Here is a 56,043-nt window from a genome sequence, read left to right as displayed (position 1 = left end):
GGCCTGCGTGGGCTTGTTGTAGTACGGCGTGACGATCATGATGCCGTCGGCGCCGGCCTTCTCGCTCGCCTTGTAGAGCTCGATCGCGTGCGCGGTCTCGTTCGACCCGCCGCCCGTGATGATCTTGGCGCGACCGGCCGAGACGCTCTTGCCGACCTCGACGAGACGCAGCTTCTCGGGATCGGTGAGGGTGGAGGTCTCACCCGTGGTGCCGGTGACGACGATGCCGTCCGCCCCCGCGGTGATCACGTCGTCGATGTGCTTCTCGGTGGCGGGCCAATCGACTTCGCCGTCGGCGGTCATCGGGGTGATGAGCGCGACGAGCACCTGACCGAAGGGATTGCCGGAGTGCGTCATGGCTCCAGGGTATCGGTTCACGAGGAGACGCCCTCGGCGTCTTCCACGGCGCGGGTGAACAATGCGTGACGGCGGTGACGTCCTAGGGTGGGCGTCATGGCCTGGACGACCCGCTCGACGCGCACCGTCTACGAGAACCGCTGGATCCACGTGCGCGAAGACGAGGTGACCGGTCCCCACGGCGACGGCATCTACGGCGTCGTGCGGATGCAGCACCCCGCGGTGTTCGTGGTGGCTCTCGACGAGCGAGAACGCGTGTGCTTCGTCGAGCTCGAGCGGTACACGACCGGCCGCTCGCTGGAGGTCCCCGCGGGCGGTTCCGACGGAGAGGACCCGCTCCACGCCGCGAAGCGCGAGCTGCTCGAGGAGACCGGGGTCACGGCGTCGGACTGGAGTTCCCTCGGCCGGATGAACGCCCTGAACGGCATCGCCGATGCCCCGGAGTACGTGTTTCTCGCGCGCGGGCTGACGATGACGGATGCCGCGGTCTCACAGCGCGAGGAGGGCATAGACGCCGTGCGGTGGATTCCGTTCGCCGAGGCGCTCGAACTCGTCGCGAGCGGAGAGGTGTCGGACGGCGAGACGATCGGCGCGCTCGCTCTGGCGGGTATCCGCCTCGGGCGCTTCCGCTGACTCTCCGCCCAGGACGCGTCAGCGCCCGCGCGAGGCGGCACGCACCACGACCGCATCGGGCAGCAGACGCGAGGCCGCGACGAGCGCTGTGTACCGCCACGACGGCACCGAGACCGAGCGGCCGCGCGCGGCGTCGCGGAGACCTTCGCGGACGACCTTGTCGGCATCGAGCCACATGCCCGCGGGAACACCCTCGTGACCCGGGGGCAGGCCGAGCCGTTCATGGAAACTGGTGTGGACGAAGCCGGGGCACACCGCGGTGACGGTGACACCGCGAGGCCGGTAGACGACGTTGGCCCAGCGGCTGAACGAGATGAGCCAACCTTTCACCGCGCCGTAGGTTCCGCGCGGCACGAACCCGGCCACCGAGGCCACGTTCACGATGCGACCGCTCCCCCGCTCGAGCATCGCGGGCAGCGCGGCGTGCATGAGTCTCATCGCGGCTTCGACGTGCAGGCGCAGGTGCCGCACCTCGACGGCGACATCGTTCTCTTCGAAGGCGAGGTCGAGCCCGAATCCCGCGTTGTTGACGAGCACGTCGACGCCCGCGGCGAGGCGTTTCTCGACCGCGGCGAGCGCGCCGTCGTCGAGGAGATCGGCGGCGAGCACGTGGACGTCGACGCCCGAGCGCGCTCGGATGTCCCCCGCCACCCGTTCCAGGGCCGCGCCGTCGCGAGCGACCAGCACGAGGTCGGCACCGCGGGCGGCGAGCTGACGTGCGAACTCGGCGCCCAAGCCCGAGCTGGCCCCCGTGACGAGCGCGACGGCCACGTCAGGCGCCCGCTCGCCGGTAGGTCTCGAAGCGGTAGCGGATGCCGCTCGCCGAGGTGTGCCAGCCCTCGGCGGGGTCGGCGGTCTCGAGCGTCCACCCGTCGATCGAGGGAGCGAACGTGTCGCCGTCGACCTCGACGTCGAGACGCGTGAGTTCGAGAACATCGGCGCGATGGATCGCTTCCGCGTAGAGCCGGCCTCCGCCCATCACCCAGATGGCGTCGCCGTGCGCCCGGGCGAGCGCATCGTCGAGCGAGGACGCTCGCTCGGCGCCCTCCTCCGCCCACCCGTCCGAGCGGGTGACGACGAGGTTCCGACGCCCCGGAAGGGGGCGGAACCGCGGCGGGAGCGACTCCCACGTGCGCCGGCCCATGACCACGTCGGATACCCCGGTCACCGCGCGGAAGTGCGCGAGATCTTCGGGGACGTGCCACGGCATCCCTCCGTCGGCACCGATCACGCCGCCGTGCGCCTGCGCCCACACGAGCCCGACGGTGGTCATACCGCGACGGCTCCGCGGATGGCGGGGTGGTGCTGGTAGTCCTCGATCACGATGTCGTCGTAGCGGTAGTCGAAGATCGACTCCGGCTTCCGGGCGAACCGCAGCGTCGGGGCCGGGTACGGCTCACGCGTCAGCTGCTCTCGCACCTGTTCGCGGTGGTTGTCGTAGACATGGCAGTCACCGCCGGTCCACACGAACTCGCCGGGCTCGAGGCCCGTCTGCTGCGCGACCATGAGCGTCAGCAGCGCGTACGAGGCGATGTTGAAGGGCACCCCGAGGAACATGTCGGCGCTGCGCTGGAAGAGCTGACACGACAGCTTTCCGTCGGCGACGTAGAACTGGAACAGTGCGTGGCACGGGGCGAGGGCCATGTCGGGGATGTCGGCGGGGTTCCACGCGGACACGATCAGACGGCGCGAGTCGGGGTCACGGCGGATCTGCTCGACGACCTGCGCGATCTGGTCGATCGTGCCGCCGTCGGCGGTGGGCCAGGAGCGCCACTGCACACCGTAGACGGGTCCGAGTTCGCCGTCGGCGTCGGCCCACTCGTCCCAGATGGTGACGCCGTTGTCTTTCAGCCACGAGACGTTGGATTCGCCGCGCAGGAACCACAGCAGCTCGTACACGATCGACTTCAGGTGCACGCGTTTGGTCGTGATCAGCGGGAAGCCCTCGGCGAGGTCGAAGCGGATCTGACGCCCGAACACGCTCGTGGTGCCCGTGCCGGTGCGATCGGACTTGTGCACGCCCGTCTCGAGAACGTCGCGGAGCAGGTCTTCGTAGGGCGTCGGGATGTCGGCGGTCACGGCCCTCACGATACCCGCGACGAGCTCTCGTCGGGGTTTCGTCGGGGTTTCGTCGGCCGGCTCGGGAGACGGTGCACCCCTGGGGAGGAGCGCCCGTCATGGGAGGACTCATCGGCCCTGCTCGCGCGCCCGCGCGTTAGCGTTGACGGTCGTGGACCTGACCTTCGCTCTTCTCGCGGTCGGCGCGCTCGTCGTGCTGACGACGATCGCCGGTGTCGTGTTCCGCCGCCGACAGGGTCGAGCACGGACGGTCGCCTCGGCGGAGGCGGTCGATCCGGGCCTCGTGGGCGCGGAGCGGCTGGGCACCGAAGCGACCCTGGTGCAGTTCAGCACCGAGATCTGTTCGCGGTGCCCCGGGGTGCGTCGCATCTTGACGCAGGCCGCCGACGCCCATCGAGGCGTCGTCTACGTCGACGTCGACCTGACCCACCGCCCCGATCTCGCCCAGCACTTCCGTGTGCTGCAGACCCCCACCACCCTCGTCCTCGACCGACGCGGGGTCGTGCGCACCCGTTTCAGCGGGACGATCGAACGCGACGCGGTCGAGAGCGAACTGACCCGCCTGCAGAAGGAGTCCTCCCATGCCTGAACCCTCGCGCATCGACGCCCGCGGCCCGCGCTTCGCGGCATCCATCACCGCCGTCCTGCTCCTCGTGGCGACGGTGCTCGCCCTGGTCGGAATCTCGACACGGCGCGGGGCCGTCGGTTTTCCCGCCGCAGGCGGCGTTGCCGTGTCCCCCGACATGTGGGCCCTGCCCGCCGCGTCTTTCACCGAGCGTGTCTCCGACCCCGGCTTCCTCCTCCTGCTGATCGTCGCCCTGCTCTTCGTCTGGGGCGTCGCCTGGCCCCGCTCCGCCCCCTGGGGCGCCCTGTACCGCCGTATCGTGCAGCCCCGTCTCGCGCCTCCGACCGAGTTCGAAGACCCTCGCCCGCCTCGCTTCGCGCAGGGCGTGGGGCTGTTCGTCACGGCCGTGGGCCTGCTCCTGCACCTCGCGGGGGTGCCGTGGGCGCTGCCGATCGCTGCGGCGATGGCGTTCGTGGCCGCGTTCCTGAACGCCGCCTTCGGCCTGTGCCTCGGATGCCAGCTCTACCTCGTCCTGCAACGCGCGGGGCTCGTCGGACGACGCGGTCCCGCCGCCGCCTGAGCGTCTCCGAGCAGGGCGCTGTCAAGACCCGCCCGGTGTCGGACGCTCTGGTTAGGCTGGCCGCGTCGCGGTCACCCCTGACCGCGCCGAGACAACGGAGGTTCCCCATGGCCGTCACGAGCGAAGCCACCACCGCCTGGAAAGGCAGCCTGTTCGAGGGATCGGGCGAGGTCACGTTCACCTCGTCGGGCATCGGCACGTTCGACGTGAACTGGAAAGCGCGCAGCGAAGGGTCGGGCTCGGTCACCACGCCCGAAGAGCTGCTCGCGGGCGCCCACTCGTCGTGCTTCAGCATGGCACTGTCGAACGCGTTGGCCGAGAACGGCACCCCGCCCGAGTCGGTCGACGCCACCGCGTCGATCACTTTCAAGCCCGGCACCGGCATCACCGGGAGTCACCTGAACGTCAACGCCGTCGTCCCGGGGCTCGACGACGAGACGTTCCAGAAGATCGCCGCCGACGCGAAGGCCAACTGCCCGGTCTCGCAGGCGCTCACCGGCATCGACATCACCCTCGAGGCCACGCTTGCCTGAGACTTCTGCCCGACGCGTCGTCCTTGCCGGCGCGTCGGGCCTCATCGGTTCGGCGCTGCTCGACTCACTGCGCGGTGACGGTGTCGAGGTCACCTCGCTCGTGCGTCACGAGCCGACCGTTGCGCACGAGGTGCAGTGGCTGCAGGATGCCAGGCCGCTCGACCCCGACGTCATCGCCGGAGCCGACGCGGTGGTGTGCTTGAACGGCGCGTCCATCGGCCACTTCCCCTGGACCCCTTCGTACAAGAGCACGCTCCTGTGGTCACGGATCATGCCGACCCGCACGCTGGCGGCGGCCGTCCGCTCACTCGGCGACGATGCCCCCGCACTCGTGAACGCCAGCGCCACCGGCTTCTACGGCTCGCAGCCGGGAGCCGTGCTGACCGAGACCTCGAAGCGCGGCTCCGGCCTTCTCGCCGACATCTGCGTCGACTGGGAGGATGCTGCCCGCGCCGCGGGCGACTCGGCCCGCGTCGCGATGCTGCGCACGGCGCCCGTCGTACACGAGCAGGGTGTGCTCAAGCCCCTGCTGCTGCTGACCAAGCTCGGCATCTCGGGTCCGATCGGGCGCGGCACCCAGGTATGGCCGTGGATCTCGCTCGACGACGAGGTGCGGGCCATCCGCCACGTCATCGATTCCGACCTGGCGGGACCGGTCAACCTCACCGGACCCGTGCGGGCGACGGCCAACGATCTCGGGTTCGCCCTCGCTCGCCGGATGAACCGTCCGTACCTCGTGCGCGCGCCGATCTGGGGCGTGAAGCTCGCCCTGGGATCCGATGCAACGGAAGCCCTGCTCACGTCGGACGCCGACGTGCGCCCCGCGGTCCTGGAGGACAGCGGATTCGCCTTCACGCACCGCACGGTCGAGGAGGCCGTCGCCTCGGCAGTTCCCGCTCACGACGCGGCCTGACCACGACGGGGCGGCCGGCGCACAATCGGCTGCCCCACCGGCTCCCGACTCCGAGCGGACGGCGACGTGCGCGCCCGGGTGCGTCCGTTCCGAGTCCCAAGCGGGGCCGGATGCCGAGGGCCAAGGCGCCGCGTCCGATCAGGCCGTGCGGCGCGCTGCCGTCTCGAGACGGATCGCCGTGCGGATGGCGTCGCGCGCGCGGCGACGATCTCCCGCCGCGTCGTACGCGAGTCCGAGCCGGTATCGGGCGCGCCAGTCGCCGGGGTGCTCCTCGACGTCAGCGCGGTACCGCGGGAACAGAGCATCGCCGTCCTCGCGCTCGATGCGTCCACTCGGGCGCACGGGGAGGTCTTCCTCGGGGAGGCCGCCCTCGGCATCCAAACGCTCCCCCAACTGCTGGGCGCGGACGCCGAACCACAGCTCACGGCCGATCGCCCAGATCGCGAGGGCCGGCAGAACGAGGAGCGCGACCCCCATCACGACACCGACGGTCTCACCGCTCGAGAGCAGGACGATGGCCCGCTGGCCGGCGAGTGCCACGTACATCAGCAGCAGCACCGTCATGACGGCTACCGCGATCCGCACTCTCATGCGCTGGTGACGCCCGCCACCTGGCCCGACACGTCGCCGTCGGCGATGGGGGCCCCGGCCGGGAGGGGGCGGGTGCGCACGCCGATGTCGATGAAGCTGTCGAGACCCACGTGCACCCCGCGGGCCTCGCGCGCGGCGGCCAGGGCGATCCGGATGCCGGGGGCGTACGCCTTCGCCGGCTCGATCGTGTCGTGGACGAGGGTGAGCGATTCCCCCGCTCCCGACAGAATCGTCTCCTGTCGAGCGACGACGCCCGGGCGGCGCAGGGAGTGGATGGGGACGGACGCGACGCGTTGGCCGCGGGCCCGCTGGTCGACGTGCGGTGATTCGACGGGTCCGACGTCGGTCCGCGCCGCCGCGATGAGCTCCGCCGTGCGCACGGCGGTACCGCTCGGGGAGTCGATCTTGGACTCGCGGTGCGCTTCGACGATCTCGATCGACGGGAAGAACGGCGCCGCCGCGGCCGCGAGGGCGCTGCCGATCACCGAACCGAGAGAGAAGTTGGGGATGAAGACGGCGCCCGTGCCGCTGGCATCTACCAGGGAACGAACCAGCGCGATGCGCTCGTTCGACCAGCCAGACGTGCCGACCAGCACGTTGATGCCACGCTCGACGGCCGCTCGGACCACGTCGATCGACACGGCGGGCGTGGTCGCGTCGATGACGAGGTCGGCGCCGTCGATCTCGCTGAGCGGGGAGGCCGAGGTGAGGACGGCCGCGACCTCGTAGCCTTCTTCGGCCTCGACGACCGCGCGGATCACTCCGCCGAGCTTTCCGGTTCCGCCCACAATGGCCACGCGCGTCGTCATGCCCCCAGCCTAGGCGCGACCACCCGGCGCTGCGGCCTTATCCACAGACGTGCCGCGACGAGCTCAGACGGGAAGGGGGTCGACAAGACCGGTGCGCAACTCCACCGGCAGGTGAGCCAGGTCGTTATGGGACAGCAGCGTCCAGGGCCGCCCCTTCTTCTGCGCGATGACGGTCAGACCGCAGTAGGCCTGATTGATCGTCATCCACCGCCAATCGGGGGCTTGCAGCACCTCGCGGACGAACCACGAGATCACGAAGTTGTGCGTGATGACGAGCTCGTGCACCTCGCCCGCCTTGCGCGCGAGGAACTCGGCGGTGGCGTCGGCCATCTGGGCGCGACCCGCATCGATCTCGGCCTCGGTCACCGATCCGAAGAAGGGCTCGAACACCGCCGGCGTCTCGGGCGTCATCCCGGTGGGGATGCAATCGAACAGCAGCGCCGAGGACTCGGGTGTGATCGCGGGAAGACGGTCGGCGACCGCGCGGGCGGTCTGCGCCGCGCGTTCCAGAGGCGAGTGCCATACAGCGTCGAGCGGGAGCCCGGAGAGGCGGTCGGCCAGCAGAGCGGCCTGGCGCTGCCCGCGCGGAGAGAGGGGTCCGTCGGTGAGGCCGTGTTCGGCATCCTGGTGCTCGCCATGGCGCACCAGGTAGATGTAGTGCGTCACGTCAGCTCACTCCGTCGTCGATCTGCCGTCCCCCGGCCCTCACCGACAAGCCTACGTCACACCCCGAAAAGGGGGCCGGTCACTCTGCGGCTCGGGCGATATCCGACAGGTGCGCGCGGCTCAGGCGCACACCCACGGCGCGCATGCACTCCACGACGTGGCGGGGTGCGAAGGCGTTGACGATCGGAGCCGTCACGATCTTCTGCGCGAGCAGCCAGGCCACCGCCACGGCGGCATCCGGGAGTCCGAGTTCGTCGCCCACCGCATCGAGGGCGCGGAGCACGCGCGAACCACGGCGGTTGAGATGCGCCGCGACCTGCGTGCCGCGCACCGATTGGGAGGATTGGCCGCGGGTGCGCGTCTCTCCGGCGAGGAAGCCGTGCGCGAGCGGGTGCGAGGGGGTCACGGCCATGTTCTGCGCCGAGGCGATGAGACGCACGTCGCCCTCGAACTCGGAGCGGCGCAGCACGTTGTAGGGTACGTCGAGCACCGTGATGCGCGGGTATCCGGCCGAAGACAGGATCCGGGCCTCGACGAGCTGCGCGGCCGTGTAGCCGTGCGCGCCGATGGCGCGGACCTTTCCCGAGTCCACGAGCCATTCGCTGGTGGCCAAGGTGTCCTCGAGAAGGGCCCGGTCGCCCCGGGCGGCATCGAGCGAGAGCACGTCGATGCGATCGGTACCCAGACGCGTGAGCGAGGCCTCGACGGCGCGGACGAGGTTGACGGAATCGAGCCCGGGGTTGTCGGGGTGACCGCCGATACGGACCGTCAGCACGGCGTCGTCGCGCATGCGGCGGGTGCGAAGCCATTCGCCGATGATGAACTCGCTGCGACCCGCGGCATAGCTGTCCGCCGTGTGCAGCGCATTGCCGCCGAGCTCGGCGTAGGCATCGAGGATCTCGTGGCTCGAACGCGCGTCGACGTTCCAGCCGAACTCTCCCCCGCCGAGGAAGAGCGGAAAAACCTCGAAGCCCGTCTCTCCGAGAGGGACGCGCACGTGGGAGCCGAGACCGGGGCCCTGCAGGGTGATCGGCGATGACGGGTGGGGGGCGCGATTCCGGCGCAGGCGCGGTGAGGCCGTCTCATCGACGCCCGAGCCGCTCATGGTGAGGTCCTCTCCCCGCGATGCCGGATGACGGTACGGATGCCCCCGTATCACCACGCCCCCCGACGTACTACGAGGCTAGGCCCTCCCCGGGACCGGCCAGCCCATTGCCCCGCCGTGGCGATAAACATTGCGTAACGCTTCCGCAGCGGCCGTCCCTGCGCCACACCCCCGAACGACGGATGCCCGCCCCGCGAAGCGGGACGGGCATCCGATGACGAGACGATCAGCCTTCGGCGGGAGCCTCGGGGCCCTCGCTCGCGGCGGCCGAGCTCTGCGTGTCCGCCGGCTCGGGCGTGGTGGCGTCTTCGTCGAGCACGGGCTCGAGCGACAGCTTGCCGCGGTCGTCGATCTTCGTGATGCGCACGAGGATCTTCCGACCGACCGACAGCACGTCTTCGACGTTCTCGACGCGCTTGCCACCCGCGAGCTTGCGGACCTCGCTGACGTGCAGCAGGCCGTCCTTACCGGGAAGCAGCGACACGAACGCGCCGAAGGTGGCGATCTTGACGACGGTTCCGAGGAACTGCTCGCCCACCTCGGGGTTGGTCGGGTTGGCGATCGCGTTCACCTGGGCACGGGCGGCCTCGGCCGAGGGGCCGTCGGTCGCGCCGATGTACACGGTGCCGTCGTCCTCGATCGAGATCTGGGCGCCGGTCTCGTCCTGGATGGAGTTGATCGTCTTGCCCTTGGGTCCGATGAGTTCGCCGATCTTGTCGACGGGGATCTGGACGCTGATGACGCGGGGCGCGGTGGGCGCCATCTCGTCGGGCGCGTCGATCGCCGAATTCAGGACGTTGAGGATCGTCAGACGAGCCTCCTTGGCCTGGGTCAGGGCGGCAGCGAGCACCGACGACGGGATGCCGTCGAGCTTGGTGTCGAGCTGGATCGCGGTGATGAACTCGCTCGTGCCGGCGACCTTGAAGTCCATGTCGCCGAGGGCGTCTTCGGCGCCGAGGATGTCGGTCAGCGCGGCGTAGCGCGTCTGTCCGTCGACCTCGTCGGTGACCAGGCCCATGGCGATACCGGCGACGGGGGCGCGAAGGGGCACACCCGCGTTCAGCAGCGACAGCGTCGAGGCGCAGACCGAGCCCATCGACGTCGAACCGTTGGAGCCGAGGGCCTCGGACACCTGACGGATCGCGTAGGGGAACTCCTCGCGGCTGGGGAGCACCGGAACGAGCGCGCGCTCGGCCAGGAAGCCGTGACCGATCTCGCGACGCTTCGGCGAACCCACGCGACCGGTCTCACCGGTCGAGTACGGCGGGAAGTTGTAGTGGTGCAGGTAGCGCTTGCTCGTGATGGGCGACAGCGAATCGATCTGCTGCTCCATCTTGAGCATGTTCAGCGTGGTGACGCCCAGGATCTGGGTCTCTCCGCGCTGGAAGATCGCCGAACCGTGCACGCGCGGGATGACCTGCACCTCGGCGTCGAGCGGGCGGATGTCGGCGAGTCCGCGGCCGTCCATGCGGACGCCCTCGGCCAGGATGCGACCGCGGACGATCGTCTTGGTGACCGACTTGTAGGCCGCGTTGAACTCGAGGGTCGCGACGGCGGGCAGCTCGCCCGACTCGACGGCGGCGACGAGCTGCTCCTTGACCGAGGTCTTGACCTCGTCATCGGCGTTCTGACGCTCCTGCTTGTCGGCGATCTGGTACACGGGCACCAGACGGTCGTACGCGCGACCGGCGACGAAGTCGTAGGTCTCCTGGCTGTAGGCCGGGAAGACGGGGAACGACTGGATCTCCTTGGCCGCGGTACGCGCGACCTCGTTCTGCGCGTCGACCAGCTGACGAAGGAAGGGCTTGGCTGCCTCGAGGCCCTCGGCCACGACCTGCTCGTTCGGCTTGGTGGCGCCGCCCTTGATCATGTTCCAGCTGCCCTCGGTGGCTTCGGCCTCCACCATCATGATGGCGACGTCGCCGTCGTCGAGCACGCGGCCCGCGACGATGAGGTCGAAGACGGCGTCTTCGAGCTGCGTGACGGTCGGGAAGGCGACCCACTGGTCGGCGTTCTCACCCTGACCGGGGATGAGCGCGAGGCGCACACCGGCGATGGGACCCGAGAACGGCAGACCCGAGATCTGGGTCGACAGCGACGCGGCGTTGATCGCGAGAGCGTCGTAGAACTCGCCGGGCGCGATCGACAGGACGGTGACGACGATCTGAACCTCGTTGCGGAGGCCATCGACGAACGACGGGCGCAGCGGGCGGTCGATGAGGCGGCACACGAGGATGGCCTCGGTGGAGGGGCGACCCTCGCGGCGGAAGAACGAGCCGGGGATCTTGCCGGCGGCGTAGGAGCGCTCTTCGACGTCGACGGTCAGCGGGAAGAAGTCGAATCCTTCACGCGGGTGCTTGCCGGCGCTGGTGGCCGACAGGAGCATGGTCTCCTCGTCGAGGTACGCGGCGACAGCGCCCTGAGCCTGCTGAGCGAGGCGTCCGGTCTCGAACCGGACGGTGCGGGTGCCGAAACGGCCGTTGTCGAGAACGGCTTCAGCGGCGGTGATTTCTGGACCTTCCAAGAGGTCCCTCCTTCTTTGTTTAGGCTCGCCGCCCCGTGTGGGCGACGAGCTGACATGCGAAGGAGCAGGAACAGGCAGAAAGGGCGCGCCGACGAGTCGGCCCGCAATTCCCGGCGACTGGCCACCAGTAGACGACCACCCGGCGATCCGACGGGGAGTCCACCACAGGGGACCAGCGTCTGCCGGCCTGCTCCGTGAGCTCATATGTAGTTGAGCCGATGCCAAGGCGGCATCCTTCCTCACCCTATCAGCGACCACCGTTCGGGGGTGGGCAGCACACGGGATCGTGCTCTAGCGTGACCTCATGGGCCTCATTCGTCGCATGAGTCACACGCTTCTCGCGTGCGTCGTCGCCGGCGCGGCCCTCGTGCCCTCTCCCGCCTCGGCGGACGTCCGCACCGGCGGTGCCCTCGCCGTCGTCGACGACAGCGCCGTGGCCCAGGTGAAGCAGGAATTGGATGCCGCGGAGGCCGATGCCGCAGCCGCGTCACACCGTGCCCTCGATGCGTCGGCCGTCGCCGAGCAGACACGCCTCCAGGCGGAACGGACCGCGGCGCGCGCGGCGGAGCTGACCGTGCAGAGCGCCGCGGCCGATGCCGCGGAGACCTCCAGCGCCGCCGCCGCGGGAGCCAGTGCCGCACGGTTGTACCGCACCGTGGGCGGCGGACCCCTCGTGGCGCAGCTCCTGACGGACGCCGATCCCGATTCGCTGCTCGAGCGGCTCGGCATCCTGGATCGTGTGTCCGAGATCACGGCACGCACCGCGGGCCGGGCCCGCAGCGCGGCCGACGTCGCCACCTCCTTGCGCGAACAAGCCGAGCAGGCACGCGACGAAGCCGCGCGCCTCGCCGACGACGCACGGGCCACCGCCGCGACGGCGCAGAGCGACGCCGACGCCGAGACCGAGACCGTGCGGGCGGCGCAGGCGCGTCTCGATGATCTGTACGCCCAGCTCGCGGCACTGCGGGCGACCACCGCCGCTCAGGAACGCGCGGCGCGCGAGCAGGAGAAGGTGCAACGCGACGCGCAGCAGCCCGGCGGGTCGGCGGGCGGACCCGCTACGGGCGCGGGCGGCGGGGCGTCGGTCGGAGGCGGGTCGGGCGGACCCGGCAACGGTTCGGATTCGGGCAGCGGATCGGGCGGCTCGACCTCCGGTGGCGGCTCCGGCGCGGGCAGCGGGTCCGGCGGATCGACCGCCCCGGCGGGCCCTGTCATGAGCCCGGGCGAAGCCCGCTCCGCGGCCCGCGGCGCGATCGGTCGGTACGGCTGGGGCGACGACCAGTTCTCGTGCCTCGTCTCGCTGTGGAACCGCGAGTCGAGCTGGCGGGTCGACGCCTACAACAGCGGCAGCGGCGCCTACGGCATCCCCCAGGCGCTCCCCGGCGACAAGATGGCCGCTTTCGGCCTCGACTGGCGCACGAACGCGAACACCCAGATCTCCTGGGGCCTGTCGTACATCAGCTCGCGATACGGCTCCCCGTGCGGGGCGTGGGATCACTCCCAACGCACCGGCTGGTACTGAGGCGCACTCGAGACTCAGACCGCGTCGGCGCGCAGCCGGTCACCGCGGGTCGGCAGCTCGACGTAACCGGTGTGCTTGGCGACGACCCCGTCTCCGGCGGTGCGCCCGCGCACGCGTCGCCACAGCCACGGCAGGGCGTCGCGCGTGAGCCAGGTCCCGCTCGGTCGCTCGGCGTCGTCGGCGTGCAGAGCCTCGTCGAGGCCGAGCAGCGCTCGCGCATCCGGTACGCCCAGCGCCTCCGCGGCCCGGTAGGCGACCAGGCGGTGTCCGGCGGAGCTGAGGTGCACCAGGTCGTCGGCCCACATCGGCGCCTCACCGATCTCGCCCACGGCCTCGAGGTCGAGCAGGACCGCTCCCTGCTCCGCGGCGATGCGGCGCAGGTGCACGTTGTACGCCGCGAAGCGCCGAGCGAAGATGCGGGCCGCGGGCCGCTGCGGAAGGAACGTCGTGACCAGCAGCACGTCCGCGCCGCCGCGACGAAGCGCCCGCACCGCCGACTCGACCTCGGACACCAGCGCCGGCAGCACGGGGGCGGGACCGACGAGATCGTTCGCCCCGATGAGGATCGACACGAGATCGGGCTTCAACTCGAGCGCGGCCGGGATCTGCTCATCGATCAGATGCCGCACCCGCCGGCTTCGCACGGCGAGGTTCGCGTAGCGGAACGGCCCCTGATCCGTCGTGCCCGCGAGCAGCTCGGCGAGGCGGTCGGCCCACCCGCGGAACTGGCCCGACGGCATGCGCGACGCGTCGCACAGCCCCTCCGTGAGCGAGTCGCCCAGCGCCACGAAGCGCGTCCACTGCCCCCGGGTCCGGGAAGTCGCGGTGCCCGCCGGTCGCGGGCTCGTGCGCCGCAGCAGACTGTCGTCGACGCGACGGAGGGCCACCGCGTCGTGGTAGTGCTCGATCAGCGCCCCGGTCAGCGCCGACCACGTCCGACCCTCCACCGAACCGCGCGCCGCGCGCGCGAAGGCTCGACGCTTCGCCTCGTCTCCCACGAGGTCCGCCACGCGCGTCCGCAGATCGCCGAGGTCGCCGGGTCTGTACAACCACCCGTCCACGCTCGAACGCACGAGATCCAGCGGTCCGCCGACCCCGGTGGCGACGACCGGGACACCGCTCGCAAGCGCCTCCTGAATGGTCTGGCCGAACGTCTCGCTCTCCCCCGGATGGACGAACACATCGAAGCCCGCAAGGGTCGATGCGAGCTGCGAACCGCCCAGGTGGCCGGTGAACACGGCATCCGGGATCGCCTTCTCCAAAGCGGGACGCGACGGTCCGTCACCCACGATCACCAGGCGCGTACCGGGCAGATCGGCGAGGGTGCGCAGGTCGTCGACCTGCTTCTCGGGGGCGAGGCGGCCCACGTAGCCGATGATGCGTTCGCCGTTCGGGGCGATCCGCGCGCGCCACGCGTCGTCGCGGTGCTCGGGGGCGAAACGCACGGCATCCACTCCCCTGCCCCACCGGCGGATGCGGTCGACCCCGAGCTCCTCGAGCTGCCGGGTCGAGGCCGACGAGGGGGCGAGCGTGAGGGTCGCGCGGCGGTGCAGGCGCGAGACGTGCCCCGCGACCAGGGCTGTGGCGTGCGGAAGGCCGTACTTCTGCGAATAGGCGACGACATCGGTCTGGTACACCGCGACCGAGGGGATCTTGAGCGCGTCGGCGGCGGCCAGCCCCTGCCAGCCGAGGACGAAGGGCGATGCCAGGTGCACGACGTCGGGATCGAAATCGCGCAGCAGCGCGCCCAGGCGTGCGGCGCGGGCGAACACGACACGCACCTCGGGGTACGACGGCAGCGGCACGGAGCGCAGCAGCTCGGTGCGGGCTCCGTGCAGGTCGGCGGTGACGTCGCCGGACTTGGGGGCGATCACGAGCGTCTCGTGTCCCGCCTCGGCCAGATGGCGCAGGACATGGAGGACGGAACCGGTGACCCCGTTCATGTGCGGGAGGAAGGATTCGGCCAGCAGCGCGACTCTCACGTGACCAGGGTGGGGTGCGCATCGGCATCACGGGAGCTCGGGGAGCCCGACGTTCGCGATGTTCACCGGATGCTCTCCTGGGGGTCACCGCCGCGTCGGCGGGGCGTCTCGATCGGCGGCGGAGAGTGACGGAATGGACGGAGTCGACGCCTGGCTGCAGGCGATCGCGGCGAGCCCCTGGGCCCTGCTCGGCATGGCGGCGCTCGTGTTCGCCGACGCGTTCCTGGTCGTCGTGCCGGGAGAGGCCGCGGTGACGGCGTTCGGTGCGTTGGCGGTGTCGCACGGGACGCCGCCGTTGGCCGGAGTCATCGTGGTCGCGGGGCTCGCCGCTTTCGCGGGAGACGCCTGTTGCTATCTGGTGGGGCGCATCGTCGGCGTCGAACGCTGGGCGTGGATGCGCGGACCCCGCGTGCGCGCGGCGCTCGAGTGGGCCCGGGCGCGCCTCGAGCGCAACGCCGCCGTCGTGCTGTTCACGGCGCGGTTCGTGCCCTTCGCTCGGCTCGCCGTCAATCTCGCGGCGGGGGCCGCGCGGGTGAATCCGGTGCGCTACCTCGGCGTCGCGGCGCTGGCGGCTCTGGCGTGGGCGGCGTACCAGGCAGTGATCGGTGCGGTCGTAGCCGCGGTCGTGCCGGGCGGACCGGTGGTCGCGGTCGTCGTGTCGATCGTCGTCGCGGTCGGGATCGGCGTGGGCATCGATCTCGTGCTGGCGCGGCGGGCGCGACGCCGGTCGAGCGTCGAGGCGTGACGGCCGCGCCGGTGGGCGCGGATGCGAGGCCGGGATGCCTCGGCCCGGGCCCCTCGTCGTTCAGCCCGGAGAGACCGTGACTCCCGCGGCGCGGAACGGGGCGAGCGTGCGTTCCAGCGGTGCCCACCCGCGGGGATCGAGCGGTACGAACACGGTGCGCGCGGCGCGCGCCGTCGCGCGATCGAGCTCGGCGCGAAGATCGGCCGTCGCGGTCGACGGGTCTGCGCGTCCGACGAGGTCGACCGTCGCGTGACCATCGCTCACGATCACGAGACGGCAGCGCTCGCGCGGTGCGTCCCCGAACTGCTCCAGAGCGCACCTCACGGCATCCGCGAGGGGTGTGCCTCCCCCGCCCTCGGCGCTCGCGCGCTCGAGAGCCGCGCGGGCGCGGGATGTCCGGGCGGTCCGTTGCTGCACCACACGCGAGAACGACCCGGCCGCGAGCACGATGCTCACGTCGCCCCGGTCCCGGTACACGTGCGCGAGGGCAGCGTCCGCGACGCGGCGCGCGTGCGCGGCTCCGGCCGTTCCCATCGACGACGAGCCGTCGACCACGATCACCGTGTGCGATGCCGTGGGCTCGTTCCGCAGACGCCCGCGTAGGTCGTCGCGATCGAGGGCGAGCTCGCCCGTCGCGCCGGTCGTCGCGTGCCGGCGCAGAGCACGTTGCAGCGTGGGGAGGATCGCGATGCGCCCGCCCGCCCTCTCCAGGGCGACGACGCGACCGGGCCGGCCCCGACCGCCGCCCGCCCGCGTCGCACCGCGACGGGCGCTCCGCCCCGCCCGCACCGTCGCTCGCACCACGGTGTCGCTCAAAGTGGGGTCGGCGAGCGCGACGGCACGCGCGAAGGGGTTCTCGTCGGGATCGTGGGTCACCACACCGGCTTCGGGCGCCCCGTCGGCCGACGCGGTGGCGGGCGCGGCTTCGGACGTCGGGGCACGCGGGTCGCCCGCCTCGTGGAGCGCCTCGCCGCCGTCCTCAGCGGAGGCGTCGGGAACTTCCTCCGCGGCCTCGTCGGTCGCGGGATCCGGGTCCGCCGACGCGTCTTCTTCGCCGTCGCCGGCCTCGGGCGCGGCGGTTTCACGCGCATCCGCGGGCTGCTCCTCGCCTCTGCTCCCTCCCGGCCCCGTCTCTCCCTCGCCGTCGTCGGCGGCATCCCCTTCCGAGGCCGCCGTCGACGCACCGGACGGGTCACCGGCAACCGTCCCGTCCGGCTCCTCATCCGACGCGCCGTCCGCCCCTCCGCCGTCGCTGTCGCCGTTCGGCCACATCGCCCGCCCATGGGGGACGGCGACCATCGCGCGCACGAGGGTGACGGGGTCGCCTTTCCATCCCTCCGCGACGAGGGTGGATGCCAGGACGCAGGCCGCGACGTCGATCGCTCCGTCGCGCACACCGTGCGCCGCCAGCACCCTGATCACACGACGCCACAGCCCCGCTTCGTCCTCGCCCGCCGGCCTCCGCCCCGGTGCCACTCGTCCGCCCACGTCGACGACGGCGGTGCAGAGGCGGCGCACGGTGGGGGGCAGCGTCGCCCCCTCGAGGCACAGCGCGAGGACCCGGGCGGTCTCCGGGGACGGCGCGTCCGCATCCGCTCGCCGAACGACCCGGGTGGCCTGCGGACGCAGAGAGCGGAAGACCTCCTCGGCGCGCTGGGGGTCACCCGTCAGTGCGAGACCGAACGGAGCACCGGAGCGCCACGCCTCGATCACCGCGTGAGCAGCGGGCGCGAGGGGGATGTCTCCCGCGATCTCCGCGCGGAGCTCTGCCACCCCACCATCGGCGCGCGAGCCGGTCGCGGCGACGGAGCGATCGGGGGAAGCGATGCGCGTCTCAGGCAACGCGCCGCCCCAGCACCGCGGTCGCGGCGACCCGCACGCGGGCGGCGGCGGCCGATACCGGCTCGAGGGCGGTGCGGGGAGTGCGGTGCTGCAGAGCGGGAACCGCCACGGCGGCGAGGTCGTGGACGGTGACCGCGGGGCGTCCCGCGAGCGCCGCGGCCGCCCGGGCGGCCCGCACGAGGACGAGTTCCGCGCGGTGCCCCACCGCTCCCGCGTCGACGCAGAGGCGGACGGCGGCCTCGAGCAGGTCGTCTTCGAGGTCGACGTCGGCGCACCGGTCACGAGCGAGGCGGATCCGCGCGGCGAGACGTTCCTCCCGCTCGGCCCACTCCGCGAGGAACCCGCGCGGATCGCGCTCGAACGCCAAGCGTCGGCGCACGATCTCCCACCGCTGCTCGACGTCGCGGATCGTCGCGACCGGCGTCGACAGTCCGAAGCGGTCCTCCAGCTGGGGGCGCAGCTCGCCCTCCTCGGGATTGCCGCTGCCCACGAGCACGAACCGCGCGGGGTGCGTGTGACTGATGCCGTCGCGCTCGACGGTGTTCACCCCCGAGGCGGCGACGTCGAGCAGCAGGTCGACGAGGTAGTCGTCGAGCAGATTGACCTCGTCGATGTACAGGATGCCGCCGTGCGCCGCCGCGAGCAGGCCCGGTGCATAGGCGATCTCACCGCGGAGCGCCCGGTCGATGTCGAGCGATCCGAGCACGCGGTCTTCGCTCGCCCCGAGCGGCAGGTCGACGACCGGCATGTCGAGGTCCTCCCGCGCGAGCAGTTGAGCGAGCCCGCGCACGGTCGTCGACTTCCCCGTTCCGCGGTCGCCCAGCGCCAGCACGCCTCCCACTGCCGGATCGACGGCGCAGAGCGTGAGAGCGTGTCGCAGACCGTCCTGACCGACGACGGCGGTGAAGGGAAAGACGGGTGACGTCATGGCATCCATCATATTGATAACGCTTCTCAATACGAGGACTTCGCGCGCCTCACGTCAACGCGATCGTCCGCTCCGCGGCACGGACGAGCGCCCGCCCGTACGAAGCGCCGTGGCCCGCCGCGTGCACCGCGAGCGGGTGCAGCTGATGGAGCGGCACACGGGCCCGCCATCCCTCCCGCAGGGGGTGTGCGGTGTCGTACGCGGCAAGGATGTCGTCGAGGAACGGACACCCGAACAGCTCCAGCATCGCGAGGTCGGTCTCGCGATGCCCGCCGTGCGCCGCGGGGTCGATCAGCACGACGCCCTCCGCAGCCCAGAGCACGTTGCCCGCCCACAGGTCGCCGTGCAGGCGGGCGGGCGGTTCGTCGTCGTCGAAGGCGCCGTCGGCGATCAGGGCGCACGCCCGTCGGACGACCTCGGCACCGGATGCCGACAGGTTGCCCGCCGCGACCGCGATGGGCACGAACGGCTCCACGCGTTGAGCCGCGTAGAACGCACCCCAGGTCGGTTCGGGACGCGCGGGTTGCGGGCGCCGGCCGATGAAGACGTCCCCCTCCCATCCGGGCGGCGGTGAGCCGAAGGCGTCGGCCCCGGCCGTGTGGGTCGCGGCGAGCGCCGCCCCGAAGTCCGCCGCCGCCGCGCGCATCGGCGCGGCCTCCGCGATGCGCTCGAGGGCGATCCGGTCGTCGCCGACGGCGATGACCCGCGCGATACGCGCTCCCCCGGCCGCCGCGAGCCACCGCAGCCCCGCGGCTTCCGCGGCGAAGAATCCGGCGGGCGCGTCGGCGCGGGTCTTCACGAGCTGTTCCATCGCCCCAGTCTGTCGCGATGTCGGATGTCACCGGCACGATGGAGGTATGAGCGACGGCTACGATCCGGACTTCCTCGGCATCCCCCTGCTGCTTCCCGCGCCCGCCGCGGCGACCACGCGGCTCGACTATCCGAGATTCTCGGTGCTGCTCGACGAACGGCGCCGATTCGCGGCGGTCACCGGCGTCGTGATCGACGGCGCGACCCTGCGCGAGCAACCGCGGACGGGCGATTGGCGTCTCGACCCGCGCGTGCCTGACGACGCGCAGGCCGGACCCGAGGTGTACAGCCGCAACGACCTCGACCGCGGTCACCTGGTGCGCCGCCGCGATCCCGGCTGGGGCTCCGCAGCCGAGGCTCGGGATGCCTCCGAGGCGACGTTCTTCTACACGAACGCCGCGCCGCAAGCGGCCGGGTTCAACCAGTCGAAAGAACTGTGGCTCGGGCTCGAAGACCACGTCCTGTCCTACGCCGAGACCACCGATCAGCGGCTGGCGGTGTTCACGGCACCGGTGCTCGACGACGACGATCCGCCGTACCGCGGCATCCAGGTGCCGCTGCGGTTCTGGAAGATCGCGGCGTGGCGGCAGGGCGAGACGCTGGCCGCGGCCGGTTTCGTGCTCGATCAGACCGCGCTCGTCGACACGCGCCAGGGGCTGACGGTGCCGCCGCTCGGGGCGTTCCGCACGTTCCAGGCGCCGATCGCCGACATCGCGACAGCGGCACGTATCGACGTCGGCGCCCTGGCCGCTGCCGACACGTTCATCCGACGCGGGCTGCGCCCGATCGCCGCACGGGAGCTGCGGAGCGTGCAGGAGATCGAGCTGTGAGGCGGGACCCGAGGTGGCAGCCAGACACGGGAGGCGTGACATGAAAGAGCAGACACCCGCGGCCCGCGCCCTCGCGGACCTCATCGCGGCGACGAACACGCACGACTTCGACAGGGTCTCCCCTCTTCTCGCCCCCGATGTCGTCTACCGATTCACTCCCGCACCGCGTGCAACAGCGTGTCGACCGCCGCGGTGGGGTGTCCGTCACGCAGCTCGGCGTCCGCGCTGGTGCGGGTGACCCGCTCGCACCGCTCGATGCGGAACCGCTCGTCGAGCGCACCCCGCAGCAGCTCGGGCGTATACAGGATCGTCGGGTCGGTCGGGCCGTGGCCTCCCGCGGCGATGTTCTCGACGTCATGGCCGAGGACGACCAGGGTCCCGCCGGGGGCCACCCAGTCGGCGATCCTCGCGACGGCCGCCGCGCTATCGGGCAGGTGCAGATAGCACGAGACGACCAGATCGACGGGCGCCGCAGGCTCCCAGTCATGGACGTCCGCGGTGGTCCAGGTGACCGCGTCGCCTCCGGGGCGCGCGGCGGCGAGCGCGAGACCTGCGCTCGAGAAGTCGATGCCCGTGCACGCCCAGCCGCGTCCGGCGAGCCACAGCGCGGTGCGTCCGTCGCCGGTGGCGACGTCGATGGCCGTTCCCGGGGAGAGCGTCGCCGCGATCTCCCGCACGACGGCGGGCGGCTGGGTGGCCCACACTCCCCCGGCGGAGGCGCGGTATCGCTCGTCCCACTGCGCGGCATCCATGTCGACTCCCTCTGCTCGGTTCCCACCCTAGGTCTGTGCGGGGACGCCCCGCCGCACGGCCCGTCGCCACACGTTCGGATGCACCCGACAGATGCGGATGCCGGCACCCCACCGCCACGGATCCCCCGCACCGACCCGCCGCGGAGGTGCGGCCCCCGCACGACGAAGCCCCGCCGCCACACGGGCGACGGGGCTTCGGTCGCGGATCACTCCCCCGACAGGCCACCCAACAGATGACCGAACGAACGCCCCTCTCCGAGGTACGACGACGGATCGAACGGATCGGCGTCGCGCACGGGCTCGCGGGCCGCGATGGCATCCGCGAACTCCCGGGCGCCGCGCTCGACGCGGGAACCGAGCGGGGCGACCTCGTCGGCGTTCGCGCCCCAGTCGCTGGATGCCGCGAACACACCGGTCGGCACGGGGTTGGCGTGAAGGTAGGTGAAGAGCGGGCGGATCGCGTAGTCGATCGCGAGCGAGTGCCGAGCCGTGCCGGCGTTCGCGCCGATCAGCACCGGGATTCCGCTGAGCGCCTGCGGGTCGAGGACGTCGATGAACGACTTGAACAGGCCCGAGTAGCTCGTCGAGAAGATCGGCGTGACCGCGATGATGCCGTCGGCCGAGACGACCGTGTTGATCATCTGCTCCAGCGGCGCGGGCGCGAAACCGGTGAGCAGGTTGTCGGTGAGGTCGTGCGCATAGTCGCGCAGCTCGAACACGTCGCTCGTGGCGTCGATCCCGCGCTCGCGCAACTCGGCGAGAGCCGCGTGGGCGAGCCGGTCGCCGAGCATACGCGTGGACGACGGGGTCGACAGGCCCGCGGTCACGACCGCGATACGGCGGGCGGCCATGTCAGGCACCGACCTTGGTCGCGGCGGCACCGAAGGCGCTGCCCGAGCGCGGGGCGGCGTCCTGGTACGGGCTACCCGCGACCATGTTGTCGCCGCGGTTCGCCCCGGGGACGGCTTGCCGCGGAACGGCACCGGCATAGATCTTCTCGACCTGGTTCGCGTGCGTCGGGGCGTCGGGCACCTCGACCGGACGGTTCACCTGCAGTTCCTTGCGCAGCACCGGCACGACCTCGGAACCGAGGATGTCGAGCTGCTCCAGCACGGTCTTGGTGGGAAGACCCGCGTGGTCGATGAGGAACAGCTGGCGCTGGTAGTCGCCGAACGTCTCGCGCATCGCGGCGTAGCGGTCGATGATCTGCTGCGGCGATCCGACCGTCAGCGGGGTCATCTCGCTGAAGTCCTCGAGGCTCGGGCCGTGCCCGTAGACGGGCGCGTTGTCGAAGTACGGACGGAATTCGCGCACCGCGTCCTGCGAGTTCGCACGCATGAACACCTGGCCGCCGAGGCCGACGATCGCCTGCTGGGGCGTGCCGTGACCGTAGTGCGCGAAGCGCTCGCGATACAGCGTGATGAGGCGCTGGTAGTGCTCCTTCGGCCAGAAGATGTTGTTCGCGAAGAATCCGTTGCCGTAATACGCGGCCTGCTCGGCGATCTCGGGAGTGCGGATCGAGCCGTGCCACACGAACGGGGGCACACCGTCGAGGGGGCGCGGCGTCGAGGTGAAGCCCTGCAGGGGCGTGCGGAACTTCCCCTCCCAGTCGACGACGTCCTCGCGCCACAGCTTGTGCAGCAGGTCGTAGTTCTCGATGGTGAGCGGCAGGCCCTGACGGATGTCCTTGCCGAACCAGGGGTAGACCGGGCCGGTGTTGCCGCGGCCGAGCATGAGGTCGGCGCGACCGCCCGACACGTGCTGCAGCATCGCGAAGTCCTCGGCGATCTTCACCGGGTCGTTCGTGGTGATGAGGGTCGTCGACGTCGTGAGGATCAGGCGCTCGGTCTGGGCCGCGATGTACGCGAGCGTCGTCGTGGGCGACGACGACCAGAACGGCGGATTGTGGTGCTCGCCGAGGGCGAAGACGTCGAGGCCCACCTCCTCGGTGTGCTTGGCGATCGTGAGGGTGTCCTTGATGCGCTGAGCCTCGCTCGGCGTCTTGCCCGTGGTGGGGTCCTGGGTGATGTCGCTCACCGTCATGACACCGAACTGCATTCCGGGCCAGTTGCTCGTCTCACTCATGATGCGCCTCCTGTTTGTATGCATCTGAATATACATGGGAGAACGCACAGGGCCGGTCTTTATTCCGCGCCCGCCTCGGGGCCCACACACCCGGGACCCCGCGTCCGGACCGACGCGTCAGGGCCCACGTGTCCGCGCCCGCCCGTCAGGAGCCGAGCAACCCGGCGCCCACCGATGAGCCCGCGGCCGGAGCGGGGGGCACCGCCCACAGCCCCGAGCCGACATGGCGCACGTACTCGTTCATGGCATCCGTCGACAGGGCCTTCTGCACCGTGATGTATCGCTGCGGGCTCTTCTGGAACGACAAGAAGAACAGACCCGCGTTCAGCCGACCGAGGTCGGTCGTGCCGTCCACGAAGTTGTAGCCGCGCCGGAGGAGCCGGATGCCCCCGTTCGTGTCGGGGTGCGCGCGCCGCACGTGACTGCGCGGATCGATCGCCGGGGCTCCCGCCGAACCCGTCGCCGCGAAGTCGGGCGCGGTGAACTCGTCACCGCCCGAGAGGGGAGCCCCTTTCGCCTTGTCGCGCCCGATCACGCGATCCTGCTCGGCCAACCGCGTGCGATCCCACGTCTCGATGAGCATCGAGATACGCCGCGCGACGAGATACGACCCGCCCGCAAGCCACGCCGGACCCTCGGATGCCGACACCCAGACGTTCTCGTCGAGGGCGGCCGTGTCGTCGGCGAGGATGTTGGCCGTTCCGTCCTTGAAGCCGAACAGGTTCCGCGGAGTCGTCTGCTCGGACGTCGTCTTCGAGGTGCGACCGAATCCGAGCTGCGACCAGCGGATCGTGGCGCGCCCGAAGGCGATGCGGCTGAGGTTGCGGATTGCGTGGACGGCCACCTGGGGGTCATCGGCGCAGGCCTGGATGCAGAGGTCGCCGTCGGATCGCAGCGGGTCGAGGTCGTCGCCGAGGAAGGCCGGGAGTCGCTCGAGCCCGTCGGGTCGCTGATCTTCCAGGCCGAAACGCGCATCGAACAGCGAGGGGCCGAAGCCGAAGGTGATCGTGAGGTTGCTCGCGGGAAGCCCGAGAGCCTCCCCCGTGTCGTCCGGCGGCGCCTCGGGAGATCCACCGACGGCTCCCGTGGCGGTGACCTCGAGCCCCTGCATCATGCGAGTGGCGGCGTAGGTCCAGTCCGACAGCAGCTCGGCGAGGTCGTCGCGGGTGGTGCGCGCCATCATGTCGTACGCCGCGAAGTGCAAGTGCTCCTGCACCGGCGTCGTGATCCCGGGTTGATGGATGCCGGTCGTCGCCGCCGCGGCATCCCTCATCGCCTTCTGCTGCTCGAGGGCGTAGGCCTGCCCGCCGACGAGGCCGCCACCGGCACCCACGACGAGTCCCGTGGCGCCGGCGCCGAGCGCCAGCCCCATCAGTCCGCGGCGCGAGAGGCCCGTGGCATCCGAGGCCTTCTCGTCCGAGGTCTTCTCCGCGTCGCTCACGCTCACTCCAGGATCGTCACCGTGAGCTGCGACAGCGGCTCGGCGAGGGCGTTGATGAGGTCGGTGAGCTGTCGCTTGTCGGCCTCGGTGATCTGGCTGTAGGGAACGAAGCCGGCGTCGAGCGAACCGTACTTCGCGAGGGCGGCCTCGAGGTCGGCGTAGCCGCCGTCGATGCGGGTCACCAGCGCGGTGCCCTTGTCGCCCTTCGAGTCGGCGAAGTCGCGCACGAGCGAGAACGCCATCTTCGAGCCCTCGACGTTCGCCGCGAAATCGTTGAGGTCGGTGCCCGACCACCAGTCCTCCTCGCCGCTGATCTTGCCGGTGGCCACCTCGTCGAGCAGCGAGATCGCGCCATTCGAGATGCCCGCGACACCCTGCGCGTCCAGTGCCTGAACGAAGGCGTCGGAGTGCACGTAGTCGTATAGTTCCTGGGTGTCGGCGACGAGCTTGTCGCCGTACGTCGCGCGCTCGGCGGGGGTCGAGGGCGCCCAATTCTTCCAGGCCGGGGTCTCCCCGTCGGCGTTCAGCGCATCCTGCGCGGGAACCCAGAGATCTTTCTCGATGCGATGGAATCCGGTCCAGTCGAGCCCCTCGGCCACCGCGTCGACCTCGCGGTAGTCGATGCGCGGGTCGAGGTCGCCCAGTGCCTCGGCGATCGGCTCGATGCGCTCGTAGAACGCCCGCACGCGCGGGAACTGCTCACGCGCGGCGGCGTCGTCGCCCGACTCGTACGCAGCGGAGAAGGTCTGCACCGCGGGAAGGAGCTGGCCGACCTGATCCTTCACGAACGCCGCGTAGAGGTCGACCGCCTGCTGCTTCTGCTCGGCGTCGGGACCATCGACGGCGACCGCGTCTCCGGTCACCGAGAAGCTCGCCTTGCCGACACCGTCGCCGACCATGCCCGGCTTGCAGAGGGTGAAGTAGTCGCCGGGCTGCGCGACGACCGTGAGGTTGCGCGAGGCGCCGGGCGCGACGTTCTCCACCTCGCCGACGATGCGCAGACCGTCGGATGCCAGCAGGTAGAACTCCGTGACCTGGTCGGTCTTGTTGCTGACGTCGAAGGCGACGGTGCCGCTGGGCGCACTGGCCGACGACACGGCGCACCCGTCGTCGGTCGAGGTGACCGAGAGAGCTCCGGAGGCGGCGGCGTCGGACTTGGCGACGCAACCGGAGAGGACGAGGACGGCCGCGCCGGCCACGGCCGTGGCCGCGAGGAGGCGAGTCGGGTTCATGATGCTCCGTTCGGAAGGAGGGGTGGATGCCACGGCGTCGGGCACGCGCGCGGCGTCGGGGGTCTACGGTGCGGCGGTCGCCGCGTCGGGGGTCGAGGGCGCGGCGGTGTCCGCGGCAGCGGGCGCGGCGGTGTCCGCGGCAGCGGGCGCGGCTTTCGCGGCGCGACGAGACCGTCCGTTGGCGCGGACACCCCGCACGAAGAGGGGCACGACGATCGCGACGTACGCAGTCCACGCGATGACCTGCAGCCACGTCATCTGAGGCATGAAGCCGATGGTGGCCTGCAGAAGAGCAGCGAGAGGGCCGCCGGGGGCGATCACCCCCGACACGTCGAACGCCCAGCCGAAGGGCAGGCCCGCCCAGCCGGTGGCCACCAGACCCGTCGCCGCATCGACGGGGGCGCCGGCGCCGAAGGGACCGGGGAGCGCACCGGCCTCCTGCAGGTCGTGGAACGCGTACGCGAGCACGCCCGCGGCCACCACGACGAGGAATCCTCCGGTCCACGTGAAGAAACGCGAGAGGTCGAGGCGCAGCATTCCGCGAGCGATGAGCCAGCCGAGCACGACCGCCGCGGCCAGTCCGAGCAGAGCCCCGAGGAGGGCTGTCGGGGCGTCGCCGAAAGACTGCACCATCGACCACAGCAACAGCGTCGTCTCGACCCCCTCGCGTGCGACCGAGACGAAACCGATCGCCACGAGCGCCCAGACGCCGCCGCGCAGCGCCTTGTCGACACCGCCCTCGAGGCCGGCCTTGAGCGTGCGTCCGGCGCGTTGCATCCAGAAGATCATCCACGTGACCATGGCCACGGCCAGCAGCGAAAGACCGCCGCCGAGCAGCTCCTGCGCTTCGAACGTGAGCATGTACGCGCCGAAGGTGAACACCGCACCGATGGCCAGAGCGAGGGCGACGGCGAGCCCGACACCCGCCCACAGGCGCGGCAGGGCGTCGCGCCGGTCGATACGCGTGAGGTAGGCGACGAGGATGCCGACGACGAGAGCGGCTTCGAGGCCTTCGCGAAGGCCGATGAGGAAGGTGGCGAGCACGGGCGGGTGTTCCGACTTTCGATTCTCGGGTGGAGCCGCGGCGCTGCGGGTAGGTAAGGACAGCCTCACCTGACCAGCACACATTACGCAAGTCCCGGGACGATTCGCACCCCGCCGATCGGCGGGGATTGATCGGCCTCGGCTCGCGAAGAGGTGCCGTCGGTAACCCTCGGCAACATTCCGGTGTGCACCGGGGGCGACGATCTAGCCTCGACGCATGTCCGACCTGAACCTCCCCGTGCTCGACCTGTCGCTCCTCGACCAGGGCCCGGATGCCGCCGCCCGCTTCCGCGACGAGCTGCGCGCCGCGACCCACGACGTCGGCTTCTTCTACCTCACCGGCACCGGCGTGAGCCCCGAGCTGGAGGCGCGCCTGCTGCAGGCGGCCACGGACTTCTTCGCGCTCCCCGAGGCCGAGAAGTTCTCGATCGAGAACGTCACGAGCCCGCACTTCCGCGGCTACACCCGCGTCGGCGGCGAGCGCACCCAGGGTCGCGTCGACTGGCGCGAGCAGATCGACATCGGTCCCGAGCGCGACGCGATCGACGACCCCGACGGTCCGGGATACAACCGGCTCATCGGCCCGAACCTGTGGCCGTCGGCGCAGCCCGAGCTCAAAGACGTCGTCACCGAGTGGCACGATCACCTCACCGGCGTCGCCCGCAAGCTGCTGCGCGCGTGGGCGCTCGCCCTCGGCGCGGAGGAGCAGTACTTCGACCGCCACTTCGGCGACCCGCAGACCCTGATCAAGATCGTCCGCTACCCCGGCAAAGACGACCCCACGCCCCAGCAAGGCGTCGGTGCCCACAAGGACTCCGGCGTCCTCACCCTGCTCTGGGTCGAGCCCGGCAAGGGCGGCCTGCAGGTCGAGCGCGAGGGAGAGTGGGTCGACGCTCCCCCGGTCTCCGGCGCCTTCGTCGTCAACATCGGAGAGCTGCTCGAGTACGCCACCCAGGGGTACCTGCGCGCGACGAACCACCGCGTGATCTCGCCGCGTTTCCCCGACGAGCGCATCTCCGTGCCGTTCTTCTTCAACCCCGCTCTGGATGCGCGTCTGCCGATCATCGAGTTGCCGGCCGAGCTCGCCGCCGAAGCCCGCGGCGTCGAAGACGACCCCACCAACCCCATCCACGCCACCTACGGCGAGAACGCCCTCAAGTCGCGCTTGCGTGCACACCCCGATGTGGCGGAGCGCTGGCATTCCGACCTGCTCGCCGCGCGCGCGGCATCCTGACCCGCCCACCGCGTGGCCGGCGCCCGCGACCGCTCGCGTGGCCGCGGGTCGCAGGGCCGCGCGGCCGCCGGACCGTGGACCCAGGGCCGCAGGGCCACGCATAAACACCGTTGGCGCCCATAAACGCGTGCACACCGCGTTTATGGGCGCCGATCGCGTTTATGCGTGCAACCCGGTGCACGTGGCCGCGCAACGCCCGCGCATCGAGACGCGACGACGAGCACGCGCCACGGGGCCACGGCATCCGGGAATGACGAAGGCCGCCCCACACCGTGGGGCGGCCTTCCAAGAATGTTTTGCGCGATAGAACGCTGGTGCGATTAGCGACGCAGACCGAGACGCTCGATGAGCGAGCGGTAACGGTTGATGTCGACGTCCTGCAGGTAACCCAGCAGGCGGCGGCGCTGACCGACGAGCAGGAAGAGCCCACGGCGCGAGTGGTGATCGTGCTTGTGGATCTTGAGGTGCTCGGTGAGGTCCTTGATGCGCTGCGTCATCATCGCGACCTGCACCTCGGGGGATCCGGTGTCACCGGGGTGCGTCGCGTACTCTTCGATGATCGCCTTCTTGACGTCTGCTTCGAGTGCCATAGATGGGATCCCCTTCCTTCTCATTGCGCGGCGCCCGTCACACAATGTGCGAGCTCTCTTTATCCGCGGCCGATCGAACGGCAACCGCATGAGTCTACCAGCATCGGGATGCCCGAACCGCACCGGTCGAGTCAGACCGAACCCGGCCCTGCGGTGATGTTCTCGGAGGACTCCGGATGCCGGGAGCCGCCGCCGAGCGGCGATCGCGGTGTCGAAGGCCTGGCGTAGCCTCGATCCGTGAGTAAGACCGATCCCGCGGCACCACCGCGCCGTGGCGCCCGCGCAGCGTTCATCGACCTGCGCCCCCTCACCACCTCTCCCGCCTTCGCGCGCCTGTGGATCGGGTCGACGCTCGCCGGACTCGGCGGCCAGCTGACGGTCGTGGCCGTCATGCTCCACGTGTTCGAGCTCACGCAGAGCACCTTCGCGGTGTCGATGATCGCCGTCGCGGGATTGCTCCCCATGGTCGCGGCGGGACTCTACGGCGGCATGCTCGCCGACGCCTTCGACCGACGCACGGTCGCCCTGCTCGCCGCGGTCGTCACCTTCGTCTCGACGGCGCTGCTCGCCGTGCTCGCCTGGACGGGGCTCGAGACCGTGGCCTGGCTCTTCGCGCTGAGTGTGGTGAACTCCGCGGCCAACTCGATCGTCATGGCCACCAAGTCGGCGATCACCCCCCGCCTCATCCCGCGCGATCTGCTGCCCGCCGCGGCCGCGCTGCAGGGGGTCACCGTCGGGGTCATGGTGATGGCGGGCCCCGCCCTGGCGGGAGTGCTCGTCGCGGTGGCCGGCTACGCCTGGACCTACTCGCTCGACGTGCTGTTGATGACCTCGCTGTTCCTCGGTCTGTGGTCGCTGCCGAAGCTCCGCCCCGAGGGCGAGATCGTGCGTCCGGGTCTCGAGTCGTTCCGCGACGGCGTGCGCTTCCTGCGGCGGGCTCCGAACATCCGACTGCAATACATCCTCGACATCCTCGCGATGACCTTCGGACAGCCGGTCGCGCTCTTCCCGGCCATCGGAGCGGTACTGCTCGGCGGCGGGGCGATCACGACCGGGATCCTGACGGCGGCCGTCGCCGCCGGAGCTTTCTTCTCCAGCCTGTTCTCGGGACCGATCGGCCGCGTGCGGCGACAGGGGCTCGGCATCGAACGCGCGATCCAGGCCTACGGCCTATCGATCGGTCTGTTCGGGCTCGTGCTGCTGGCCGCCACCCTGGGCTGGCTGCGTCCCGCGCTCGTCGACGAGACCCACGCGGCGGTCGCGCTCATCGCCCTCGCCGCGGTCGTACTCGCCGTATCGGGAGCGGCAGACAACGTCAGCGCCATCTACCGGTCCACCATGATGCAGGCGGCCGTTCCCGATGCCATGCGGGGCCGCCTCCAGGGGATCTTCATCGTCGTGGTCGCCGGCGGCCCCCGCGTCGGAGCCCTGTACGCCGGCACCCTGGCGACCCTCGCCGCCCTCTGGGTTCCGCCCCTGTTCGGCGGCATCCTGATCCTCGCCCTCGTCGGCACGCTCGTGCGGTTCTCCCCACGATTCCGGCAGTACGACGCCCTCGACCCGCGGCCCTGACGCGGCGGAGGAACCCGCCGGCTGCCGAGCGTCGGCGGATTACGGACGTCGCATCACCGAAGCCCACGCGATGTCGCACCTCGGCCCTAGGGTCGGAATCGTGGCTCCCTCTCCCGCTCCCTCCCCCTTCTCGATCGCGGTGCAGTTCATCCTCACCGGAATCGTGTGGGGCTCGAGCTTTCTCTTCATCGCGGTGGCCCTGACCGGCATGACGCCGGCCCAGGTCGCCGGCGGGCGGCTCCTGTTCGGCGCCCTGGCGCTCGCGGCGATCGTGGCGATCCGTCGTGAACGCCTCCCCCGCGACCGCCGCGTCTGGGGGCACCTGTGCGTACTCTCGATGAGCTTCTGCGTCGTGCCGTTCCTGCTGTTCGCGTGGGCCGAACAGCACGTGTCGTCGGGCCTGGCGAGCATCTTCAACGCGACGACGCCGATCATGACGGCGATCATGGCGTGGGCGGTGTTCCGCGTCGAGAGACTCCGGGTCGGCCAGCTGATCGGTATCGGGGTGGGCATCGCGGGCGTGGTCGTGATCATCGCCCCCGGCGCCGTGGCCGCCGTCGGCGACAGCACGATCGCGCAGATCGCCCTCCTGGGCGCCACCGCCTGCTACGGCTTCAGCCTCGCATACATGCGCCGCTTCCTCGGCGACACCGGCCTCTCGGGCATCGCTTTCGCGTTCGGCTACATCGGGCCGGCGGCGGCGTTCATGGTGCTGCTGTCGCCGTTCATCCTGGCCGAGCCGATGCAGCTGACCCTTCCGGTCGTCGGGAGCATCGTCGCCCTCGGCGTCCTCGGCACCGGGATCGCCTACGTCTGGAACCAGAACACCCTGCGCGCCTGGGGGCCGACCCGCGCCTCGACCGTCACGTACATCACCCCGGTGGTCGGGGTGGCTCTCGGCATCCTGATCCTGGGCGAGCGCATCTCGTGGAACGAACCCGTCGGCGCGGCGGTGGTGTTCGTGGGCATCCTGCTCGTGCAGCAACGGATCCGTCTCCCCCGACGCGTCCGCACCTGACCACCCGTGCCGCGGCGACGACGAAGGCCCCGGATGCCGAGCACCCGGGGCCTTCGCGATGTGTCAGGTCCGCAGCGCGAGCTGCGGGAAGATCACGCCTGGAGCGCGAGCTGCAGGTCGAGCTCGATGGTGACGTCCTTGCCGACGAGCACGCCGCCGGTCTCGAGGGCGGCGTTCCAGGTGAGACCGAAGTCTTCGCGGTTGACGACCGTCTTCGCGGTGGCGCCGGCCTTGTAGTTGCCCCACGGGTCGGTGCCGAAGCCGCCGAAGTCGAGCGAGAAGGTCGCGGGCTTGGAGATGCCGCGGATGGTGAGGTTGCCGTCGACGAGGAAGTCGCCGTCTTCGACGCGGACGCCGGTGGAGCGGAAGTCCATCGTCGGGTAGGTCTCGACGTCGAAGAACTCCGCCGAACGGAGGTGCTGGTCGCGCCCCTCGTCCTTGGTGTCGACCGACGTGACGTCGACGGAAGCCTCGACGGTCGCCTCGAGGGGGTTCTCGGGAGCGACGATCGTGGCGCTCTTCATGCCGAAGGTGCCGCGGACCTTCGAGATCATCATGTGGCGCACCGAGAAGGTGACCTCGCTGTGCGACGGGTCGAGGACCCAGGTGCCTGCTTTGTAGCCGGGGATGTCGAGGGCGGTGGTGTCGGTCATGTCACTCCTAGAGGTCTGGGGAGCCGTATCGGCGTCCTGCCGGGATCCAACTCCCATTCACACGAATGTATTCCACGATCGAGGAAAATGACGAACCCGAGGGAGCCTCTGCCCCCTCGGGTTCGTGAATGTTCGGTGAAGAACTCCCGATCAGCCAACCTTCAGCAGGTCGATGATGAAGATGAGGGTCTTGCCACCCAGGAAGTGCCCACCGGCGGGTCCGTAGGCGAGATGCGGCGGGATCACGAGCTCGCGGCGTCCGCCGACCTTCATGCCCGGGATGCCGTCCTGCCAGCCCTGGATCAGACCGCGGAGGGGGAACTGGATGCTCTCGCCCCGGCCCCAGGAGGAGTCGAACTCTTCACCCGACTCGTACTCGACACCGGCGTAGTGCACGGTGACGGTGTCGCCGGGCTTCGCCTCATCGCCGTCGCCGACGATGATGTCGCGGATGACGAGGTCGGAGGGGGCGGGGCCGCTGGGAGCATCGAACTCCGGCTTGGTGCGATCAGTCATGACTCCATCCAAGCACGGACGCGCCGCCCACGAACCCCCTGGACATTCCTGCCCGAGAAAGACTCAGCGCCCGGTGCCGCGGCGATGCCTGCGTGTCTACCGGGCGCTGAGTTGGCCTACATCGATGGTGCTCCTCCCCTCAGACGGTGTCAAGACCCCGTCGCGACGCCGGGTCAGGGACGCAGCAGCGCCGCCCGCGCGGCCGTCGTGCGCTCGAGCAGATACCGCTCGGTGGCCGGGGCGTGCGGGTCGCGTCCGGACAGCGTCCGCTGACGCGCGGCGGCCAGTGCCGTGGCATCCGCGATGAAGCCCTTCATCACCGTGGAGCGGTCTCCGGGCAGTGTCCGCGACCAGGCCAGGGCGGAACGCCGCCCCGGGGCGGTGGCGAGCATGTCGACTTCTTGAGGGGTGAACCACCCCGCCGCGGCGTACTCCCCCAGCCGCGCTCGCGTGAGTCGCGATTCTTCGCGGCGCAGGGCCAGGATGCCGAGCAGGAACAGAACGAACAGCGGCACCTGGAGCGCCGCGTACAGCTCGAAGAAGTCGAAGAACGTGGCGGAGCCGTTCCACAGGGCGTGGAGCACGATCGCGCCGATGATCCCGGGGACGCCGTACCGCAGCGCCGCGCCGGTGCGCAGCCCCCGGCGGGCGGCCAGGCCGAAGGCGAACCCGGTGACGCTCGTGAACATGACGTGCGCGAAAGGAGAGAGCACGGCGCGCAGGAAGAAGGTGCTCGCGACCTGGCTCGGACCGCCCTCGAGGTAGCTGATGGCGAAGTACTGCACGTTCTCGGTGAGGGCGAAGCCGGCCCCGATGAGAGCGCCGTAGACGATGCCGTCGACCGGACCGTCGAAGGCGCGGCGGGCGAGAGCGAAGATGAGCAGTACGCCGAGGCCCTTCGCGACCTCTTCGACGATCGGTGCCTGGATGACGCTGCTGAACGCCGGCGGCTGCGGACCGGCGAACAACGTGATGACGAGGTCGACGCCGAGCGCGATCGCCACCGCGGCGATCGCACCCCATGCCACGGCGAAGACGAGCAGGCGACGCGGCTCGGGCTCCCATCGGTCGATGTAACGCACGGCGAACCAGACGATCACGAAGGGGATCACGGCGAGCACGAGCCCGACGAACGACGCCGCCGTCCCGAGGAAGCCGGTGAAGTAGCGCACCAGGAGGGCCAACAGCGGCACCAGGAGCACCGCCACGATCCACAGCGCCACACCGCCCCGCCGTGAGCGGGGCGGCGCCGCCGAGACGGCCGACTGAGGGGCCGTCGAGATGCGGGGCGGGTCGGCCGATCCGGGCTGCGAAAGCGGCGAGGGAAAGGTCATGCGCACAGCATAGGGGCGGCCTCCGACCCGGCCTGCGGGGCTTGCGGACACCCCCACCGCGCCGGGGCCGGTAGCGTGGAGGCATGCGTTTCGCCCACGTCCGTGCACAGGAGGGGGCGGAAGCCCCCCGTCTCGTCAGCGTCCACGACGACGAGTTCTCGTTCGTCGACGAATTCTTCGTCGGCGCCCCGAGCACCCTCGAGGAGCTGATCGCCGGCGGTGACGACCTGCTGGACCGCGTCCGCGACGGCGCGACGAGTGCCCCGCGGCATCCGCTCTCCGGCATCCGGTACGCGTCCGCGGTGCTCGCACCGCCCTCGATCCTCGCGGTCGGCCTCAACTACGCGGCGCACTCGGGAGAACTGGGGCTGAAGACCGACGCCGGCCCCACGGTCTTCGTGCTGTGGCCGAACTCGCTCACCGCGCACGGCGAGACCACCTCGTGGCCGCGTTCGCTGAGCGAGGCCGTCGACTACGAAGCCGAGCTCGGCGTCATCATCGGGCGCCCCGGTCGCGACATCAGCGAAGAGGACGCGCTCGACCACGTCTGGGGCTACACGGTGGTCAACGACGTGACCGCGCGCAACATCCAGTTCTCCGAGGCTCAGTGGTCGCGCTGCAAGTCATTCGACGGCTTCACCCCCACCGGTCCCTTCGTCGTGACCGCCGACGAGATCCCCGACCCGCAGGACCTGCACATCTGGACCGTCGTCGACGGTCACACGGTTCAGGATGCCAGCACCGGCCAGATGGTGCGCTCGGTCGCGACCCTCATCAACACGCTGTCGGAGTCGGTGACGCTGCTCCCCGGAACCCTCATCTCCACCGGCAGCCCCGGAGGTGCCGGTTACTCGCGCGACCCGCAGATCTTCCTGCGCGACCGCTCGACCGTGACCGTCGGGATCGACGGCATCGGCGAGCTGACCACTCACTGCCGCATCCTCGACTGAGGTCGGCACGCACGGCGAAGGGCCGGGACGATCGCGTCCCGGCCCTTCGATGTTCTCGAGCGCTCAGCCCTCGACGACGCTGTCCGCTGCGCGCACGATCGGGATCGCGGCCGTCACCGCCTGCAGACCGGAGAGACGGGCGGGAGAGATCTGCTTCATGACCTCGTCGCGCGTCATGAGCCCGGCCTCGACGACCAGGTCGGCGACGTTGCGGTGCGTGAGCAGCGCGGTCTTGGCGAGGGCCGCCGCGGCGGCGTAGCCGATGAACGGCGTCAGCGCCGTGACGACGCCGACCGACGAGCCCACCATCGCGCCGAGACGCTCGCGGTTGGCCGTGATGCCGTCGACGCAGTTGACGCGGAGCGTCCACATCGCCTGCCGCATCCACGTGATCGACTGGTAGATCGAGTGCGCGATGACCGGCTCGAAGGCGTTGAGCTGCAGCTGACCGCTCTCGACGGCCATCGTGACGGTCATGTCGGCGCCGACCACCGAGAAGGCGACCTGGTTCACGACCTCGGGGATCACGGGATTGACCTTGCCGGGCATGATGCTCGAGCCGGCCTGGCGCGCCGGGAGGTTGATCTCGCCGAGACCGGCCTGCGGGCCGCTCGAGAGCAGGCGCAGGTCGTTGCAGATCTTCGACAGTTTCACCGCGTTGCGCTTCAGCGACGACGAGAACGACATGAAAGCGCCCGTGTCGCTCGTGGACTCGACGAGGTCGGTCGCCGTCTCGAGGTCGAGGCCGGTGATCTCGCGCAGGTGCCGGAGCACCGCTCCCCCGTACCCCGCGTGAGCGGTGATCCCCGTGCCGATGGCCGTCGCGCCCATGTTGATCTCGTAGAGCAGGTAGGCGTTCTCGGTGAGCCGGCTGTAGTCCTCGCCGAGGGTGGTCGCGAAGCCGTGGAACTCCTGGCCGAGCGTCATCGGCACGGCATCCTGCAGCTGCGTACGACCCACCTTGAGGACGTCGTGGAACTCCTCCGACTTCGACAGGAAGGACTGCCGCAGGAGCTTGAGCTCTTCGAGCAGGCTCTGAAGGGTCAGGGCGAGGCCGATCTTGATCGCCGTGGGGTACACGTCGTTGGTCGACTGGCTGCGGTTCGTATCGTCGATCGGCGAGAGGAAGGCGTAATCGCCCTTCTCCCGTCCCGCCAGCTCGAGGGCGATGTTGGTGATCACCTCGTTGGCGTTCATGTTGGTCGAGGTGCCGGCCCCGCCCTGGATGACGCCGACGGTGAACTCGTCGTGGAACTCGCCGTCGATCACGCGCTGCGCGGCGCGGTCGATGAGGTCGGCCTTCTCGTGGTCCAGCACGCCGATCTCGCGATTGGCGCGAGCCGAGGCCTGCTTGACCATCGCGAGCGCCCGCACGAGGTCGGGATACACCGAGATGGGGCGCTTGGCGATCGGGAAGTTCTCGAGCGCACGAGCGGTGTGGATCCCCCAATACGCGTCGGCGGGGATCTCGAGGGATCCGAGGGAGTCGGTCTCGGTACGGGTGCGCGTCATTGCGTCCAAAGCCATGTGGGAGTCCTCGTGGGTGTCACGGCGAATAGGGATGCCACGAGCCTAACGAGGGCGGCACTGCCGGTCGGTGGACACGGCGGCCGGTCGTCGGATCCACACCTTCCGTGACGTCTATTGCCGCGTCTCGAGACCGGGTCGGTTCGCCGGAACGCGCAGGCGTGTCTCCGCTCTCCGCATCCGGTACGCAGGCCCGGGACGGGGCGGCCAGGCATCTCCGCGCCGCGCGGTGAGCGTCGCCCCTCAGGGGCGTTTGCGCGAGAACGCCTCGAGGCGCTCCTCGGGGCTCAGCGCCGCCATGCGCGCCGTCCACTCGGGAGTGAAGAATCCCGAGGCCTCGACGTCGACGACGGGGACGACGGCGTGGGTGATCGTGTCGTCCCAGACATGGACGAGGTGGAACGAGCGTCCGGCATCCATCCCGTTCACCGCGTCGCCGGGGCGCGCGAGGTCCATCGTGTAGCAGGAAGCCGCGGCGACGCTCACCGGCACTCCGGCGAAGGTGCCCGAGGTCGAGTAGTGCAGGTGGCCCGCGAGGATCGCCCGTACGTCGCTCCCGGCGATGGCTGCGGCGAGACCCGACTGGTCGCGCAGCTCGAGGATGTCGAAGAAGGGGATGTGCGTGGGAAGCGGCGGGTGGTGCAGCGCGAGGATCGTGCCGAGCGGCGCCGGCTCCGCGAGTTCTGCGCGTAACCACTCGAGCTGCTCCGCGTCGATATCGCCGTGGTGCCAGCCGGGGACGGTCGAGTCCAGGGCGATCAGCCGCAGGCCGCCGAGATCCCAGACACCCGTCACGGGTTCTTCGGTCGGCTCGGCGTCGAGGAGTTCTTCACGAAGAGCGGGGCGTTCGTCGTGATTGCCGGCGACCCAGACCACCGGCGCGCCGAGGCCCTCGGCCCACGGTTCGACCGCGTCGCGCAGAGCACGGTAGGCCTCGGGTTCGCCGAGGTCGGCGAGGTCGCCGGTGAACACCACGGCATCCGGCCGCACTCCCGTCGCCGCGGCCGCCTCGAGCGTGCGACGAAGGTGCAGCGCGGTGTCGTAGCGGTCGCCGAGCAGGCGGTCGCCGCCCAGCAGGTGGGTGTCGCTGAGATGGAGGATCACGCGCGCCGCGGGCGCATGTTGACCGAACTGCACGGATGCCATGCCCTCAGCCTAAAAGGGGGCTCCGACATCGCGCCCGAGACGTCAGTGGTTGAAGAGGATCAGCAGCAGCGCACCGAGCACGGCGGCGGCGCACACCGCGAAGCACAGGTAGGCGCCGACCAGCGAGACGCTCTTCTGCCCCTCGCTCAACGGGTTCTTCTTGGCCGCTTTGGCCACCGCCTTCTCGGCCCGGCGCTTCTGCTTGTCGGTGAGCACGGTGATGGCGTCCGTGAATTCGGCCGGAGAGACGAGCGGCGGGCGACCACCCCGGACGAGCAGTCGCAGGCCGAGCGAGTAGAAGGTCACGACGATCGATGCGCCGACGATCGCGGCGACGAAGACGTGGAGGAAGGCTTCCCAGTTGATGAGCATCAGGCGTCCTTCCCAGCCTTGTCGCGCTCGAGACGGCGCTGACGACGCGTGGGTCCGGGCTTGCGGGGCACCTTGACCGCAGCGCCCGAGTCGGCGACCTCGCTCATCGCGTTGGCCGACGTGACCGAGTCCCGCCGCGAGCGCAGGAACAGACCCAGGATGATGACGACGGCGATGACCGCGTCGACAGCGACGCCCCAGCCGCCCAGCCAGACGACGATCAGCGCCGCGGCGGCACCCACCGCACCCGCGGCGGGCAGCGTCAGCACCCAGCCGATCATGATGCGACCGACGGTGTTCCAGCGCACGGTCGAGCCGCGGCGACCGAGGCCCGAGCCGATGACCGAGCCCGAGGCGACCTGCGTGGTCGACAGGGCGAAGCCGAGGGCGCTGGATGCCAGGATCGTCGCCGCCGTGGAGGTCTCGGCCGAGAAGACCTGGGCGGGCTTGACGTCGGTCAGGCCCTTGCCGAGGGTGCGGATGATGCGCCAGCCGCCCATGTACGTGCCCAGGGCGATCGTCAGAGCGCACGCGAAGACGACCCAGAGCTGCGGGTCGGGGTTGGACGTCGACTGCCAGCCCACCGTGATGAGGGCGAGCGTGATGACGCCCATCGTCTTCTGCGCGTCGTTCGTGCCGTGCGCCAGGGCGACCAGCGACGACGTGAAGATCTGCCCCCAGCGGAAGCCGTCGCGGCCGTCCGCCTTCATGTCGTAGCGGCGGGTGATTCCGTAGGCGATCTTGGTGACCGCGAAGGCGATGATCCCGGCCGTGAGGGGCGCGATGAGCGCCGGCAGGATGACCTTGCTCAGCACGACGCCGGTGTCGATCGCCGAGGCACCGACGCCCACGAGGGTCGCCCCGATCAGACCGCCGAAGAGGGCGTGGGACGAGCTCGAGGGAAGACCCAGGAGCCACGTGAGCATGTTCCACGTGATCGCGCCGATGAGGCCGGCGAAGATGATCGGCGGAAAGATATCGGGGCTCAATTGGTCTTCGCGGATCATGCCGCCCGAGATGGTCTTGGCCACCTCCGTCGACAGGAACGCGCCCACCAGGTTGAGGCTGGCAGCCAGCAGGACGGCGACCTTCGGCTTCAGCGCACCGGTGGCGATGGGCGTGGCCATCGCGTTCGCGGTGTCGTGGAATCCGTTGGTGAAATCGAAGAACAGTGCCAGCGCGATGACCAGCACGATGATGAGGGCTGCGCTCTCCACCGTTCGCTTTCCGTGAGAAGGAAGAGGGGATGCCGACGGGATCGGCGCGACGAACGAAGAGTTCACCTGGAGTTCGACACCCGTTCACCGGGGTCGCCTCGACATCCTTTCACCGAGGACCTCGGCGGTCAAACTTGCGGGGCGGCGCGACGCCGGCATCCTGGGTATTCTCGCGGACCGACATCGGACGGGCGCACTAGCGTGGAACGGTGACCGATCTCGACCCGAAGCTCACCCCGCCCGTCGCCGACCGCCGCCCCGTGGCGCGCACCCACCACGGAGACACGTTCGACGACCCCTACGAGTGGTTGCGCGCGAAAGACGACGCCGAGGTCATCGCGCACCTCGAAGCCGAGAACGCCTACACCGGCGAGCGCACCGCGCACCTCGCCCCCCTGCGCGACACGATCTTCGGCGAGATCAAGGGCCGCACCCTCGAAACCGATCTGTCGGTTCCCGCGCGCCGCGGCGACTGGTGGTACTACGGCCGCACCGTAGCCGGGGCGCAGTACGGCATCCAGTGCCGCGCCCCCCTCGACTCCCCCGATGACTGGACACCGCCGACCCTCTCGCCCGACACCGCCGTCCCCGGCGAGCAGGTGCTGTTCGACGGCAATGTCGAGGCCGAGGGCACCGAATTCTTCTCGCTCGGGAGCTTCGAGGTCTCGAACGACGGCACGCGCATGCTCTACGGCATCGACGTGGCGGGCGACGAGCGTTACACCGTTCGCGTGCGCGACCTCACCACCGGCGAGACGCTCGCCGACGAGATCCCCGGCACCTTCTCGGGTGCGACGTTTTCGCCCGACGGTCGCTTCATCGTGTACACCACGGTCGACGACGCCTGGAGGCCCGACACCGTGTGGCTGCACGAGATCGGCACACCCGTCAGCGACGACGTGAAGCTCTTCCACGAGCCCGACGACCGATACTGGGTCGGGGCCGACTTCACCCGCAGCGACCGCTTCCTCATGATCGAGATGGGCTCGTCGATCACGAGCGAGGAATGGATCCTCGATGCGGACGACCTCCGCGGCGAACCCCGAGTGGTGTGGCCGCGTCGCGAGGGCATCGAGTACTCCTCCTCGCACGCGGTCGTCGATGGCGAGGACGTGCTGTACATCCTGCACAACGACGACGCTCTCGACTTCGAGCTCGTGCGGGTCTCGGCATCCGACCCCCAGGGACCGCGCGAGACGGTGATCGCGCACCGCACCGGCCACCGGTTGCTGGGCGTCGACACCTTCCGCGACTGGGGCGTGGTCGGCTACCGCCGCGACGGCCTCGCGCGCCTGGGCATGCTGTCGTACGCCGACGGTGCCGTCACCGAGATCGGGTTCGACGAACCCCTCTACAGCGTCGGCACGGGCGGCAATCCCGAGTACGCTCCCCCGGTGCTGCGCCTCGGCTACGGCTCGTTCGTCACTCCCGGCACCGTCTACGACTACGTCGTCGAGACCGGCGAGTTGCTCCTTCGCAAGCGCCAGCCCGTGCTGGGCGGGTTCGATCCGGCCGACTACGGTCAGGCGCGCGTGTGGGCCCCCGCCGAGGACGGCACGCAGGTACCCGTATCGCTGGTGTGGAAGCGCTCGTTCGGCGAGCCCGGTGCGTCGGCACGGCCCGTGCACCTGTACGGCTACGGGTCGTACGAGCACTCGATCGAGCCGGGCTTCTCGGTGCCGCGCCTCTCCCTGCTCGACCGCGGCGTCGTCTTCGCCGTCGCCCACGTGCGCGGCGGCGGCGAGATGGGCCGCCAATGGTACGAAGACGGCAAGATGCGCGCGAAGCGCAACACCTTCACCGACTTCGTCGCCGCGGCCCGCCACCTGGTGGCCGAGGGGTACACGACCCCCGAGCAGATCGTCGCCGAGGGAGGGAGCGCCGGCGGTCTGCTCATGGGCGCCGTGGCGAACCTCGCACCCGAGATGTTCGCCGGAGTGCTGGCCGACGTCCCCTTCGTCGACGCGCTGACCACCATCCTCGACCCCTCGCTGCCGCTCACGGTGATCGAGTGGGACGAGTGGGGCGACCCCCTGCACGACGCCGAGGTCTACGCCTACATGAAGTCCTACTCGCCGTACGAGAACGTCCGCGAGGGCGTCCAGTACCCCCGTATCCTCGCTGTCACCTCGCTCAACGACACCCGCGTGATGTACGTGGAGCCCGCGAAGTGGGTCGCGCGCCTGCGCGAGGTCGGTGCCGACGCGCTGCTCAAGTGCGAGATGGTCGCCGGCCACGGCGGCGTCAGCGGGCGCTACAACGCCTGGCGCGAGCGCGCGTTCGAGATCGCGTGGCTGCTCGACGTGCTGGGCTTGGCGGAGTAAGCCCGACCCGCGTCTGGAACGCCCCGTCGCCCCGTGCGGCGGGGCGTTCGCTGTGGGTGGGCATCAGCCTGTGGACGGAATCCGCGGGACCCCCGGCACCGACGACGACACGCCCCTCCTCGTCCCATCAGGTGCAGACCGTGTCCCACTTTTGGCTGGCTGAACCCCGCTCGATCGACCATTTCTGGGACATGCGTCAGGGACGCTCGGACAGGCCCGGCCGCCAGCCGGCTCGGACCAGCGCGTCGCGCGCCAACCCGACCGCCGGGACGCCTCCCTCACAGAGGTGATGGCTGAGTATCCGCACGTGATCCCACCCTGCCGCTCGGATGGCGGCCCATCTGTCGGCGTCCCGCGCGAATTGTCGTTCGTCTTCCGCATGGACACGACCGTCGTACTCGACAGCGACCATCCACCTCGGGAAGGCGAGGTCGATCTCTGCGACAAACAAACCTCGTGCGTCGAAGATGTCGGCATTGACCTCGGGGGTGGGGAGCCCGTTCCGAGCGAGCAGAAGACGCAGACGCGTCTCCCTCGGAGACCGCACGCCAGGCCGAGCGAGTCCGATCGCCGCACGGAGAACACCGCCTCGCACGTCGCCCATCTCGCTGATCTCGGAGCGCAACTGCTGCGCATTCGCCAACGGGGATCGGCCGCTCAAGAGTGCGTCCGCCGCAGCGACCAGGTCATCGAGCGGCCACAGCCGCCCGCATTGGCGCCATGCACGTGCGGGGTTCTCCACCGGCAGGCCGTGCCGGCCTGCGGAGAATGCCGGTGCGCGGGTCTGCAGTCGATGGCCGACGACCCCGTCGGTTCGCGGCTCCCTCCTCGGGCGGTGTGCGGACACGTGAATCCGCGGTACATAGGGCCACTCCGGCGTGCAGATCCCCCAGAGGGCGAGCGCCGTCTCATGACTGAAGAACTGCCAAGGCGTGAGCCGAGGCGCATACTCCAGGCACTGCTCGACAAGAGACGAGGGTTCAGCGGCTTGCGAAGATCGGATGCCGTGAAACGGCGTCTTCAGATCCCCGGCGCGCAATCGAGCGCGCGTGACCCCCAGCTCGGCGGCGGCGCCGACAGAGAAGTGTCGGGGAAGCTGTCCGGGGAGAGGGCGAGGGCTCGGCATCCCTCAGCTTCTCGCCTCCTCCCTCCGCTCCGACGGTTGTCCACAGGCGGAGGCGCGGTGAATCGCGAGGGTGTCGCGACCATGTCCCAATTTCGGCTGCTTGAGAGGCCCGTAGGCAGCCGAAAGTGGGACATGAGTCGCGTCGTTCGGGACATTGCACGGTAGCCCGCCCGGGACAGTGCGACGGGGTCGCGGCCATGTCCCAACTGTGGCTGCCTGACAGGCCTGTAGGCAGCCGAAAGTGGGACATGAACTGCATAATTCGGGACATGGTTGAGCACGCCCCGCCCGCCCACCACACAGCGCCTCCACCACACAGCGCGAACGCCCCACCGAACAGCGCAACGCCCCGCCCCGCACGAGGCGGGACGGGGCGTCGACGCACCGAAGCTCAGCCGAAGAGGGCTGCGGCCTCTTCGTAGCGGTACAGGGGCACGCTGTTGAGCTCGCCGAGGGCGTCGGCGAAGGGGACGCGCACGATGTCGGTGCCGCGCATCGCCACCATCTGGCCCCACGCGCCTTCGTGGAGAGCGTCGGCGGCATGCAGACCCAGGCGCGTGGCGAGGACGCGGTCGAAGCCCGAGGGCGAACCGCCGCGCTGGATGTGTCCGAGCACGGTGGAACGGGTCTCGATGCCGGTGAGGCGCTCGATCTCGGGCGCGAGCAGCTCGCCGATGCCGCCCAGGCGGGGACGGTTGAAGGCATCGAGGCCCTTGTCGCTGAAGGCCTCGTCCATGCCCGTGAGCTTGAAGCCCTCCGACACGACGACCAGGGGCGCGCGACCGCGGTCGTGCGCGCGGGTGACCTGCTCGACGATCTCGTCGATCGACATCGGCACCTCGGGGATGCAGATCACGTGGGCACCCGCGGCGATACCCGCGTGCAGGGCGATCCAGCCGACGTGACGGCCCATGACCTCGGCCACCATGCAGCGCTGGTGCGAGTCACCGGTCGTTCGGAGGCGGTCCATGGCATCCGTTGCGATGTTGACGGCCGTGTCGAAACCGAACGAGTAGTCGGTGGCGCGGAGGTCGTTGTCGATCGTCTTGGGGACGCCGAGCACGTTGATGCCGTCCTTCGACAGACGGTCGGCCGCGGCCAGCGTGCCTTCGCCGCCGATGGCCAGGATGCCGTCGAGCCGGTGCCCGTACATCGTCTTGGAGATGTTCTCGGCGCCGCCGCGTGCACCCTCGTAGGGGTTGGTGCGGCTCGTGCCGAGGATGGTGCCGCCGACCTTGGACAGGCCCTTCACCTCGTGACGCGTCAGCGGGAAGAAGTCGCCGTCGACCACTCCGCGCCAGCCGTCTCGGATGCCGACGAATTCGATGTCGTAGTTCGTCGTGCCCTTGAGCACGACGCCACGGATGACCGCGTTCAGCCCGGGGCAGTCGCCGCCGCTGGTCAGGATGCCGATCTTCATGGGCAGAGTCCTCTGGTGCTGTGATTCGGGTGAAGGGGGCGGCGCCGTTGCCGTCTTCGACCCTATCGCCGCGGGCGGGACCGCTGCCACACGGTGACGGACGGGCGGGCGGATGCCGAGACCCGGGCGCTCGAACTGCGCCCCGCGCCGTGCGTCGAAGGCGTCAGACGCCGGGCCCCAGCCCGCTCCCGCGACGCGACGCGACGCGACGAGACCCGACCCGCCGCGAACAGGAGACGGGCACCCCCTCCGCACGCACGAACGCCCCGACGCCGAAGCGGCCGGGGCGTTCGCGAGGGACCGTGTCAGGCCGCGCCGAGCGCCTGACGCAGCAGGTGCATGAGCGCCGACAGCTGCACCGAATCGCTCGAGCCGGGCTCGATCGCCTGGCCGTCGAGCGCGCGGGCCGCGAGGCCCTCCTTCGAGTCGATGAGCTCGGCGATCTTGGTGTCGATCGTGTGCGCGGCGATGATGCGCCACGCGGTCACGGGCTCCTCCTGGCCGATGCGGTGCACGCGGTCGATCGCCTGCGTCTGCTCGGCCGCGGTCCACGACAGCTCGGCGAGCACGACGTTGGAGGCGGCCTGCATGTTCAGTCCGACGCCGGCGGCCGTGAGCGAGCACACCGCGATGCCCACGTCGGGATCGCTGTTGAACGCGTCGATCGCGGCCTGGCGCGCGGTCGAGGTCTGCTCGCCGCGCACCGACACGGCCTTGAGGCCGGAGGCTTTGAAGTGGGCCTCCGCGGCATCCATCACGTCGATGTGCTTGGCGAAGAACACGACCTTGCCGACCGAGCGCTGCAACTGCACGGCGTAGTCGGCGGCGAGGTGCGCCTTGGCCTGGCCGATGCGGCGGACCATTGTGAAGACGTTCTCGCTGCCCGAGCCCGCGGCCTTGGATTCCTCGAGCTCACCGTGGGCGACGAGACGCACGATGTCGTCGTCGATCTCGCCGGCGGCGAGGCCCCGGTCGCCGCGCGCCTCGACGATGCGGCGGTACTTCGCGGCCAGCCGGGCACCGAGCTCGCGCTCGGCCTGACGGATCGACCGGCCGTATTCGTCGTCGAGCTCGACCGGGAGGTCTGCCACGAGCTTGTCGGGGAGGTCGGCGGCGACGTCTTTCTTCTTGCGCCGCACGATGCCCATCGAGATCACGGCCTCGCGCGCCTCGGGGTAGAACGCCTTGTCCGCGGGCGTGAGGCCCGTGGCATCCAGCTTCTCCATCAGCTCGGGACCGGGCTTCTCGCCGTTGGTCCAGCCAAGGAAACGCCAGATCGCGTCGAAATCCTCGACGTCGTTGATCAGCGGGGTACCGGTCAGCGCGAGAAGGAGCGGGTCGCGGGTCTGCTGACGGACACGGGATGCCAGGGCCAGCACGTTCTGCGAGCGCTGCGACGTGAGGTTCTTGATGAAGTGCGCCTCGTCGACGACGATGCCCTTGAGCCCGATCGACGACAGCCACGACAGATGCCGGTCGAGGATCTCGTAGTTGACGATGAAGATGTCGGCGAAGGCGTCGATGTCGGCACCGCCGCCCGAGATGACGGTGGCGCGTCGCTGCGGCGTCCACCGCTGCACCTCGCGGGCCCAGTTCATCTTCACGACGTTGGGGACGACGACCAGCAGCGGGTATGCGTCGGCCACGGATGCGGCGAGCACCGACTCCGCGGTCTTGCCGAGGCCCGGCTCGTCGGCGAGAAGGAACGAGCGGTGCCCGGTCCGGACGGCCTCGAGGAACCGCGACTGGTGCGGCATGACCTCGAGCCCGCGCGGCGAGAGCCGGTCGAACTCGGGGACGGGCGGCAGCTCCATGCTCGCGGCCGAGCCGCCGGCGCCGGTCTCGAACGCCTTGTACAGCGGTCCCATGAGCTCCCAGCCGTCGAGGCGACGACGCGGAGCGTCCCCCGTCGAGCGGGGCGTGAGGTCGGGGGCGAGGAAGGGGTTCGCCATCTGGCGCGCCTCGATCGAGGCGGGGATGACCTGCTTCTCGGCGAGCGCCGCGGGAACGACCGGGGCGGCCTTCGGCGTGTTGTCGGTGATGATGAGCTCGTCGGGCGGCAGCTCGGCACCGGACTCGAGCAGCCAGTCGCGGCGCATACGCCGGGCGACCGGCGACGTGGCCTGATCGACCTCGAGCAGCTGGATCAGCGACGTGTCGCGCGCGGCGGTCTTCGCGAGGATCGTGGCCACCCCGTCGAGTCGCTTGAGCAACTCGGCGCGCGCGGCGTCGGTGATCTCGGTATCGGCCTTGACCCGGGCGCGCTCCTCGCGCACGAGGAAAGCGATCACCTGGAACTTGACGCGGTTGGTGGGCCCGAGCTTTCCGCGCTGCGCCTTGGCCTCGATCTCGCGCACCTTGCGGGCGAGGATCGGGATGACGGGTGCTTCGTCGTCGCGTCGGGATGACGTGGTCTTCCTGCGTCGTTGGCTCGAGCCTCGGGACGCGGTTGCCGTAGTCGGCATGCTCCTCCTGAGCGTGTCGTCCGGATGACAATCCGGAGCGTCCGGCGAATGCCGGTGGATCAGTGACCCCGGGAGTTCGTCGCTCGAACCGCCGCCGAAGAAGCGGTGTCGGCGACCCGCAACGCGTCTACGCCGGAACGGCTCGCGAGGACAGCGGAAGTCGGGGTCGCCACCATTCTAGCGGTCGCAAGCCGCTTTCTGCGTGAGGTGCCGGAATTTCTCGCCGCGCAAGGCCGCGAGGCGGTAGTCCGCGGCACCTCGCGCGCACGATCACACCGCGCGTCGCAGCCTCAGGCTGTTCAGCACGACGAACACGCTCGAGAAGGCCATCGCGGCCCCGGCCAGCATCGGGTTCAACAAGCCCAGCGCGGCCAGCGGCAGCGCGGCGACGTTGTACGCGAACGCCCAGAAAAGGTTGCCGCGAATGACCCGCATCGTCCGTCGGCTGAGGGCGAGGGCGGTGACGATACCCCGCGGGTCGTCGCGCATGAGGGCCACGTCGCTCGCGTGCAGCGCGGCATCCGTCCCTCCGCCCATCGCGATCCCCAGATCAGCGGATGCCAGAGCCGCGGCGTCGTTGACCCCGTCGCCCACCATCGCGACGGTGCGCCCCTCCGCGCGGAGCGCCGCGATCGCGTCGACCTTCCCCTCGGGCAGCACCCCCGCGCGTACGCGTTCGATGCCCAGTGCATCGGCGACGGCGCGGGCGACATGCTCGTTGTCGCCGGTGAGGAGCACGGGCTCCAGGCCCATCTGGGTCAGCTGCGCGACCGCCGCGGCACTCTCGGGGCGGATCGTGTCGGCCACCTCGATGACGACCCGGGCGGTGGGGACGCCGTCGGGGTCGTCCCACCCGGCCACGACGACGGTGCCGCGCTGCTCCCCCGCCTCCACGGCGTCGGCGAGCGCCGCGGGCAGCCGCGCGCCGAGGTCCGCGGCGAGCGCCGGACGCCCCGCGAAGATCCGCACGCCATCCACGGTTCCCGTGACGCCCCGGCCGGGCAGGGCCTCGAGGTCCGTCGCCACCGCCACCGCCCCCTCCCCCGCGGCGGCGACGATCGCGTGGGCGATGGGGTGCTCCGACCCGCGCTCGACGGCGGCGACGCGGTGCAACGCGTCAGCGGCATCCTGACCATCGACGGTCGTGACGTGCGCCACGCTCATCCGGCCCGAGGTGAGGGTGCCGGTCTTGTCGAGCACGATCGTGTCGATGCGCTCGGCCGACTCCAGGGCCGCGGGTCCGGTGACGAGGATGCCGAGCTGCGCCCCGCGGCCGGTGCCGACGAGGATCGCGATGGGGGTGGCCAGTCCGAGAGCGCAGGGGCACGCGATGATGAGCACCGCGACGGCCGCGGTGAAGCCGGCGGCCACGGGTTGGCCGGCGAGGAGCCACGCACCGAGGGTCAGCGCGGCGAGGACGATGACCACGGGCACGAAGACGCCCGAGATGCGGTCGGCGAGACGCTGCACGCGGCTCTTGCCGAGCTGGGCGTCTTCGACGAGGCGGGCGATGCGCGCCAGACGGGTCTGCTCTCCCACTCCGGTCGCGCGGACGACGAGTCTGCCCCCCGAGGCGATCGTGCCGCCGGTGACGGTGGACCCCGGCCCGACATCGACGGGAAGCGCTTCGCCCGTCAGCATGCTCTCGTCGATGAAGGCGCGCCCCTCGATCACCTCACCGTCGGTGGCGACCGTGGCTCCCGGACGCACGACGAAGGCATCCCCGACCGCCAGCCGGTCGATGTCGATGCGGCGACCGTCGGCGAGCTCGGCGTCGCGCGCGCCCAGGTCGAGGAGGGCCCGCAGCGCGGCCCCGGCTCGGCGCGTGGAGCGCTGCTCGATCACCCGTCCGAGAAGCAGGAACACCGTCACCGCGGCCGCGACCTCGAAATAGACCACCGACGTCGCGTCGTGCACCGGGCCGAAGAGAACGACCTCGTGCCGGATTCCGATCCGCCCGGCCGTTCCGAACACGAGAGCCCACACGCTCCACAGGTAGGCGGCGAACGTGCCCAGGGTGATGAGCGTGTCCATGGTCGCGGCGCCGTGGCGGGCATTGCGCAGCGTGGCGCGGTGGAACGGCCAGCCACCCCACAGCACGATCGGGGTCGCGAGCACGAGCGACACCCACTGCCAGCCCGGGAACTGCACGGCAGGGATCATGCCGAGAGCGACGACAGGCATGGCGAGTGCGAGCGACACCCACAGCCGCACGCGGAGCGGAGTGGACTCGGGGGCGTCGCCGGTGTCGTGGACGTGGCCGCCGTGGTCCGCGGCCCCGTCGAGGGCGCGGCCGGTCGTGGCGTCGACGTCGCCGCCGGGCGCGGGAACAGCGACGGGCCGGGGGGCCGGAGTGTCGGCATCCGGTCGCTCGTTCGTCGGGAGCGGGAGGGATGCCGCGACCTCCGCCGTCGTGTCGCGAGACGAGGACCGCGGGCGCACGGTGGCGTCGTAGCCGGCGGCGCGCACGGCCGCGACGAGAGCCGAGGGGTCGAGGTCGGCCGGGTACCGGACCCGCGCGGTCTCGGTCGCGAGGTTGACCGCGGCCTCGACGCCGTCGACGCGGCCGAGCCGCTTCTCGACCCGAGCGACGCAGCTGGCGCAGGTCATGCCCTCGATGTCGAGCACGGCTTCCGCGGTCGACGTCGGGGATTCGGTGTTGTCGCGCATGGCTTCTCCTCCGGTCACTCCGTCCAGAACAGGATACCCCCTGGGGGTATTCCTCGGACGCGTCCCCGACACCATCGGAGACGCTGTCCACCCCGCGCGCACGATCACCGGGGACCGTACGCTGGGGCCATGGCCGAGACGATGACACGCGAGCAGCGGGTCGTCCTGTCGATCGCCGTCCTGGCCTCGTTCGTGTCGTTCCTCGACGGGACAGTGGTCAACGTCGCACTCCCCGCCATCGCGGGCGAGCTGGGCGGCGGACTCTCGACGCAGCAATGGGTCGTCGACGCCTACCTGGTGACGCTCGGCGCGTTCATCCTGGTCGCGGGATCACTGAGCGACGTCCTCGGGCGCATCGTGGTGCTGCGAATCGGTCTCATCGGTTTCGGAGTCACCTCACTGGCGATCGCCGCCGCCCCCACCGCCGAGTTCCTCATCGTCGCCCGCGCACTGCAGGGCATCGCCGGCGCCCTCCTCGTCCCGAGCTCTCTGGCCCTCATCACCTCCACATTCCGCGGGCCCGCCCAGGCCCGCGCGATCGGAATCTGGACCGGTGCGACGACCGTCGCCATGATCGCCGGTCCCCTCATCGGCGGCATCTTCGTCGACACGCTGTCGTGGCGCCTGGTGTTCCTGGTGAACGTGCTGCCCATCGCGGTGACCATGTGGTTGCTCGCCCGTCTCGGTCACCGCGATCACCGCCGGCCCGGCGCCCGCGTCGACATCCTCGGCGCGGTCCTGTGCGCCCTGGGCCTCGGCGGCATCGTCTTCGCCCTCATCGAGCAACCCAACCTCGGCTGGGCGTCCCCCGTCATCTGGCTCCCCGGGGTCATCGGCATCCTGTCGTTCGCGGGTTTCCTCCTGCGTCAGCGCACGGCCCGCGACCCGATGATGCCGCTCGACCTCTTCCGCTCGCGCAACTTCTGGGCGGGCAACCTCGCGACCGTCTTCGTGTACGCCGCACTGTCGCTCAACGGGTTCGTGGTGAGCGTGTACCTGCAGCAGGGCGCGGGGCTGCCCGCCACCCTCGCCGGGCTCGCGTCGCTGCCGAGCACCGTGTTGATGATCCTGCTCAGCTCGCGGATGGGCGCCCTCGCGGGGCGCTTCGGCCCGCGCCTGTTCATGACGCTCGGACCGATCGTGATGGCGGCCGGGGCGCTGCTGCTGCTGAACGTCAGCGGCGACTTCGACTACTGGACGCAGGTCCTGCCCGGCGTCGTCGTGTGGGGCCTGGGGCTCACCGCCACCGTCTCACCGCTCACCGCGGCCGTGCTCGGGGCCATCAACACCGAGCGTTCCGGCATCGCCTCGGCCGTCAACAACGCCGTCTCGCGCGTCGCGGGGCTCCTGGCGATCGCCGCCGTCTCGGCGGTCGTGGGCGGCTCCCTCGACCTCGGCGGCTTCCACCGCGCCGCCGTCTTCACGGCCGCGCTGATGCTGCTCGGGGCCGCGGCGTCGTTCCTCGGCATCCGGAATCACCTGTCGCGGCAGGACTGAACGGCGACCGAGGACGCCGGCACCACCTGTTGCGGCGGACGCACCGGAGAGCAGGACGCGCACCGTACGAAGGGCCACACACCTTCGCCGGGGCGATGCCCCGAGACCTCGCACTCAGCGCAGGATCGCCCGCGCCCGCTCCACGTCGTCCGCCATCTGCACCAGCAGCGCGTCGATGCCGTCGAAGGCCGTCATCTCGCGCACTCGTTCGACGAAGCGCACCTCGACGTGATGGCCGTACAGGTCGAGACCGGTCTCGTCGATCACGTAGGCCTCGACCTGGCGCGCGTGCACGTCGTCGAACGTCGGGTTGGTGCCGACGCTGATCGCGGCCGGGTAGCTGATGCGTCGTGCGCCGTCGACGTCGACGAGCCAACCGGCGTAGACACCGTCCGCGGGGATGAAGCCCTCGAGATCGGGCGACAGGTTCGCGGTCGGGTAGCCGAGCTCACGGCCTCGCTTGAGTCCGTGCACGACCTCGCCCCACACCGAGGGAGCCCGCCCGAGCAGGCGCGCGGCCGTGGCGACGTCGCCCGCCGACAACGCCTCGCGGATCCAGGTGGATGACACCCGCCGGTCCGCGTGGACGGCGCGCACGTCGTCCACCACGTCGACGCGGAACCCGTGTTCCGCGCCCATGCGCGTCAGCAGGTCGGGGTCGCCCTCTCCCCCGGCGCCGAAGCGGAAGTCACGTCCCACGAGCACTGTGCGCGCCTGCAGCGCCTGCACGAGCACCCTCAGCACGAAGTCCTCGGCGGGGATCGCGGCCAGCTCTTCGTCGAAGGTGAGCAGCAGCGTGGCATCCACCCCGGCGCGCTCGAGCAGGTCGAGCTTCTGGTGCGGCCCGATGACGTCGGGAGGGCACTTCTCGGGGCGCAGCACGCTCAGCGGGTTGCGGTCGAAGGTCACCGCGACAACCCGCGCCCCGTCGGAGGCGTCGATGCGCGCGCGATCGATCACGGCACGGTGCCCGGTGTGCACGCCGTCGAACTTGCCGATCGCCACCACCGAGGGACCGAAGTGCGCCGGCACCTCCGCGGGGTCGCGGAAGACGATCACCGGGTCGCCCGGCGGTGACGTGTGAGCCACCAGAGTCCGAGGAAGGGCAGCACGAGGGGGATGAACAGATACCCGTAGCCGTAGACCGACCACACCGTCGGGTGTTGGAACAGCTCGGGCAGCACCAGGCTCAGGGTTCCCACGACGAGAACGCCGACCAACTCGAAACCGATCGCGACCCACGCGATCCGGTACCAGGCCGGTCGCGCCGAGAAGACGAGCGCAAGGGTCGCGAGAATGTAGACGACCGCCGCGAGAGCCGACAGCGAGTATGCGAGGGGGGCGTCGGCGAACTCGCGCACGATCTGCACGAACGAGCGGCCCGTGGCGGCGAGCGCCATGATGCCGTAGACGACGACGAGGACACGGCCGATGCCGGTCATCCCCCGGGAGCGGGTGGGAGTGGTGGATGCCATGACCTGTCGATTCTAGTTCGCTCGCGGCTTCGGCGAGCGGGGCTCCGGCGTCAGGCGATCTGCACGGTCCAGATCTGGTGCATGCGCCACACCATCACGGCCACGGCGAGGGCCGCGACCCCCATGACGACGGTGCTCCAGCGACTGCGCTCCAGAAGGGCCCACGCGGCTCCCGCCACGGGCACGAGCGCGGCCGAGACGAGGTACGTCCAGAACTCCAGCAGGCTCCCGGTGGGCGGGTTGCCGGCCAACGGCGCGATGATCGCCACGACGATCTGCACGAGGAGCAGCAGCTCGATGAGGGCGAGAGAGCCGACCGTGACGTCTCCGGGACGCCGGCCGATGAGACCGGCTGTGACCGCGACGAGACCCGCGATCACGGCGATCCCCACCTGTGCGAGCGTGAACCACAGGATCATCGGGCGACCTCCTCGGGCATGTTCATGACGCTCTTGAGCTGCGTTCCGCGCTTCTCGACGACGCCGATCAGGCGTCCCTCGGGGTCGATCGCGGCAGCGACCGCACCGGTCAGGCGGCCTCCCCCGTCGATGCGCTTGCCGTGCCGCAGATCTCGCGCCTCTTCCTCACCCACGGCGAGGACGCTCATCACGACGGCCGCCGCGGTCGCGGGCGCGACGAGGGCGTCTTCGGCGATGTCGTCGACGGATGCCGCGGCGGCGACGTCGAACGCCCCGATGCGCGTACGACGCAGAGCCGTGAGGTGCCCTCCGATGCCGACCGCGCGACCGAGGTCGCGGGCGAGAGCGCGGATGTACGTGCCGCTCGTGCAGTCCACGACCACGTCGAGCTCGATCGCATCGTCGCCGCGACGCATCTCGCGCACGTGGAATCGCGACACCGTGACGCTCCGCGCTCTCAGCTCGACCTCTTCGCCGGCGCGCGCGAGGTCGTAGGCGCGACGGCCCGCGACCTTGATGGCCGAGACGGTGCTGGGCACCTGCTGGATGTCGCCGGTGAGGGCGGAGATGCCCGCGGCGATGGCCTCATCGGTCACCGCCGCGACGTCGGCGGCATCCGCCCGCGCCGATTCGACACCGTCGGCGTCGTCGCTGTCGGTGGCGACGCCGAGCAGAATGGTGGCCTCGTAGGTCTTGTCGGCGCCGACGATGTAGGTCAGCAACCGCGTCGCCCCCTCGACGCCGAGCACGAGCAGGCCCGTGGCCATCGGGTCGAGCGTGCCGGCGTGGCCGATCTTGCGGGTTCCGAGCGCGCGCCGGGCGCGCGAGACGACGTCATGGCTGGTGATGCCTCCGGGCTTGTCGACCAGGAGGATTCCGGGACGCACCATCAGCAGAAGTCTCCGAATACCTGCACGGGGTGCGAGGGGTCGGAGTTCTCGACGATGACGGACGCTTCGGCCTTGGGGCGCACCGTGCGGAGGTACTGCTTCTCGGTATCGGGGAGCTCGGGGCGCGGGGTGCCGATGGGCGGGTTGCTCTCGAGCCAGATCGAGAAGTTCCACAGGCCGCGCACTTCGGGGCGGTGCAGGAAGCGGCCCGATACGACGAGCACCGCGTCGCTCGGAGCGACGTACCCGGGACCGAACGCCTCGCCCGCCCGGAACGGCGTGATCAACCACTCGCGCACCTCGGGCGCACCGTCGGCGACGGAGACATGGAACACCGCCGTGCCCTCGTCGGCGATCGCCTTCTCGAACTCGCCCGCGAAGTCCATCGCCGCGCCGAGGTCGAGAGCATCGACCGCCACGACGACGTGCCCCGCGCGGGCGTTCTGCCGCATCAGGTCGCGCAGGCTCCGCTGCAGGGTCTCGACGGGGTTCTCACTCGACATGCCTCCAGCCTAGGGTCGACCACCGACACCCGACCGCTCCCGCGGCCCCGTGCCAGCCCGGTCTCGGCGTCCCCCGTCACACATAAACGCGATCGACGCGCAGAAACGCGTGCAGCCCGTGTTCATGCGCGCGAACGGCGTTCGTGCGTGAAGTCCGGCCCCCGTTGACGACCGTAGGCTGGACGGATGCCAGGACTCGCCGCCCCGCTCATCGCGTGGTACCGCGACGCGGCCCGCGACCTCCCCTGGCGCCGCGAGGGATTCGGCGCCTGGGGCACGCTCGTGAGCGAGTTCATGCTGCAGCAGACGCCGGTGAACCGCGTCGTCCCCCACCTGGAAGCGTGGCTGACCCGTTGGCCGACGCCGGCCGACCTCGCCGCCTCTCCCCCGGGCGATGCCGTCACGCAGTGGGCGAACCTCGGCTATCCGCGGCGCGCGCTGTGGCTGCATCGCGCCGCCGTCGAGATCCGCGATCGTCACGACGGCGTCGTTCCCCGCGACGTCGATGCGCTTCTGGCCCTCACCGGAATCGGCGACTACACCGCGAGGGCCGTCGCCGTCTTCGCCTACGGCGATCGGCATCCGGTCGTCGACACGAACACCCGCCGCGTGCTCGCCCGTGCGGTCGAGGGTCGCGCGCAGCCCGGTCCGCCGAACCGCCGCGACCTCGAGGCGATGGAGGCCGAGCTCCCCGCCGACATCGCCGAGGCCGCGATCGTCAACGCCGCCGCGATGGAGCTCGGCGCGATCGTCTGCACCGCCCGAGCGCCGAAGTGCGAGGCATGTCCCCTCGCGGCGCAGTGCGCATGGCGGGCGGCCGGGTATCCGGCATCCGAGGACCGTCGGCGCAAACAGGCCACGTACGAGGGCAGCGATCGGCAGACCCGCGGGGCGGTGCTGAAGACCCTTCGCGAGGCCGCGCCCGCGGCGGTCCCGGCGTTCGCGATAATCCCCGAATGGCCGGATGCCGCGCAGCGCGACCGCGCGATCGACTCGCTCATCGCCGACGGCCTTGTCGAAGCGGTCGACGATCACCTGCGTCTGCCCGGCCACCCGGCATCCTGAATCCGAGTCCGCTTCGACACCCACCGTCCTGCGGACCCGACACCCGACTCGCCGCCCCGTTCCCGCCCCGGACCGGCGTGTCACTCTTCTCATCTGCAGGACGGCGGTCCGGATGCCGCAGCAAGACGAACGGCCGGACTCCGCCGATGAGGCGGGGTCCGGCCGTGTGGTGTCGAGGTCAGGCGCGCGGGGCGTCGTCCTCGTCGAGGTCGTCGTCTGCGGCGTCCTCATCGTCGTCCTCACGCGGTTTGACGTACGGATCGGCATCGCCGGCGTACGCGGCCGAGGCGGCGAGGCCCGCGACCGACTCGTCGCGCTCGCGCGCTTCGCGCAGCAGCGCCGAGATGTGATCGGCGTTCTCGGGGATCGCGTCGAGGATGAACTCGAGCGACGGGGTCAGGCGCGTGTTGAGGTTCTTGCCGACCTCGCTGCGCAGCATGCCGGTCGCCGACTTGAGCGCGGCGGCGGTGTCGGCGCGGTGCGCTTCGTCGCCCATGACGGTATAGAAAACCGACGCGTGCTGGAGGTCACCCGTGACCCGCACGTCGGTGATGGTGACGAATCCGAGCCGCGGGTCGCGCAGCCCCTTCTCGAGGCGCTCGGCGAGCACCACGCGAATCCGGTCCGCCACTCGGGCCTGTCGTTCCCCTGCCACTGCCTTCTCCTTCTTCTCCATACCACCGCGCGTGGATCGCAGCGGCGGGCGTCCCGTCACGGAGCCGCCCCAGCGTAGGCCGGAGGGGGTGTGCATTCCTCCGAGCATCGGGGTAGGGGCCCCGCTCTGCTCGGGGGAATGCACACCCCCGCAGGCCGAAGCGGGAGCCGCGCCCATGACGCGACTCCCGCTCGATGTGATCAGCCTCGCGGCTTCTCGACCATTTCGGTGGTCTCGATCTCGTCACCGATCTGGATGTCGTTGAACTTGCCCAGACCGATACCGGCCTCGAAGTCCGTACGCACCTCGGTGACGTCGTCCTTGAAGCGACGCAGCGACTCGATGGCCAGGCCGTCGGCCAGCACGACGCCATCGCGGATGACACGTGCCTTGGCGTTTCGCGTGATCGTTCCCGATCGCACGATGACACCGGCGATGTTGCCGAACTTCGAGGAGCGGAACACCTCGCGGATCTCGGCGACACCCGACTGCACCTCTTCGAACTCCGGCTTGAGCAGGCCCTTGAGCGACTGCTCGACGTCGTCGATCGCGTTGTAGATGACCGAGTAGAACCGCACGTCGACACCCTCGCGGGCGGCGCGCTCACGGGCCTTCGTGTCGGGACGGACGTTGAAGCCGATCACGATCGCGTTGTCGATCGTGGCCAGGTTGATGTCCGACTCGGTGATCGCACCCACACCGCGGTGGATGATGCGCAGCTGGACGCTGTCGTCGACCTCGATCTTGAGCAGCGACTCTTCGAGCGCCTCGACGGCACCCGACACGTCACCCTTGATGATGAGGTTGAGCGACTCGACCTTGCCCTCTTCGAGAGCG

General features: G+C 70.5%; 52 protein-coding genes (2 of these 52 cut by a window edge). 15 read left to right on the top strand and 37 right to left on the bottom strand.

Annotation, left to right across the window (positions count from 1 at the left end):
* Positions 1-357, bottom strand: the start of a protein-coding gene (dapA, locus tag MTE01_RS02980; protein WP_103210415.1) for a 4-hydroxy-tetrahydrodipicolinate synthase. It extends 621 nt beyond the left edge of the window; 357 of the gene's 978 nt are visible here — the first part of the coding sequence; its start codon is at positions 355-357; its stop codon lies off the left edge, out of view.
* A gap of 96 nt (positions 358-453) precedes the next feature.
* Between dapA and MTE01_RS02975 the strand changes: the two genes are divergently transcribed.
* The gene (locus tag MTE01_RS02975) at positions 454-990 is read left to right on the top strand and encodes an NUDIX domain-containing protein (protein ID WP_141375616.1); all 537 of its coding nucleotides are present in this window, start codon (positions 454-456) and stop codon (positions 988-990) included.
* An 18-nt stretch (positions 991-1,008) separates the two neighbouring features.
* Here the strand turns inward: MTE01_RS02975 and MTE01_RS02970 are convergent, their stop codons facing one another.
* The 3 genes from MTE01_RS02970 to MTE01_RS02960 are packed head-to-tail and all read right to left on the bottom strand — an operon-like array spanning position 1,009 to position 3,069.
* Entirely contained in the window at positions 1,009-1,761 is a 753-nt protein-coding gene (locus tag MTE01_RS02970) for an SDR family NAD(P)-dependent oxidoreductase (protein ID WP_116238388.1), read from the bottom strand.
* A 1-nt stretch (position 1,762) separates the two neighbouring features.
* Positions 1,763-2,263 carry a dihydrofolate reductase gene (locus tag MTE01_RS02965; protein WP_103210411.1) on the bottom strand — a complete coding sequence of 167 codons (501 nt, stop codon included), beginning with the start codon at positions 2,261-2,263 and terminating at the stop codon, positions 1,763-1,765.
* Positions 2,260-3,069, bottom strand: coding sequence for a thymidylate synthase (locus MTE01_RS02960; protein ID WP_141375614.1), 810 nt, complete (start codon positions 3,067-3,069; stop codon positions 2,260-2,262). Before MTE01_RS02960 ends, MTE01_RS02965 begins: the two co-directional genes overlap by 4 nt.
* Before the next feature lie 151 nt (positions 3,070-3,220).
* Here MTE01_RS02960 and MTE01_RS02955 point away from each other — a divergent pair, with 151 nt between their 5' ends.
* The 4 genes from MTE01_RS02955 to MTE01_RS02940 all read left to right on the top strand — a co-directional run bounded on the left by MTE01_RS02955 (position 3,221) and on the right by MTE01_RS02940 (position 5,660).
* Entirely contained in the window at positions 3,221-3,658 is a 438-nt protein-coding gene (locus tag MTE01_RS02955; protein WP_103210854.1) for a TlpA family protein disulfide reductase, read from the top strand.
* On the top strand, positions 3,651-4,214 hold the full coding sequence (locus MTE01_RS02950) for a DUF4395 domain-containing protein (protein WP_141375612.1): 564 nt from the start codon (positions 3,651-3,653) through the stop codon (positions 4,212-4,214). The genes MTE01_RS02955 and MTE01_RS02950 overlap by 8 nt, the downstream gene beginning before the upstream one ends.
* 107 nt (positions 4,215-4,321) lie before the next feature.
* Positions 4,322-4,747, top strand: coding sequence for an OsmC family peroxiredoxin (locus tag MTE01_RS02945; protein WP_103210405.1), 426 nt, complete (start codon positions 4,322-4,324; stop codon positions 4,745-4,747).
* A complete protein-coding gene (locus MTE01_RS02940) occupies positions 4,740-5,660 on the top strand; it encodes a TIGR01777 family oxidoreductase (protein ID WP_141375610.1) in 921 nt (306 codons plus the stop codon). Before MTE01_RS02945 ends, MTE01_RS02940 begins: the two co-directional genes overlap by 8 nt.
* Positions 5,661-5,798: 138 nt before the next feature.
* Here the strand turns inward: MTE01_RS02940 and MTE01_RS02935 are convergent, their stop codons facing one another.
* From MTE01_RS02935 to MTE01_RS02915, 5 genes are all read right to left on the bottom strand, one after another.
* The gene (locus MTE01_RS02935) at positions 5,799-6,251 is read right to left on the bottom strand and encodes a hypothetical protein (protein ID WP_116238394.1); all 453 of its coding nucleotides are present in this window, start codon (positions 6,249-6,251) and stop codon (positions 5,799-5,801) included.
* Positions 6,248-7,060, bottom strand: coding sequence for a 4-hydroxy-tetrahydrodipicolinate reductase (gene dapB, locus MTE01_RS02930; protein WP_103210399.1), 813 nt, complete (start codon positions 7,058-7,060; stop codon positions 6,248-6,250). The genes MTE01_RS02935 and dapB overlap by 4 nt, the downstream gene beginning before the upstream one ends.
* A gap of 63 nt (positions 7,061-7,123) precedes the next feature.
* Entirely contained in the window at positions 7,124-7,726 is a 603-nt protein-coding gene (locus tag MTE01_RS02925; protein WP_103210396.1) for a histidine phosphatase family protein, read from the bottom strand.
* A 79-nt stretch (positions 7,727-7,805) separates the two neighbouring features.
* Positions 7,806-8,831 carry an aldo/keto reductase gene (locus MTE01_RS02920; RefSeq protein WP_141375608.1) on the bottom strand — a complete coding sequence of 342 codons (1,026 nt, stop codon included), beginning with the start codon at positions 8,829-8,831 and terminating at the stop codon, positions 7,806-7,808.
* Between the two features lie 226 nt (positions 8,832-9,057).
* Positions 9,058-11,355: a polyribonucleotide nucleotidyltransferase gene (locus MTE01_RS02915; protein ID WP_103210392.1), complete on the bottom strand. Its 2,298-nt coding sequence runs from the start codon at positions 11,353-11,355 to the stop codon at positions 9,058-9,060.
* Positions 11,356-11,659: 304 nt separating this feature from the next.
* On the opposite strand from MTE01_RS02915, the gene MTE01_RS17205 reads away from it, so the two are divergent.
* Positions 11,660-12,877 carry an aggregation-promoting factor C-terminal-like domain-containing protein gene (locus tag MTE01_RS17205; RefSeq protein ID WP_218026314.1) on the top strand — a complete coding sequence of 406 codons (1,218 nt, stop codon included), beginning with the start codon at positions 11,660-11,662 and terminating at the stop codon, positions 12,875-12,877.
* Positions 12,878-12,891: 14 nt separating this feature from the next.
* Here MTE01_RS17205 and MTE01_RS02905 read toward each other — a convergent pair whose 3' ends face one another.
* Complete coding sequence (locus tag MTE01_RS02905; RefSeq protein WP_103210389.1) at positions 12,892-14,859, bottom strand: GDSL-type esterase/lipase family protein; 1,968 nt, start codon at positions 14,857-14,859, stop codon at positions 12,892-12,894.
* Between the two features lie 133 nt (positions 14,860-14,992).
* Between MTE01_RS02905 and MTE01_RS02900 the strand changes: the two genes are divergently transcribed.
* Positions 14,993-15,604 carry a DedA family protein gene (locus tag MTE01_RS02900; protein ID WP_103210387.1) on the top strand — a complete coding sequence of 204 codons (612 nt, stop codon included), beginning with the start codon at positions 14,993-14,995 and terminating at the stop codon, positions 15,602-15,604.
* Positions 15,605-15,664: 60 nt separating this feature from the next.
* On the opposite strand, the gene MTE01_RS02895 is transcribed toward MTE01_RS02900, so the two are convergent.
* The 3 genes from MTE01_RS02895 to MTE01_RS02885 form a co-directional block, all read right to left on the bottom strand.
* Positions 15,665-17,377 carry a VWA domain-containing protein gene (locus MTE01_RS02895; protein WP_141375606.1) on the bottom strand — a complete coding sequence of 571 codons (1,713 nt, stop codon included), beginning with the start codon at positions 17,375-17,377 and terminating at the stop codon, positions 15,665-15,667.
* 61 nt (positions 17,378-17,438) lie between these two features.
* Positions 17,439-18,374 carry a magnesium chelatase ATPase subunit I gene (locus MTE01_RS02890; protein WP_116238868.1) on the bottom strand — a complete coding sequence of 312 codons (936 nt, stop codon included), beginning with the start codon at positions 18,372-18,374 and terminating at the stop codon, positions 17,439-17,441.
* Positions 18,375-18,423: 49 nt separating this feature from the next.
* Complete coding sequence (locus MTE01_RS02885) at positions 18,424-19,185, bottom strand: fructosamine kinase family protein (protein WP_141375604.1); 762 nt, start codon at positions 19,183-19,185, stop codon at positions 18,424-18,426.
* Positions 19,186-19,231: 46 nt separating this feature from the next.
* Here MTE01_RS02885 and MTE01_RS02880 point away from each other — a divergent pair, with 46 nt between their 5' ends.
* Entirely contained in the window at positions 19,232-20,014 is a 783-nt protein-coding gene (locus MTE01_RS02880; RefSeq protein ID WP_141375602.1) for a DNA/RNA non-specific endonuclease, read from the top strand.
* A 152-nt stretch (positions 20,015-20,166) separates the two neighbouring features.
* Here the strand turns inward: MTE01_RS02880 and MTE01_RS02875 are convergent, their stop codons facing one another.
* From MTE01_RS02875 to efeU, 6 genes are all read right to left on the bottom strand, one after another.
* On the bottom strand, positions 20,167-20,766 hold the full coding sequence (locus MTE01_RS02875; protein ID WP_141375600.1) for a class I SAM-dependent methyltransferase: 600 nt from the start codon (positions 20,764-20,766) through the stop codon (positions 20,167-20,169).
* 206 nt (positions 20,767-20,972) lie between these two features.
* On the bottom strand, positions 20,973-21,617 hold the full coding sequence (locus MTE01_RS02870; RefSeq protein WP_141375598.1) for a CE1759 family FMN reductase: 645 nt from the start codon (positions 21,615-21,617) through the stop codon (positions 20,973-20,975).
* Position 21,618: 1 nt separating this feature from the next.
* On the bottom strand, positions 21,619-22,851 hold the full coding sequence (locus MTE01_RS02865) for an LLM class flavin-dependent oxidoreductase (protein WP_103210374.1): 1,233 nt from the start codon (positions 22,849-22,851) through the stop codon (positions 21,619-21,621).
* A gap of 145 nt (positions 22,852-22,996) precedes the next feature.
* Positions 22,997-24,298 (bottom strand): iron uptake transporter deferrochelatase/peroxidase subunit, encoded by a 1,302-nt coding sequence (gene efeB, locus MTE01_RS02860; protein ID WP_281285392.1) that lies wholly within the window; start codon positions 24,296-24,298, stop codon positions 22,997-22,999.
* Positions 24,295-25,524, bottom strand: a complete 1,230-nt coding sequence (efeO, locus tag MTE01_RS02855) for an iron uptake system protein EfeO (protein WP_141375596.1) — start codon at positions 25,522-25,524, stop codon at positions 24,295-24,297. The genes efeB and efeO overlap by 4 nt, the downstream gene beginning before the upstream one ends.
* A 63-nt stretch (positions 25,525-25,587) precedes the next feature.
* Entirely contained in the window at positions 25,588-26,568 is a 981-nt protein-coding gene (gene efeU, locus MTE01_RS02850; protein WP_141375594.1) for an iron uptake transporter permease EfeU, read from the bottom strand.
* 217 nt (positions 26,569-26,785) lie between these two features.
* On the opposite strand from efeU, the gene MTE01_RS02845 reads away from it, so the two are divergent.
* Positions 26,786-27,802: an isopenicillin N synthase family dioxygenase gene (locus MTE01_RS02845; RefSeq protein WP_141375592.1), complete on the top strand. Its 1,017-nt coding sequence runs from the start codon at positions 26,786-26,788 to the stop codon at positions 27,800-27,802.
* A 320-nt stretch (positions 27,803-28,122) separates the two neighbouring features.
* Here MTE01_RS02845 and rpsO read toward each other — a convergent pair whose 3' ends face one another.
* A complete protein-coding gene (gene rpsO / locus MTE01_RS02840; RefSeq protein ID WP_013583433.1) occupies positions 28,123-28,392 on the bottom strand; it encodes a 30S ribosomal protein S15 in 270 nt (89 codons plus the stop codon).
* Positions 28,393-28,629: 237 nt separating this feature from the next.
* Between rpsO and MTE01_RS02835 the strand changes: the two genes are divergently transcribed.
* Both MTE01_RS02835 and MTE01_RS02830 read left to right on the top strand, forming a co-directional pair.
* A complete protein-coding gene (locus MTE01_RS02835) occupies positions 28,630-29,964 on the top strand; it encodes an MFS transporter (RefSeq protein WP_246077946.1) in 1,335 nt (444 codons plus the stop codon).
* Between the two features lie 70 nt (positions 29,965-30,034).
* Positions 30,035-30,982, top strand: a complete 948-nt coding sequence (locus MTE01_RS02830; protein ID WP_371861587.1) for a DMT family transporter — start codon at positions 30,035-30,037, stop codon at positions 30,980-30,982.
* Positions 30,983-31,074: 92 nt separating this feature from the next.
* On the opposite strand, the gene MTE01_RS02825 is transcribed toward MTE01_RS02830, so the two are convergent.
* The 3 genes from MTE01_RS02825 to MTE01_RS02815 form a co-directional block, all read right to left on the bottom strand.
* Positions 31,075-31,635 carry a YceI family protein gene (locus tag MTE01_RS02825; protein ID WP_103210365.1) on the bottom strand — a complete coding sequence of 187 codons (561 nt, stop codon included), beginning with the start codon at positions 31,633-31,635 and terminating at the stop codon, positions 31,075-31,077.
* Positions 31,636-31,785: 150 nt separating this feature from the next.
* Positions 31,786-32,151 (bottom strand): FKBP-type peptidyl-prolyl cis-trans isomerase, encoded by a 366-nt coding sequence (locus MTE01_RS02820; protein ID WP_013583439.1) that lies wholly within the window; start codon positions 32,149-32,151, stop codon positions 31,786-31,788.
* 173 nt (positions 32,152-32,324) lie between these two features.
* The gene (locus MTE01_RS02815; RefSeq protein ID WP_116238401.1) at positions 32,325-33,485 is read right to left on the bottom strand and encodes a PrsW family intramembrane metalloprotease; all 1,161 of its coding nucleotides are present in this window, start codon (positions 33,483-33,485) and stop codon (positions 32,325-32,327) included.
* Positions 33,486-33,568: 83 nt separating this feature from the next.
* On the opposite strand from MTE01_RS02815, the gene MTE01_RS02810 reads away from it, so the two are divergent.
* Complete coding sequence (locus tag MTE01_RS02810) at positions 33,569-34,435, top strand: fumarylacetoacetate hydrolase family protein (RefSeq protein WP_141375588.1); 867 nt, start codon at positions 33,569-33,571, stop codon at positions 34,433-34,435.
* Positions 34,436-34,498: 63 nt separating this feature from the next.
* Here the strand turns inward: MTE01_RS02810 and MTE01_RS02805 are convergent, their stop codons facing one another.
* From MTE01_RS02805 to MTE01_RS02790, 4 genes are all read right to left on the bottom strand, one after another.
* Positions 34,499-35,962, bottom strand: coding sequence for an aspartate ammonia-lyase (locus MTE01_RS02805; protein ID WP_103210358.1), 1,464 nt, complete (start codon positions 35,960-35,962; stop codon positions 34,499-34,501).
* 243 nt (positions 35,963-36,205) lie between these two features.
* Positions 36,206-37,108 (bottom strand): phosphodiesterase, encoded by a 903-nt coding sequence (locus MTE01_RS02800; RefSeq protein ID WP_141375586.1) that lies wholly within the window; start codon positions 37,106-37,108, stop codon positions 36,206-36,208.
* A 42-nt stretch (positions 37,109-37,150) separates the two neighbouring features.
* Positions 37,151-37,480 (bottom strand): peptidase, encoded by a 330-nt coding sequence (locus MTE01_RS02795; protein WP_103210354.1) that lies wholly within the window; start codon positions 37,478-37,480, stop codon positions 37,151-37,153.
* Positions 37,480-38,697 (bottom strand): inorganic phosphate transporter, encoded by a 1,218-nt coding sequence (locus MTE01_RS02790; protein WP_141375584.1) that lies wholly within the window; start codon positions 38,695-38,697, stop codon positions 37,480-37,482. Before MTE01_RS02790 ends, MTE01_RS02795 begins: the two co-directional genes overlap by 1 nt.
* A gap of 209 nt (positions 38,698-38,906) precedes the next feature.
* On the opposite strand from MTE01_RS02790, the gene MTE01_RS02785 reads away from it, so the two are divergent.
* Positions 38,907-41,021 carry a S9 family peptidase gene (locus MTE01_RS02785; RefSeq protein ID WP_141375582.1) on the top strand — a complete coding sequence of 705 codons (2,115 nt, stop codon included), beginning with the start codon at positions 38,907-38,909 and terminating at the stop codon, positions 41,019-41,021.
* Positions 41,022-42,538: 1,517 nt separating this feature from the next.
* On the opposite strand, the gene MTE01_RS02780 is transcribed toward MTE01_RS02785, so the two are convergent.
* From MTE01_RS02780 to MTE01_RS02770, 3 genes are all read right to left on the bottom strand, one after another.
* Positions 42,539-43,567 (bottom strand): 6-phosphofructokinase, encoded by a 1,029-nt coding sequence (locus MTE01_RS02780; protein WP_141375580.1) that lies wholly within the window; start codon positions 43,565-43,567, stop codon positions 42,539-42,541.
* Positions 43,568-43,872: 305 nt separating this feature from the next.
* On the bottom strand, positions 43,873-46,032 hold the full coding sequence (locus MTE01_RS02775; RefSeq protein ID WP_103210344.1) for a DEAD/DEAH box helicase: 2,160 nt from the start codon (positions 46,030-46,032) through the stop codon (positions 43,873-43,875).
* A gap of 270 nt (positions 46,033-46,302) precedes the next feature.
* The gene (locus MTE01_RS02770) at positions 46,303-48,702 is read right to left on the bottom strand and encodes a heavy metal translocating P-type ATPase (RefSeq protein ID WP_141375578.1); all 2,400 of its coding nucleotides are present in this window, start codon (positions 48,700-48,702) and stop codon (positions 46,303-46,305) included.
* A 129-nt stretch (positions 48,703-48,831) separates the two neighbouring features.
* Here MTE01_RS02770 and MTE01_RS02765 point away from each other — a divergent pair, with 129 nt between their 5' ends.
* Positions 48,832-50,199: an MFS transporter gene (locus tag MTE01_RS02765; RefSeq protein WP_141375576.1), complete on the top strand. Its 1,368-nt coding sequence runs from the start codon at positions 48,832-48,834 to the stop codon at positions 50,197-50,199.
* Positions 50,200-50,313: 114 nt separating this feature from the next.
* On the opposite strand, the gene MTE01_RS02760 is transcribed toward MTE01_RS02765, so the two are convergent.
* From MTE01_RS02760 to MTE01_RS02740, 5 genes are read right to left on the bottom strand one after another with little or no spacing between them, the layout of a single operon-like run.
* The gene (locus tag MTE01_RS02760) at positions 50,314-51,258 is read right to left on the bottom strand and encodes a bifunctional riboflavin kinase/FAD synthetase (protein WP_103210851.1); all 945 of its coding nucleotides are present in this window, start codon (positions 51,256-51,258) and stop codon (positions 50,314-50,316) included.
* Positions 51,255-51,674, bottom strand: a complete 420-nt coding sequence (locus MTE01_RS02755; protein WP_103210338.1) for a hypothetical protein — start codon at positions 51,672-51,674, stop codon at positions 51,255-51,257. The genes MTE01_RS02760 and MTE01_RS02755 overlap by 4 nt, the downstream gene beginning before the upstream one ends.
* A gap of 50 nt (positions 51,675-51,724) precedes the next feature.
* On the bottom strand, positions 51,725-52,093 hold the full coding sequence (locus tag MTE01_RS02750; RefSeq protein WP_103210336.1) for a hypothetical protein: 369 nt from the start codon (positions 52,091-52,093) through the stop codon (positions 51,725-51,727).
* On the bottom strand, positions 52,090-52,983 hold the full coding sequence (truB, locus tag MTE01_RS02745; RefSeq protein WP_141375574.1) for a tRNA pseudouridine(55) synthase TruB: 894 nt from the start codon (positions 52,981-52,983) through the stop codon (positions 52,090-52,092). Before truB ends, MTE01_RS02750 begins: the two co-directional genes overlap by 4 nt.
* On the bottom strand, positions 52,983-53,486 hold the full coding sequence (locus MTE01_RS02740) for a nucleoside/nucleotide kinase family protein (protein WP_141375572.1): 504 nt from the start codon (positions 53,484-53,486) through the stop codon (positions 52,983-52,985). Before MTE01_RS02740 ends, truB begins: the two co-directional genes overlap by 1 nt.
* A gap of 186 nt (positions 53,487-53,672) precedes the next feature.
* On the opposite strand from MTE01_RS02740, the gene MTE01_RS02735 reads away from it, so the two are divergent.
* A complete protein-coding gene (locus MTE01_RS02735) occupies positions 53,673-54,551 on the top strand; it encodes an iron-sulfur binding domain-containing protein (protein ID WP_103210330.1) in 879 nt (292 codons plus the stop codon).
* Positions 54,552-54,729: 178 nt separating this feature from the next.
* Here MTE01_RS02735 and rbfA read toward each other — a convergent pair whose 3' ends face one another.
* Both rbfA and infB read right to left on the bottom strand, forming a co-directional pair.
* Complete coding sequence (gene rbfA, locus MTE01_RS02730; protein ID WP_103210850.1) at positions 54,730-55,206, bottom strand: 30S ribosome-binding factor RbfA; 477 nt, start codon at positions 55,204-55,206, stop codon at positions 54,730-54,732.
* Positions 55,207-55,406: 200 nt separating this feature from the next.
* A protein-coding gene (gene infB / locus MTE01_RS02725) for a translation initiation factor IF-2 (RefSeq protein WP_174799630.1) crosses the window boundary here: on the bottom strand, positions 55,407-56,043 show its 3' end. It continues 2,174 nt past the right edge of the window; the window shows 637 of its 2,811 coding nt (coding positions 2,175-2,811); its start codon lies off the right edge, out of view; the stop codon is at positions 55,407-55,409.

The sequence above is a fragment of the Microbacterium testaceum genome (assembly GCF_006539145.1).
Classification (GTDB): Bacteria; Actinomycetota; Actinomycetes; order Actinomycetales; family Microbacteriaceae; genus Microbacterium; species Microbacterium testaceum.
This window is presented reverse-complemented; position numbering and strand designations above follow the sequence as displayed.

What these genes read in the sequence shown, in the direction of transcription:
- MTE01_RS02780 (WP_141375580.1), bottom strand. Translation starts at nt 43,567, where the DNA reads ATGAAGATCGGCATCCTGACCAGCGGCGGCGACTGCCCCGGGCTGAAC.
- MTE01_RS02765 (WP_141375576.1), top strand. Translation starts at nt 48,832, where the DNA reads ATGGCCGAGACGATGACACGCGAGCAGCGGGTCGTCCTGTCGATCGCC.
- MTE01_RS02945 (WP_103210405.1), top strand. Translation starts at nt 4,322, where the DNA reads ATGGCCGTCACGAGCGAAGCCACCACCGCCTGGAAAGGCAGCCTGTTC.
- MTE01_RS02770 (WP_141375578.1), bottom strand. Translation starts at nt 48,702, where the DNA reads ATGCGCGACAACACCGAATCCCCGACGTCGACCGCGGAAGCCGTGCTC.
- MTE01_RS02775 (WP_103210344.1), bottom strand. Translation starts at nt 46,032, where the DNA reads ATGCCGACTACGGCAACCGCGTCCCGAGGCTCGAGCCAACGACGCAGG.
- MTE01_RS02865 (WP_103210374.1), bottom strand. Translation starts at nt 22,851, where the DNA reads ATGAGTGAGACGAGCAACTGGCCCGGAATGCAGTTCGGTGTCATGACG.
- MTE01_RS02750 (WP_103210336.1), bottom strand. Translation starts at nt 52,093, where the DNA reads ATGATCCTGTGGTTCACGCTCGCACAGGTGGGGATCGCCGTGATCGCG.
- MTE01_RS02795 (WP_103210354.1), bottom strand. Translation starts at nt 37,480, where the DNA reads ATGCTCATCAACTGGGAAGCCTTCCTCCACGTCTTCGTCGCCGCGATC.
- MTE01_RS02830 (WP_371861587.1), top strand. Translation starts at nt 30,035, where the DNA reads ATGTCGCACCTCGGCCCTAGGGTCGGAATCGTGGCTCCCTCTCCCGCT.
- MTE01_RS02885 (WP_141375604.1), bottom strand. Translation starts at nt 19,185, where the DNA reads ATGGAACAGCTCGTGAAGACCCGCGCCGACGCGCCCGCCGGATTCTTC.
- MTE01_RS02975 (WP_141375616.1), top strand. Translation starts at nt 454, where the DNA reads ATGGCCTGGACGACCCGCTCGACGCGCACCGTCTACGAGAACCGCTGG.
- MTE01_RS02880 (WP_141375602.1), top strand. Translation starts at nt 19,232, where the DNA reads ATGAGCGACGGCTACGATCCGGACTTCCTCGGCATCCCCCTGCTGCTT.
- MTE01_RS02950 (WP_141375612.1), top strand. Translation starts at nt 3,651, where the DNA reads ATGCCTGAACCCTCGCGCATCGACGCCCGCGGCCCGCGCTTCGCGGCA.
- MTE01_RS02870 (WP_141375598.1), bottom strand. Translation starts at nt 21,617, where the DNA reads ATGGCCGCCCGCCGTATCGCGGTCGTGACCGCGGGCCTGTCGACCCCG.
- MTE01_RS02805 (WP_103210358.1), bottom strand. Translation starts at nt 35,962, where the DNA reads ATGGCTTTGGACGCAATGACGCGCACCCGTACCGAGACCGACTCCCTC.
- MTE01_RS02875 (WP_141375600.1), bottom strand. Translation starts at nt 20,766, where the DNA reads ATGGATGCCGCGCAGTGGGACGAGCGATACCGCGCCTCCGCCGGGGGA.
- MTE01_RS02825 (WP_103210365.1), bottom strand. Translation starts at nt 31,635, where the DNA reads ATGACCGACACCACCGCCCTCGACATCCCCGGCTACAAAGCAGGCACC.
- MTE01_RS02965 (WP_103210411.1), bottom strand. Translation starts at nt 2,263, where the DNA reads ATGACCACCGTCGGGCTCGTGTGGGCGCAGGCGCACGGCGGCGTGATC.
- MTE01_RS02920 (WP_141375608.1), bottom strand. Translation starts at nt 8,831, where the DNA reads ATGAGCGGCTCGGGCGTCGATGAGACGGCCTCACCGCGCCTGCGCCGG.
- dapB (WP_103210399.1), bottom strand. Translation starts at nt 7,060, where the DNA reads ATGACGACGCGCGTGGCCATTGTGGGCGGAACCGGAAAGCTCGGCGGA.
- MTE01_RS02800 (WP_141375586.1), bottom strand. Translation starts at nt 37,108, where the DNA reads ATGGCATCCGTGCAGTTCGGTCAACATGCGCCCGCGGCGCGCGTGATC.
- MTE01_RS02935 (WP_116238394.1), bottom strand. Translation starts at nt 6,251, where the DNA reads ATGAGAGTGCGGATCGCGGTAGCCGTCATGACGGTGCTGCTGCTGATG.
- MTE01_RS02740 (WP_141375572.1), bottom strand. Translation starts at nt 53,486, where the DNA reads ATGTCGAGTGAGAACCCCGTCGAGACCCTGCAGCGGAGCCTGCGCGAC.
- MTE01_RS02900 (WP_103210387.1), top strand. Translation starts at nt 14,993, where the DNA reads ATGGACGGAGTCGACGCCTGGCTGCAGGCGATCGCGGCGAGCCCCTGG.
- MTE01_RS02755 (WP_103210338.1), bottom strand. Translation starts at nt 51,674, where the DNA reads ATGGCATCCACCACTCCCACCCGCTCCCGGGGGATGACCGGCATCGGC.
- MTE01_RS02735 (WP_103210330.1), top strand. Translation starts at nt 53,673, where the DNA reads ATGCCAGGACTCGCCGCCCCGCTCATCGCGTGGTACCGCGACGCGGCC.
- MTE01_RS02810 (WP_141375588.1), top strand. Translation starts at nt 33,569, where the DNA reads ATGCGTTTCGCCCACGTCCGTGCACAGGAGGGGGCGGAAGCCCCCCGT.
- MTE01_RS02845 (WP_141375592.1), top strand. Translation starts at nt 26,786, where the DNA reads ATGTCCGACCTGAACCTCCCCGTGCTCGACCTGTCGCTCCTCGACCAG.
- efeO (WP_141375596.1), bottom strand. Translation starts at nt 25,524, where the DNA reads ATGAACCCGACTCGCCTCCTCGCGGCCACGGCCGTGGCCGGCGCGGCC.
- rpsO (WP_013583433.1), bottom strand. Translation starts at nt 28,392, where the DNA reads ATGGCACTCGAAGCAGACGTCAAGAAGGCGATCATCGAAGAGTACGCG.
- MTE01_RS02820 (WP_013583439.1), bottom strand. Translation starts at nt 32,151, where the DNA reads ATGACTGATCGCACCAAGCCGGAGTTCGATGCTCCCAGCGGCCCCGCC.
- truB (WP_141375574.1), bottom strand. Translation starts at nt 52,983, where the DNA reads ATGGTGCGTCCCGGAATCCTCCTGGTCGACAAGCCCGGAGGCATCACC.
- MTE01_RS02815 (WP_116238401.1), bottom strand. Translation starts at nt 33,485, where the DNA reads ATGACCTTTCCCTCGCCGCTTTCGCAGCCCGGATCGGCCGACCCGCCC.
- MTE01_RS02890 (WP_116238868.1), bottom strand. Translation starts at nt 18,374, where the DNA reads ATGACGTCACCCGTCTTTCCCTTCACCGCCGTCGTCGGTCAGGACGGT.
- MTE01_RS17205 (WP_218026314.1), top strand. Translation starts at nt 11,660, where the DNA reads ATGGGCCTCATTCGTCGCATGAGTCACACGCTTCTCGCGTGCGTCGTC.